The organism is Sporolactobacillus shoreae (assembly GCF_004684935.1).
GTDB classification, from domain to species: domain Bacteria; phylum Bacillota; class Bacilli; order Bacillales; family Sporolactobacillaceae; genus Sporolactobacillus; species Sporolactobacillus shoreae.
The window spans coordinates 31,322-88,992 of record NZ_SRJD01000010.1 but is presented as its reverse complement, the minus strand read 5'-3'; the positions used below and the strand labels follow the sequence as shown (position 1 = coordinate 88,992).

General features: G+C 48.8%; 50 protein-coding genes, 1 pseudogene and 1 riboswitch (1 of these 52 cut by a window edge). Of the genes and pseudogenes, 19 read left to right on the top strand and 32 right to left on the bottom strand.

Annotated elements, in window-relative coordinates:
* Both E4665_RS09995 and E4665_RS09990 read right to left on the bottom strand, forming a co-directional pair.
* Nucleotides 1-227 carry the 5' end (the start) of an NAD(P)-dependent oxidoreductase gene (locus E4665_RS09995; protein ID WP_241654795.1) on the bottom strand. Its footprint begins 805 nt before the window's first position, so the window shows 227 of its 1,032 coding nt (coding positions 1-227); the start codon lies at nt 225-227; the stop codon falls past the left edge of the window.
* Entirely contained in the window at nt 155-1,414 is a 1,260-nt protein-coding gene (locus E4665_RS09990) for a glycosyl hydrolase family 18 protein (RefSeq protein ID WP_135348653.1), read from the bottom strand. The genes E4665_RS09995 and E4665_RS09990 overlap by 73 nt, the downstream gene beginning before the upstream one ends.
* A gap of 360 nt (nt 1,415-1,774) precedes the next feature.
* Here E4665_RS09990 and E4665_RS09985 point away from each other — a divergent pair, with 360 nt between their 5' ends.
* Together E4665_RS09985 and E4665_RS09980 are read left to right on the top strand one after the other, a co-directional pair.
* Nucleotides 1,775-2,962: an aminotransferase class I/II-fold pyridoxal phosphate-dependent enzyme gene (locus E4665_RS09985; protein WP_135348652.1), complete on the top strand. Its 1,188-nt coding sequence runs from the start codon at nt 1,775-1,777 to the stop codon at nt 2,960-2,962.
* Between the two features lie 196 nt (nt 2,963-3,158).
* Nucleotides 3,159-3,503 (top strand): DUF805 domain-containing protein, encoded by a 345-nt coding sequence (locus tag E4665_RS09980; protein WP_135348651.1) that lies wholly within the window; start codon nt 3,159-3,161, stop codon nt 3,501-3,503.
* Nucleotides 3,504-3,566: 63 nt separating this feature from the next.
* Here E4665_RS09980 and E4665_RS09975 read toward each other — a convergent pair whose 3' ends face one another.
* The 3 genes from E4665_RS09975 to E4665_RS18145 all read right to left on the bottom strand — a co-directional run bounded on the left by E4665_RS09975 (nt 3,567) and on the right by E4665_RS18145 (nt 5,052).
* Nucleotides 3,567-3,896, bottom strand: coding sequence for a DUF1516 family protein (locus tag E4665_RS09975; protein WP_135348650.1), 330 nt, complete (start codon nt 3,894-3,896; stop codon nt 3,567-3,569).
* Between the two features lie 104 nt (nt 3,897-4,000).
* Nucleotides 4,001-4,744: a type 1 glutamine amidotransferase domain-containing protein gene (locus tag E4665_RS09970; RefSeq protein ID WP_135348649.1), complete on the bottom strand. Its 744-nt coding sequence runs from the start codon at nt 4,742-4,744 to the stop codon at nt 4,001-4,003.
* Between the two features lie 155 nt (nt 4,745-4,899).
* A complete protein-coding gene (locus E4665_RS18145; protein ID WP_167815179.1) occupies nt 4,900-5,052 on the bottom strand; it encodes a hypothetical protein in 153 nt (50 codons plus the stop codon).
* Between the two features lie 723 nt (nt 5,053-5,775).
* Between E4665_RS18145 and E4665_RS09965 the strand changes: the two genes are divergently transcribed.
* Nucleotides 5,776-6,315: a hypothetical protein gene (locus E4665_RS09965; RefSeq protein ID WP_135348648.1), complete on the top strand. Its 540-nt coding sequence runs from the start codon at nt 5,776-5,778 to the stop codon at nt 6,313-6,315.
* 147 nt (nt 6,316-6,462) lie between these two features.
* Here the strand turns inward: E4665_RS09965 and E4665_RS18365 are convergent, their stop codons facing one another.
* The 5 genes from E4665_RS18365 to E4665_RS09940 form a co-directional block, all read right to left on the bottom strand.
* Nucleotides 6,463-7,191, bottom strand: a complete 729-nt coding sequence (locus E4665_RS18365) for a LysM peptidoglycan-binding domain-containing protein (protein ID WP_206663577.1) — start codon at nt 7,189-7,191, stop codon at nt 6,463-6,465.
* A 38-nt stretch (nt 7,192-7,229) separates the two neighbouring features.
* Nucleotides 7,230-7,604, bottom strand: a complete 375-nt coding sequence (locus E4665_RS09955) for a hypothetical protein (protein WP_135348647.1) — start codon at nt 7,602-7,604, stop codon at nt 7,230-7,232.
* A gap of 216 nt (nt 7,605-7,820) precedes the next feature.
* On the bottom strand, nt 7,821-9,284 hold the full coding sequence (locus E4665_RS09950) for an amino acid permease (RefSeq protein ID WP_135348646.1): 1,464 nt from the start codon (nt 9,282-9,284) through the stop codon (nt 7,821-7,823).
* A gap of 164 nt (nt 9,285-9,448) precedes the next feature.
* Nucleotides 9,449-9,629, bottom strand: a riboswitch (Lysine riboswitch).
* Nucleotides 9,630-9,711: 82 nt separating this feature from the next.
* Nucleotides 9,712-11,499: a DNA helicase RecQ gene (gene recQ, locus E4665_RS09945; RefSeq protein ID WP_135348645.1), complete on the bottom strand. Its 1,788-nt coding sequence runs from the start codon at nt 11,497-11,499 to the stop codon at nt 9,712-9,714.
* 94 nt (nt 11,500-11,593) lie between these two features.
* Nucleotides 11,594-12,181 (bottom strand): cysteine hydrolase family protein, encoded by a 588-nt coding sequence (locus E4665_RS09940; RefSeq protein ID WP_277752221.1) that lies wholly within the window; start codon nt 12,179-12,181, stop codon nt 11,594-11,596.
* A gap of 142 nt (nt 12,182-12,323) precedes the next feature.
* Here E4665_RS09940 and E4665_RS09935 point away from each other — a divergent pair, with 142 nt between their 5' ends.
* Nucleotides 12,324-12,788 carry an Hsp20/alpha crystallin family protein gene (locus E4665_RS09935; RefSeq protein WP_135348644.1) on the top strand — a complete coding sequence of 155 codons (465 nt, stop codon included), beginning with the start codon at nt 12,324-12,326 and terminating at the stop codon, nt 12,786-12,788.
* Nucleotides 12,789-13,061: 273 nt separating this feature from the next.
* Here the strand turns inward: E4665_RS09935 and E4665_RS09930 are convergent, their stop codons facing one another.
* Both E4665_RS09930 and E4665_RS09925 read right to left on the bottom strand, forming a co-directional pair.
* A complete protein-coding gene (locus tag E4665_RS09930; RefSeq protein ID WP_135348643.1) occupies nt 13,062-14,222 on the bottom strand; it encodes an aminotransferase A in 1,161 nt (386 codons plus the stop codon).
* 486 nt (nt 14,223-14,708) lie between these two features.
* A pseudogene (locus E4665_RS09925) lies at nt 14,709-15,779 on the bottom strand (branched-chain amino acid aminotransferase); the annotation flags it as partial.
* A gap of 359 nt (nt 15,780-16,138) precedes the next feature.
* Here E4665_RS09925 and E4665_RS09920 point away from each other — a divergent pair.
* The 9 genes from E4665_RS09920 (at nt 16,139) to E4665_RS09880 (ending at nt 24,333) form a co-directional block, all read left to right on the top strand.
* Nucleotides 16,139-17,299: an MFS transporter gene (locus E4665_RS09920; protein WP_135348642.1), complete on the top strand. Its 1,161-nt coding sequence runs from the start codon at nt 16,139-16,141 to the stop codon at nt 17,297-17,299.
* A gap of 147 nt (nt 17,300-17,446) precedes the next feature.
* Entirely contained in the window at nt 17,447-17,941 is a 495-nt protein-coding gene (locus E4665_RS09915) for a PH domain-containing protein (protein WP_241654794.1), read from the top strand.
* Complete coding sequence (locus tag E4665_RS09910; protein ID WP_135348641.1) at nt 17,931-19,346, top strand: PH domain-containing protein; 1,416 nt, start codon at nt 17,931-17,933, stop codon at nt 19,344-19,346. Before E4665_RS09915 ends, E4665_RS09910 begins: the two co-directional genes overlap by 11 nt.
* A gap of 507 nt (nt 19,347-19,853) precedes the next feature.
* Nucleotides 19,854-20,261, top strand: coding sequence for a GntR family transcriptional regulator (locus tag E4665_RS09905; RefSeq protein WP_135348640.1), 408 nt, complete (start codon nt 19,854-19,856; stop codon nt 20,259-20,261).
* Complete coding sequence (locus E4665_RS09900; RefSeq protein ID WP_135348639.1) at nt 20,254-20,952, top strand: ABC transporter ATP-binding protein; 699 nt, start codon at nt 20,254-20,256, stop codon at nt 20,950-20,952. Before E4665_RS09905 ends, E4665_RS09900 begins: the two co-directional genes overlap by 8 nt.
* 11 nt (nt 20,953-20,963) lie before the next feature.
* Nucleotides 20,964-21,704: an ABC transporter permease subunit gene (locus tag E4665_RS09895; protein WP_135348638.1), complete on the top strand. Its 741-nt coding sequence runs from the start codon at nt 20,964-20,966 to the stop codon at nt 21,702-21,704.
* 12 nt (nt 21,705-21,716) lie between these two features.
* Nucleotides 21,717-22,247 carry a CcdC protein domain-containing protein gene (locus E4665_RS09890; protein ID WP_135348637.1) on the top strand — a complete coding sequence of 177 codons (531 nt, stop codon included), beginning with the start codon at nt 21,717-21,719 and terminating at the stop codon, nt 22,245-22,247.
* Between the two features lie 13 nt (nt 22,248-22,260).
* Nucleotides 22,261-23,178 carry an ABC transporter ATP-binding protein gene (locus tag E4665_RS09885; RefSeq protein ID WP_135348636.1) on the top strand — a complete coding sequence of 306 codons (918 nt, stop codon included), beginning with the start codon at nt 22,261-22,263 and terminating at the stop codon, nt 23,176-23,178.
* Nucleotides 23,179-23,190: 12 nt separating this feature from the next.
* Entirely contained in the window at nt 23,191-24,333 is a 1,143-nt protein-coding gene (locus tag E4665_RS09880) for an ABC transporter permease (RefSeq protein ID WP_135348635.1), read from the top strand.
* Between the two features lie 92 nt (nt 24,334-24,425).
* Here the strand turns inward: E4665_RS09880 and E4665_RS09875 are convergent, their stop codons facing one another.
* Both E4665_RS09875 and E4665_RS09870 read right to left on the bottom strand, forming a co-directional pair.
* Nucleotides 24,426-25,157, bottom strand: coding sequence for a uracil-DNA glycosylase (locus tag E4665_RS09875; RefSeq protein WP_135348634.1), 732 nt, complete (start codon nt 25,155-25,157; stop codon nt 24,426-24,428).
* A gap of 46 nt (nt 25,158-25,203) precedes the next feature.
* A complete protein-coding gene (locus E4665_RS09870) occupies nt 25,204-26,778 on the bottom strand; it encodes a bifunctional metallophosphatase/5'-nucleotidase (protein ID WP_135348633.1) in 1,575 nt (524 codons plus the stop codon).
* Nucleotides 26,779-27,037: 259 nt separating this feature from the next.
* Between E4665_RS09870 and E4665_RS09865 the strand changes: the two genes are divergently transcribed.
* Nucleotides 27,038-29,059: a penicillin-binding transpeptidase domain-containing protein gene (locus E4665_RS09865; protein ID WP_135348632.1), complete on the top strand. Its 2,022-nt coding sequence runs from the start codon at nt 27,038-27,040 to the stop codon at nt 29,057-29,059.
* A gap of 297 nt (nt 29,060-29,356) precedes the next feature.
* Here the strand turns inward: E4665_RS09865 and E4665_RS09860 are convergent, their stop codons facing one another.
* The 4 genes from E4665_RS09860 to pfkB all read right to left on the bottom strand — a co-directional run bounded on the left by E4665_RS09860 (nt 29,357) and on the right by pfkB (nt 34,854).
* Entirely contained in the window at nt 29,357-29,809 is a 453-nt protein-coding gene (locus E4665_RS09860) for a DUF4944 domain-containing protein (protein WP_135348631.1), read from the bottom strand.
* A gap of 72 nt (nt 29,810-29,881) precedes the next feature.
* Nucleotides 29,882-31,600: a phosphoenolpyruvate--protein phosphotransferase gene (gene ptsP / locus E4665_RS09855; protein WP_135348630.1), complete on the bottom strand. Its 1,719-nt coding sequence runs from the start codon at nt 31,598-31,600 to the stop codon at nt 29,882-29,884.
* A gap of 259 nt (nt 31,601-31,859) precedes the next feature.
* Entirely contained in the window at nt 31,860-33,770 is a 1,911-nt protein-coding gene (locus E4665_RS09850; RefSeq protein WP_135348629.1) for a PTS fructose transporter subunit IIABC, read from the bottom strand.
* Between the two features lie 172 nt (nt 33,771-33,942).
* Nucleotides 33,943-34,854, bottom strand: coding sequence for a 1-phosphofructokinase (gene pfkB / locus E4665_RS09845; protein WP_135348628.1), 912 nt, complete (start codon nt 34,852-34,854; stop codon nt 33,943-33,945).
* A gap of 535 nt (nt 34,855-35,389) precedes the next feature.
* Here pfkB and E4665_RS09840 point away from each other — a divergent pair.
* Nucleotides 35,390-36,976, top strand: coding sequence for a putative polysaccharide biosynthesis protein (locus E4665_RS09840; protein WP_135348627.1), 1,587 nt, complete (start codon nt 35,390-35,392; stop codon nt 36,974-36,976).
* A 12-nt stretch (nt 36,977-36,988) separates the two neighbouring features.
* Here E4665_RS09840 and E4665_RS09835 read toward each other — a convergent pair whose 3' ends face one another.
* The 8 genes from E4665_RS09835 to msrA form a co-directional block, all read right to left on the bottom strand.
* Nucleotides 36,989-37,405 carry a DUF5391 family protein gene (locus E4665_RS09835; protein ID WP_135348626.1) on the bottom strand — a complete coding sequence of 139 codons (417 nt, stop codon included), beginning with the start codon at nt 37,403-37,405 and terminating at the stop codon, nt 36,989-36,991.
* Nucleotides 37,406-37,618: 213 nt separating this feature from the next.
* Entirely contained in the window at nt 37,619-37,936 is a 318-nt protein-coding gene (qoxD, locus tag E4665_RS09830) for a cytochrome aa3 quinol oxidase subunit IV (protein ID WP_135348625.1), read from the bottom strand.
* Nucleotide 37,937: 1 nt separating this feature from the next.
* Nucleotides 37,938-38,567 (bottom strand): cytochrome aa3 quinol oxidase subunit III, encoded by a 630-nt coding sequence (gene qoxC / locus E4665_RS09825; protein WP_135348624.1) that lies wholly within the window; start codon nt 38,565-38,567, stop codon nt 37,938-37,940.
* On the bottom strand, nt 38,567-40,531 hold the full coding sequence (qoxB, locus tag E4665_RS09820; protein ID WP_135348690.1) for a cytochrome aa3 quinol oxidase subunit I: 1,965 nt from the start codon (nt 40,529-40,531) through the stop codon (nt 38,567-38,569). The genes qoxC and qoxB overlap by 1 nt, the downstream gene beginning before the upstream one ends.
* A 2-nt stretch (nt 40,532-40,533) precedes the next feature.
* A complete protein-coding gene (qoxA, locus tag E4665_RS09815) occupies nt 40,534-41,475 on the bottom strand; it encodes a cytochrome aa3 quinol oxidase subunit II (protein WP_135348623.1) in 942 nt (313 codons plus the stop codon).
* Between the two features lie 365 nt (nt 41,476-41,840).
* Nucleotides 41,841-42,965: a LysM peptidoglycan-binding domain-containing protein gene (locus tag E4665_RS09810; RefSeq protein ID WP_135348622.1), complete on the bottom strand. Its 1,125-nt coding sequence runs from the start codon at nt 42,963-42,965 to the stop codon at nt 41,841-41,843.
* Between the two features lie 292 nt (nt 42,966-43,257).
* The gene (locus tag E4665_RS09805) at nt 43,258-45,060 is read right to left on the bottom strand and encodes a sensor domain-containing protein (RefSeq protein WP_241654793.1); all 1,803 of its coding nucleotides are present in this window, start codon (nt 45,058-45,060) and stop codon (nt 43,258-43,260) included.
* Between the two features lie 195 nt (nt 45,061-45,255).
* Entirely contained in the window at nt 45,256-46,212 is a 957-nt protein-coding gene (gene msrA / locus E4665_RS09800) for a peptide-methionine (S)-S-oxide reductase MsrA (protein ID WP_135348621.1), read from the bottom strand.
* A 132-nt stretch (nt 46,213-46,344) separates the two neighbouring features.
* Here msrA and pdxK point away from each other — a divergent pair, with 132 nt between their 5' ends.
* Entirely contained in the window at nt 46,345-47,181 is an 837-nt protein-coding gene (pdxK, locus tag E4665_RS09795; RefSeq protein ID WP_135348620.1) for a pyridoxine/pyridoxal/pyridoxamine kinase, read from the top strand.
* Between the two features lie 186 nt (nt 47,182-47,367).
* On the opposite strand, the gene E4665_RS09790 is transcribed toward pdxK, so the two are convergent.
* On the bottom strand, nt 47,368-47,994 hold the full coding sequence (locus E4665_RS09790; protein WP_135348619.1) for a TetR/AcrR family transcriptional regulator: 627 nt from the start codon (nt 47,992-47,994) through the stop codon (nt 47,368-47,370).
* A gap of 163 nt (nt 47,995-48,157) precedes the next feature.
* Between E4665_RS09790 and E4665_RS09785 the strand changes: the two genes are divergently transcribed.
* Together E4665_RS09785 and E4665_RS09780 are read left to right on the top strand one after the other, a co-directional pair.
* The gene (locus tag E4665_RS09785) at nt 48,158-48,877 is read left to right on the top strand and encodes an ABC transporter ATP-binding protein (RefSeq protein ID WP_135348618.1); all 720 of its coding nucleotides are present in this window, start codon (nt 48,158-48,160) and stop codon (nt 48,875-48,877) included.
* Nucleotides 48,874-50,079, top strand: a complete 1,206-nt coding sequence (locus E4665_RS09780) for an ABC transporter permease (RefSeq protein ID WP_135348617.1) — start codon at nt 48,874-48,876, stop codon at nt 50,077-50,079. The genes E4665_RS09785 and E4665_RS09780 overlap by 4 nt, the downstream gene beginning before the upstream one ends.
* A gap of 74 nt (nt 50,080-50,153) precedes the next feature.
* Here the strand turns inward: E4665_RS09780 and E4665_RS09775 are convergent, their stop codons facing one another.
* Nucleotides 50,154-50,669, bottom strand: coding sequence for a PTS sugar transporter subunit IIA (locus E4665_RS09775; protein ID WP_135348616.1), 516 nt, complete (start codon nt 50,667-50,669; stop codon nt 50,154-50,156).
* Nucleotides 50,670-50,861: 192 nt separating this feature from the next.
* Here E4665_RS09775 and E4665_RS09770 point away from each other — a divergent pair, with 192 nt between their 5' ends.
* The gene (locus E4665_RS09770) at nt 50,862-53,018 is read left to right on the top strand and encodes an alpha-galactosidase (protein WP_174845479.1); all 2,157 of its coding nucleotides are present in this window, start codon (nt 50,862-50,864) and stop codon (nt 53,016-53,018) included.
* A 181-nt stretch (nt 53,019-53,199) separates the two neighbouring features.
* Here E4665_RS09770 and E4665_RS09765 read toward each other — a convergent pair whose 3' ends face one another.
* From E4665_RS09765 to E4665_RS18140, 4 genes are all read right to left on the bottom strand, one after another.
* Entirely contained in the window at nt 53,200-53,460 is a 261-nt protein-coding gene (locus E4665_RS09765; protein WP_174845476.1) for a hypothetical protein, read from the bottom strand.
* 65 nt (nt 53,461-53,525) lie between these two features.
* Nucleotides 53,526-55,364, bottom strand: coding sequence for an ABC-F family ATP-binding cassette domain-containing protein (locus E4665_RS09760; protein WP_479681295.1), 1,839 nt, complete (start codon nt 55,362-55,364; stop codon nt 53,526-53,528).
* A 130-nt stretch (nt 55,365-55,494) separates the two neighbouring features.
* Nucleotides 55,495-56,139, bottom strand: a complete 645-nt coding sequence (locus tag E4665_RS09755) for a class A sortase (protein WP_135348613.1) — start codon at nt 56,137-56,139, stop codon at nt 55,495-55,497.
* A 158-nt stretch (nt 56,140-56,297) separates the two neighbouring features.
* Nucleotides 56,298-57,671, bottom strand: a 1,374-nt coding sequence (locus E4665_RS18140) for an SdrD B-like domain-containing protein (RefSeq protein WP_167815178.1), incomplete at its 5' end; no start/stop codon positions are given.

The window sequence follows — 57,671 nt, the reverse complement described above, 5'->3', positions numbered from 1 at the left end:
AGATTGCGGATCATGCCCCGCCCCATAACACCCGTTCCGATAAAACCGATTACTTTTTCTGCCATGACTATCACTCGCCTTCCAGCCTGTTCGGTTTTCTTTCCACTACAAACATAGCACGAAAAGCGGAGGAATTCACGCGATACGCGGCTGGTCAGACTTTGCGGATCTGTAGGTAATGGGTAAACACCCAGGGGTACTGGGGCATCGCGAAGTTCAGCTGCCATGTTCCGATACCGCCGAGCCTCTCGTTGTAAACAATCCGCGTTTTGGCGAACAGGCTGCGCGTATCCTCAAACCAAACCACATGGTTCCGACCGCTGTCATCCGTATAGTAAAAATACGCCGCCTGATCCGCTTCCGAAAAATAAATCGGCACCTGTTCACTCATTGCCAGATTCACCGCCGCCTGATTGGTGATCGCCCGCCCGGGAGTCTGGCTCGAGTACGGGATAACCCAGTCATAGCCGTAAAAAGGTGTGCCCATAATTATTTTATTTCGATCCATCAGGCCCGCAGCATAACGAACCGTCGCCATGACATCGGCAATCGGAGCGGTCGCGCCCGGCTCACTGCCCGCGTGATGCCAGTCGTAAGCCATGATAAAAAATTGATCGACCACGTCACCTATAGCAGCATAATCATAGCCGCGTACCCACGGCACGGTGTCGTTCGTTTTCGCTGGCACAGCGATACTGAGATTCAGTCCGGCCGGTTCAGCCCGATCCTTCAGAGCTTGCAGGAAAGAAACAAAGGCATCGCGGTCGGATGCCAGCACGCCCTCAAAATCAATGTTGACGCCACCGTAGCCCCGGGAAGTTGCCCGGCTGATGATGTTGTCGATCAGAACCGCCTGGACATCCGGCGTATTCAGCACGCGCTGCACCAGAGCGGAGTTGAATCCGGACTCGGTTAGATTGGTCACGGTCAATACCGGTGTCACGCGACCCCTCCAGGCGGCCAGAACGCCCGCATTGTCGTCCATCGGGCTCAGGTCGCCGTTCCAGTTAAAATGTGTTTCAAATAAAGCAATATAGGATAAGTAAGGCGCATTGTCCGAGATAGCCGCCTGATCAACCGCCGGCGTTCTCAGCTGCGTATAGCTGAAATGCGTCGCAATCCGTCGTTCGATCGACGGCAGATTCAGCCGCATGCCCGGCTGCAGGCTTTCCGGTTTGATCCCCGGATTCGCCTGCATCAACGCGTTCAGCGGCACATGTGCCGCCCGCGAAATGGTCCAGAAACTGTCTCCGGCCTGCACGGTATAGATGCTGCCTGGCACAAGCAGCGCCTGCCCGACGACTATATTCGTCGCCGCCAGTCCGTTCACCGATCTCAATGTATCAACAGGGACGTCGAATTTTCGGCTGACGCCAAACAAAGAATCCCCCGATTTTACAACATAAACAAACATAGTCCCACCCCCTCCGCCTCTTCTTCAGGGCGCACGCTTTTCGCCTGTCAAAATAGGCCTCTCACGCCATCCTATTCCCCTTATGGGCAATGGGTGCCAGAGCATCGGCTATCCTTTGAAATTTCATGAAAATCGTGGATAAATTTTGAAAGCTGCGCCGAATTTCAGGAGTTCAACCGAATGGAGTAAAAGTTCAACCGAAATCAATGAAAGTTCTTCCTAATTCATGATAAGACCTAAGACCCGGTCGCGCTTTTGCCAGCCGGGCATAAAATGATTAAAATCAATTTATATGCGCAAGGCCGGACGGTGTTTTTTTGAGTTATCATTGTCCGGCGCTGAAAAATTGGGGGCTGCATGATGACTGACTTCAATCCTTCCAGGCTGCTTCAATCGATGCCTGGAAATTATTTTGCCGATGTGGATCGGCGGATCGATAAAATTGTGAAGAGCGGCATTGACCTGATCCATCTGGAAAAAGGGAGCCCGGACCAGCCGACACCGGGCCCGATTGTCCGCGCGCTCGACCACGCGTCACGGCTGCCGGAAAATCAGGGGTATCCTCCGTACGGCGGAAAGCAGAATTTAAAAGATGCCATTGCCGAATTTTATCGGCGTGAGTACGGTGTGATTCTCGATCCGGAAACAGAGATCACCGTTTTTGCAGGCGCCACTGTAGCGATCGCCGCCCTTCCGCAGGCGCTGCTCAATCCCGGTGATGTGATGATTACAACCGATCCCGGTTATCCAATGTATTTTATCTGTCCGTCACTTGCTTACGCCAAAGTTTACGGTATGCCGGTGCGTGCTGAAGACGATTTTCTGCCTGATTACCGGACGATTCCCCCTGAAGTTCTTAACCGTTCAAAGCTGCTGATGCTGAATTATCCGAATAACCCGACCGGGGCAGTTGCCACAGAAAAGTTTTTTGCGGATACTGTTGATTTCGCGCGTGCCCATCAGCTACCTGTGGTGCATGATTTCGCCTACGCGGCTTTCGGGTTCGACGGCGAGCGCCCGCGGAGTTTTCTCCAGACACCGGGTGCCAAGGAACAGGGCATCGAGGTCTCTACTTTTTCCAAAACATACAATATGGCCGGTTGGCGGCTGGGTTTTGCCGCCGGAAATGCGTCCCTTATTCAAACACTCAGCAAGTTTCACGACATTGCCCACAGCGATGTTTTCGGAGCGGTTCAGGACGCGGGTGCTGCCGCCCTGATCGGGTCGCAGGAATCCGTGCGAAATCTGTGCGCGCTTTATGAAAGAAGAAGGGACGTCCTGGTCGGAAGCCTGCGCGCGATCGGCTGGGATGTAGCCTCTCCAAAAGGATCGTTCTTCGGCTGGTTCAAAGTGCCGAAGGGCTATACTTCCGAGACTTTCGTTAACGCGCTCCTTGAACGGGCGCATGTCGCCATGGCGCCGGGTGTCGGATTCGGCCGGAACGGAAACGAATACGTGCGCGCCGGACTGCTTGAACCTGAAAATCGTCTTCGCGAGGCATCGGAGCGAATCAAATTATCCGGTGTGCTTCAGACGTTGCATGTGTAAAAAATAGCGTGGTATGAAAAAAGGAAAAGTATTCTTTTTTCGTATGACGGTGAATATGTTTGGCTTAGGAGAGGACATCACATGTCCTCGATTTTTATATAGATTTCTTCCGTACTAATAAAACGAGTTCGTTGGGCAGTCCATCATGATCATTGGAAGCTTTTTCACTTTATAATTGGCGAGAGGTGGATGATTAATGAGCTGGTACATTGACGCGCTTAAGAAGTACGTGGTTTTTGAAGGGAGATCCAGGCGTAAGGCCTACTGGATGTTCGCACTATTCAATTTTATTTTTTATGCAATCGCTGCACTTATTGATGCCCTGATCCATACGAGAATTCTGAGCTTTCTTTACGATCTGGCTGTTTTATTGCCGGGCCTTGCCATACTGGCCCGAAGGCTGCATGATACAAACCGCAGCGCCTGGTGGATCCTCATCGGCCTCATTCCTGTGATCGGCGCCATTATTCTTCTTATCTATACTCTTCTGCCTAGCCAGGACGGGGAAAACAAGTATGGCCCGAAGCCGGATTTATCTTAAAACACTTTTAATTTAATCGAGCAAAAAGGTCCCTCTCATGTGCATATGAGAGGGACCTTTTCGTTACAGAATTTTATAACCGATCAGCAAAATCAGAATCAAGTCAATCGCCGCGAAAACAAGGATCAGCGACACTGATTTTTGTTTCTGCCGCCTGCCGAGCGCCATTTCCATCAGGCCGATCAGTAGGATGGCGAGCACGCCCTTGATATCATAAAGTGCTGGAAAATGATGCAAAGTCAGCATCCAGACTCCGGTGACGATCATCACCAGATAGGCAAGCCGCAGGATCATGCTCCAGATTTTTTGCCGGTAAAAGATCAGACTGATGATAAACAGCAAAATCATGATTCCCCAGACGCTGCTGTGAATTTGAAAAAGTATGTGTCCCATACAGGTTCCTCCTGTCTCTGCTCCAAAGTGCCGGGCATTCCTTCATGTCCAGGCTCCGTCCTTTCATTGTACCATGAAACCCTATTTATCCGAGTCAAACGGGCTCAGCTTTTTACTCTGAAAAGCCGAGCCTCATCAAGCATTTTTACAAATTCATCGGCGAAAAGGTCAGCATCGCCCGGCCAGCGCGCCGTCAGCAGTTTACCGTCTCGCACAAAAAAAGGTTTCGTCGGAAGCGGCCCGGTCTGGTAATTGGCTCTGTCTCGCATAGTGCCTGACACTTCGTCCTGAACGTATTCAGGATAGGTGCGATAATAACTGCCGCGCGCCCATGCGGTGAGGTAATAAGCGGTGCGCTCCAGCAACTTCGTCAGGCTGGTCATCGTCTTATTGTAGATAATCGAGCGCCCGGTTTCCGGATCAATCGTGCGGGCCAGAACAATCGTGCCGTGGCAGATTGCCGCAATCGGTTTTTTGGAATTCCAGAATTCAAGTACCGTTTTCTGAAGCGCCGTGCTCTCCAAATAGGTTTTCATTCCCGGGGCGTGGCCGCCCGGAAGCAGCAGGCCATCGTAGTCAGCAGCAGAAACGGTCTCATAAACGATTGGATTCAGAAAAGAGGAATCTTTCCCCAGCTGCGAATGATAGCTTTCCACAATCTCTTTCTTCGCGCCCAACCGGCCAAACAGGACACCCTTGAGCAGGAGCGGATCCGTATAGCCGCGTTTCCCGTCTGGCGTGGCAAAAATCGGTTGATATCCCGCCGCACGCAGGCGGAGCCATGGTGTCACCACTTCAGTCGGATCGAAGTCACGTGAAGGAATCGGAATGAGTACCTTTTTTCCCATTGAATGTTCGCCTCTTAAGAGTCAGAGTGAGATTGCGAAAATCTGATAGTCGATCACATTCGGCCATTACCCTTGTAAGCTAAAATTATAGCATAAGGCTCAAAAGAGGTGCATTCTAAAGATTCAGTTTCTTTTCAAGAACTTCAGACAGGATTTCAGTGCATTTTTACATTCTTCCGGCGACTCTTCGGGCGCCCGCTTTCTGCGGAAGATCCGCGTGCCGATCCTGTAGGAGTCTCGGCGCTGCTCTTCTTCTTTGGCAGGTAGTCTGGGCCCAGTTTTCTGTGTTCTTCCTTTACTTTAAACATCGAAAGATAATCCTTAAAATAAGGTGAACGAGTGCCATGATGGCTTTTCTCGTTCTTCGTCGCTTAACCAGTCGATAATAATATGCAGATCGCCGCGTTTTTTTGCTTCAAGAGGCCGCCCAACTTACTTGGCAAAGGGTGGATTTCAATGACTTATTGCCTCGTATTGATCGGGCCGATTTTTTTACCTACACTTTCATTGTTTCCAGGGCTGAGTCCACCCCAGGAAGCAAGATACTTACTCAGTTTGATATCATTAATTGTCATTCGTTGAGTGATCCATAACTGCTTAACAATTATTCTAAGCACATAACTGTCAGCAAAATTATTCGATCTAAATTTGCGCACACAAAAATGGGCCCTCAACGGCTGATAAAAAATCTTATAGACGATCTCATCGATCATATAAAAACCAATGATCCGAAAATTAAACAAATCCATTGATGCAAATCGATATTAACGAACAAACACATCATTCAGAATCAAAATAAATGCTTGACACATTCATTATCCTTGTATCTTTTGCATTGCTGTTCAGAAAATGATAAATTTATAAGTGCTTTGAAGCTAGATTTGACAATATATTGCGTGGTTTACGACCATGCATCATTGAAAAAAACTATCTCTTTGAAAACTCCTCATACATTTACAGAATTTTTTTAAATTCTTTTGCAAGCCGAACATGACCAATTGGAATAACTCTTTTTGGAGGTGAGTCAAAAAATGAAAAAAATTCTGGTGATAACGATAGGGATCTTGATTGTGGTTGGAGGATTGTTTATTTTCCTTGATCATAATGATAATCCAAGTGAAGGATCTAGCAGCAGACAAACGGAGACCCATTCCTCTACAAAAACATCTCATGTAGCATCTTCGTCAAGTAGTAGTAGTACAGCAACGGAGGATTCGAACCAATCAGTAACGAACAGCACAACAAGCAGCGCATCGGAATCAGCAAATTCCGCCACTGCATCGTCGAGTCCGATTATGACTCAGTCAGGTGAGTCATCGATAAGTCATTCAGCGGCGTCCGAAAGTTCGAATGCGACAAGTCAAAAAACAAGTGCGAGTCAAGCTGCCAATAAACCAACAGGGGCCTGGGTTACGAAATTTGAAGAAAACTTATACAAAGGTTATCACGCAACACCCAGTCGTTATAAATATATCGGTAATGGTCTTTGGGAAGTCTGGGTAAAAGAATACGATACGGGTCAAAATCCTTACGTAACTGTTAATCAATATACCGGTAATTTTCACGGATAATGGCTTGCTACATAAACGTTTTAAAAAATTAATGATTACCATACTTAAAGCTTTCACCCCTTGGGTGAAAGCTTTAGATTAGTCTGAAAGCTATTTTGATCTTTTTTTATCTTTGGACTACTGTTTAATGCTTTGATTTTTTTGGTGTCAGACAACCAATACCTGACCAGCATATATTTTATCAGGGTTAGCAACATTATTCCATGATTGGAGTTTGGAAACAGTGACACCAAATTTTTCTGCAATGCCGCTCAGTGTATCTCCCGATTTAACTGTGTAGGTCTGCGAACCTCCACCACCGGATCCTGAAGTATAAATGGAAAGGACCTCCCCAGCATAGATCTTGTTGGCATCGGTGATTCCGTTCCATGACTGAAGCTGTGAGACAGATACGCCAAACTTTACAGCAATCCCGCTAAGCGTGTCGCCAGATCGGATAGTATAAGAAACTTTACTACCGCCGCCACCGCCGCCAGAACTATACATCTTTAAAGTTTCCCCAGCATAAATTTTATTGGGGTCAGAAATGTTATTCCATTGTTGTATGTTGCTCACACTTACCCCAAACCGCACTGCAATGGCACTTAAGGTATCTCCTGATTTTACAGTGTATACCATTGTGCCCGTTCCCCCACCGTTTTTGTACACAATAATTTGTTGACCCGCGTATATTTTGTTTGGATCAGAAATGTTGTTCCATGATTGTAATTGTAAAACCGTGACATTAAATTCTTGTGCAATGCCACTCAACGTATCCCCGGATTTAATAACATAAATATTTGATGTCTCCGAATTATCACTTTCGCCTGGTTTAAGCTTTAATACTTGTCCAACATAGATTTTATTTGGATCAGAAATACTATTCCATGACTGCAACTGTGAAACTGTGACGCCAAACTTTAGTGCAATACCACTCAGCGTATCCCCAGATTTAACAGTATAAGTGTTAGTATCCGTAGGCTGGCTTGGCGTGGGGTCTGTTGGCGCTGAAGGCTTTCCGCCTTCAGCCAGTTGATCATACCAATACTGTGCCTGATCTCCTCGCTGGGGCTGATCGGGATTGCTTCTGTTTTTATATAATACTCATTATTTATTCGTTCAACAATTACTTTTCTCCCTTGTTGCCATTTATCGTTTTTTAGAAATATGGTCACAAGGCTCATCGAATTTGAGTTAATATCTTGGACAATTTCGTCTTTTGAAAAGAGTATTTTCTCTATACTTACTTTGTTTCCTTCATCCTTTGATGCTCGTACCTCCTCTATGTGATGGATTTGGATCCTTGGCATAATGTACTTCTCTAATTAAGTAATCTGCCCATTTGTCCACGATTTTGCTTCCCTCTTTTATTCTATTATGCTCTAAAAATGTTCTAATACTAAGAGTTCTGTCACGGTCAGGCACTAAAAAAACATCCAAAAGCAGCCCAGACGGAACTAGCGGATCTTTTAAAAGTAAAGTGCGAAAAAAATCGAGGCATTCAGCCTCGATTTTTTGGTCTAAGTTTATTTTGTCGGATCTTGGTACCGAGAAATATCACACTTCTCAAGCGGGATCAGCTTCGCTTTCATCTTCCACTTGGCGATCAGCCAGATGGCGAGGAAAATCGGAATGCCGATATAAGCAGCAATGATCCCTCCCCAGTCGATTTGTCCGCCTGAAAAGGCGCCAAAGCTCTGTCCAATGACCACGATCATGCAGACGGCAAAAGCGAAAAGCGGGCCGAACGGAAACCACTTCGCCCGGTACGGCAGGTCTTCCAAACGTCCTCCCTGGGCGACATAAGCGCGACGGAAACGCCAGTGGCTGACCGCAATACCCAGCCAAGCGATAAATCCGCACATGCCTGACGCACTCAGCAGCCAGTTATAGACCAGACCGTCGCCAAAACCCGATGCCAGAAAGGCGAGCAGGCCGAACGCCGCCGTTACGATCAATGACCAGATCGGAATCCCATGTCCGGTCACATAGCCAAGGAATTTCGGCGCTTTCCCCTTCTTCGCCAAGGCGTACAGAATTCGGGTTGACGCGTAGAGCCCCGAATTTCCCGCTGACAGAACGGCCGTCAGAATCACCGCGTTCATCACCGACGCCGCGACCGCAAGCCCCGCTTTCTGAAAAACAAGCGTGAACGGGCTAACCATAATGGTATCCGTCACTGATAAATTGTGGTTCGTATAAGGAATGATCATCGCAATGATGAATATTGCAAGAATGTAGAACAACAGGATTCGCCAGAAAATTGTGTGCATCGCTTTCGGCACATTTTTCTCCGGATTTTCACTTTCACCGGCGCTGACACCGAGAAGTTCCGTTCCCTGGAATGAATAACCCGCGGCAAGGAATACGCCGAATGCGGCAAGAAAACCGCCGTGGAACGGCGCATCACCCAAAGTAAAATTGGCCAAACCGGGCACGCCTCCGCCCATGATCCGGAAAATCATCAGCAGTCCGACGATAATAAAAATAATCACCGTCGCCACTTTGATAAAGGCAAACCAGTATTCCGACTCACCATAGCCTTTGACGGTCAGTGCGTTCAGCAGAAAAATAATAATCAGAAACAGGCCGCTCCACAGAAACGATGGCGTGCTCGGAAACCAGAACTTCATGATCAGTGTGGCGGCCGACAGTTCGCTGGCGATCGTGACCGCCCAGTTGTACCAGTAATTCCAGCCAAGTGCGAAGCCAAAAGACGGATCGACAAAACGCGTCGCGTAGGTGCTGAACGAACCGCTTGTCGGCATATAGGCCGCCAGTTCCCCAAGGCTTGTCATCAGGAAGAAAACCATCACTCCTGTGAGGCCATAGGCAAGGAGAGCACCGCCCGGTCCAGCCGAATAAATCGCGTTGCCGCTGGCCAGAAACAAACCTGTTCCGATCGCCCCGCCAAGAGCGATCATCGTCAGGTGACGGGATTTCAGACCCCTTTTTAATTTGTGCGACCTTTCTGTTGCTTTTTGTTGCATTTTTCTCTCCCTCTCTTTTTTTCGGGAGACATGCGAGGTGAAGACAGACCCAAATGAAAAGTCCGCCGAACGCTCTATTGAGCCATCCGGCGGACAGAAATTTTTTATCAGACAGTCATCAGAATCAACTGAATCACTAAGCCTACCGTTCTCCACCCATGTCATCCACCGATAGCACATCACATGCTTTCACATGTGACAGTCCCGCCCCTGTTCGGCGACGGTCCCAGCCCGCCCGGCCAGAGAGCCGGACAAACTTCGGCGGCATTTCCTTTTGCGCACAGTCACAGGCTTCCCCAAGCCTCGGGCGCGCTCGTCATAAATGCCGCAACCTCTACCCCCTCTGTCATGTGAGGAGATCCAGATTAAAATACCAACAGGCTCCATTTTACTTGCTACTGAAAAGTTTTTCAACAAATAGCCGAAATCAGCCTTCCTCGGACGTGGCCGCAGCCTCATAAGCGGCAATGGCCTCCATAAAAGCGAGACCGTACTTTTCCAGTTTCTGCTGGCCGACGCCCTTGATCATCAGAAAATCACGATCGGTCGAAGGCAACCTGGCGCTCATCTCACGGAGCGACTGATCGGAGAAGATGATATACGGCGGGACGTATTCTTTCTGGGCCAGTTCCTTGCGCACTTGTTTCAGCCGCTCGAACAGTTCGCTGTGAACCTCGAGTTGCACCGCGTGCACGGCACCTTTTTTAAATACCCGCTCTTCACCTTTCAGCACAGCAACAGCGCGTGTCGCAAGAGCCAATGTAGGATAAGCCCCACCACGCAACTCCAGGTACTGCTCTCCGGTCAGAAAATCGATGAAATCGGCGATCTGTTTCTGGGTCTGATCCTTCATGAGGCCGTAAGTCGGCAATCGGTCGAGTCTGAAACTAAGGATCTTTTGGTCGGATGCCCCGGCAAGTACCTTAGCCACCATTAATTTTCCATATCGTTCACGCATTCTTTTGACGCATGACAACACTTTTTGGGCCGCGACGGTGACGTCAGACTTTTCACGCGTGTCCAGACAATTACCGCAGTGATGGCACGGTTCCGGATCCTCTTCTCCGAAATAGCGGAGAATGTAGCCCTGAAGACAGGATTCGGTGTGGCAATAGCCGATCATCTGATCCAGCTTGTGATACTCTTCTTTTTTCAGTGCCTCATCCATGTCGGACTGGTCGATGAAAAATTTCTGAAGTCGGATATCTTGTGGCGAAAAAAGCAGGATGCAGTCGCTTTTTTCACCGTCACGTCCGGCACGACCTGCCTCCTGATAATACGCCTCAATATTGCGAGGCAGGCTGTAGTGAATTACAAACCGTACATTGGATTTGTTAATGCCCATGCCGAACGCGTTCGTTGCGACCAGAACTGACACATCATCATATATAAAACGTTCCTGGTTGTCCACCCGCTCTTTTTCCGAAAGACCGGCGTGGTACTTTCCCGCGGAAAATCCGGCTTTGGCCAGTTGGCTGCAGAGCCGGTCCACATCTTTGCGCGTCGCGGCATAAATGATTCCGGGCTGATCCCGGTTTTTTCTCAGATAATCGGTTAGAAAGGCATCCGGATTCTGCCCGCGGATGACCTGAAAAAAGAGATTGTCGCGCGCGAAGCCTGTGGCAATGACCTGATTCTGCGGAATCTGCAGCAGGCGGCAGATATCGGCCGTGACCCGCGGGGTTGCCGTCGCGGTCAGTGCGGCAACCACCGGCCTTTTAGGAAAATGCGCCAGCATTGCTTCTATTTTTCGGTAGCTCGGGCGGAAATCGTGCCCCCACTGGGAGATACAGTGCGCCTCGTCCACAGCGACCAAAGAAACGTCCATCCGCTGCAGCGCCTGCAGAAAATCAGGCAGCTCCAAGCGTTCCGGCGCGATGTAAACCAGTTTGTATTTTCCGGAGGCCGCGGCGGCGAGCCGGTTCCTCCCCTCATTGAACGAAAGCGAACTATTAATAAACGTGGCCGCGATGCCGACATCCGCCAGCGCGTCGACCTGATCTTTCATCAGCGAAATCAGCGGGGAAATTACGAGTGTCGTCCCAGGGAGAAGCAGAGCCGGGATCTGATAGCAGATAGACTTGCCTCCGCCCGTCGGCATAATTCCGACCGTATCTCGACCCGCCAGCAGATTCGAAATAATTTCGTCCTGCCCCTTCCGAAAACCGTCATAACCAAAATATTGCTTCAGCACTTTAAGTGCCTCATCCTGCATGATCCGAACCACCTTTACCCGATTGCGAGAGTGCTAGTTTTATTCTAACACATTACTTTTTTCCGAATAGAGGCAGTGTAAAGTCGGAGAAATCTCATTTTGTCTGTCGAATATCAGCCGGCAGCAAAAATTCAATCGCCGCCTGTTCCCTGACATCCGCCTTCAATACGTTTTTCATCATCCGCAGTGCGAAGTCGTTGTCTTCTTTTACGTTCGAAGCGCAGCAATCCGCGGGAACAAACAGTTTATAATCGCGCATGTAGGCGTCATTCGCAGTGAACAAGACGCAGATATTGCCGGCCACGCCGGTAAGGATCAGTGTCCGGATGCCAAGCTCAGTCAGCAGCGCCTGAAGCGGGGTCGCAAAAAAGCCGGAGTGCTTGGGCTTGATGACAAAATAATCACCGTTTCCGGGCAAAATCGGCCGGATGATCCCTCCGGCCGGGCCGTCAAGTGCCCGCTGCACGATGTACTCTTTCTCGGACTGCCACCGGCCTTCATTATCATTGACATAAATAACAGCAAGACCGGCTTCTTTCACCCTGAGGCGTAACTCGGCCAGAGGCTGGGCAATTTTTTTCATCCCCTCTAATAAAAGCGGTCCTTTGCCGAAGCTGAGCGGGTTCATCATGTCAATGATCAGCAGCGCGACGCGGCCTACAGGTTTTTCCGACTGTTTCAAAGTGTGCAGCCTCCTCCCAATTTTTCCACATTATGCCCTTCAGGGTGCCGGGTCATTCGGAAGATTGGCGGTTATTCACCCGAACGAACGGCATATTTTTTCATATGCTGAAGTAGATTGGCAATGGAAAGGAGGAATCATTATGGATGATCAGGACCCCCGTGAACTGCGCCCGATCAGACGCAATCCGATGCAGGATCTCGACTCTTTTTTTCAGCAGGATCCATTCCGTGGTATTCTGAAATCAATTGATGACTTTTTTGAAAATCATTCATTGTTTTCAGGAGGATTCCGGACCCGTTTCTATGAGACGAAGGACGAGTGGGTTGTTGAAGCCGAGCTTCCCGGCGCAAAGCGTGAAAATATCCACATCGAACTGCTGGGTGACCGTGTCCGGATCGCGGTTGAAAATGATGTGGAAATTGAAACCGAGCACAAAGAAAAAGGTACCTATTCTCATGAACGGCAATTCGATCATGCCGAACGAATCATCGCGCTTCCTTATACGATCGACCGCTCCAAGACTCATGCAGCTTTTCTGAACGGTGTCCTTAAAATTCACGGTCCGAGATATCCGCAAAACGGAAACACACTGAGCATTGAGTAAAAAGATCGAGAACCTCGATCTTTTTACTTTTTTTTCACTGTGGCAGCCGCCTTCTGATGAACAAGAAAATAAATCGGAACTCGAACCGATTTATCGGAACTCAGCAAAATATATCAGAACTCAGACCATTTTATCGGAACTCAGCACATTTTTTGGGGACAATGAAGAAGCCGGATGTTTTACTCATTTGGTAAAACATCCGGCTTTATGTTATCTATTAATCCTTTCGAATGTATGCCCTACCCATTTCAAAACGCCAGCATCTCGTTCCGCTCAGGCGTCTAAACTTCTGACAAACCGCTCCAGACGATCCAGCCCTTCTTTAAGCACATCCATGGAATACGCGTAGGACAAGCGCAGATAGCCCTCACCATACGAAGAAAAGGCGCTGCCCGGAACCGCGGCGAGCCGCTCCTGATCGAGCAGTTTCAAAGCGAATTCTTCGGATGTCAGTCCGAACTTTTTAATTGATGGAAATACGTAGAACGCGCCGGATGGGCGGACAACGTCAATCCCCATGTTTTCCAGTCGGTCAATCACATAATCGAGACGTTTCTTATACTCTTGACGCATTGGCTCCGCGTCATTTTTTCCGGTGGTCAGCGCTTCGATCGCTGCATACTGGGTGATGCTCGTGATGCAGGAAATGCCGTACTGATGGATTTTGATCAACTGATCCGCGATCGGCCGGTCGGCGAGGACGTACCCCATCCGCCACCCGGTCATCGCATGCGATTTGGATAGGCCGTTAATAACCAGAGTTTTGTCCTTCATGCCTGGGCAGGCGGCGATTGAGACATGTTTCTGCCCGTAAGTCAGTTCACTGTATATCTCGTCAGAAACGGCAAAAACAGACTTGTCTCTTAGCAAGCTGGCGATCGCCTCTACCTCATTCTTCGTCAGCACGCAACCGGTCGGATTGGATGGATAAGGGATCACGACCGCTTTCGTCCGTTCCGTCAGATGCTCCGCAATCTGCGGAGCCGTCATTTTAAAATCGGTATCCCGCGTGTCCACATACACTGGAACACCACCGGCCAGAGTGATCGGCGCGGCATAGCCCGGATAAGCTGGCCCAGGGAGGATGACTTCATCGCCCGGCTCAAGAATTGTCCGGAATGTGAGGTCAATCGCTTCGCTTGCGCCGACTGTTGTAATGATTTCAGTCTCCGGATCATAATGGAGATCATATTTTTCAGCGACATAATCGGCGATCGCCTGCCGCAACTCGAGCAGCCCCGCGTTGGCTGTGTAGGCCGTATGGTTGTGGTCGATCGCCGCCTTGCCGGCATTCTTGACGTGCTGGGGTGTCGGGAAATCCGGCTGCCCAATCGTTAGCGAGACCGCCCCCGGATAATCCTTCACTTTATTGAAAAAGCGGCGGATGCCGCTGATCTGTATCGAACGGACGCTTCCGTTTACTCTGTTTTCCATGCTGTTCATCCTCCCAATCCCTCTGCTTGCTTCCATTATTGGAAAACTTGGCTGCGCACAGGCAGAGCCTAAGTTCTTCTGATACTCGATACCGACAACTTTTTATCTATATACATTCAATTTATATAGGCTATGTTTAAATTCAATGTTGATTTTCCCCCTCCTTTGAGGAGCGGAAGGCAAAACGCCTGAAGCGAAAAACAACAGACAAGTTTAACAAAGCCTTTGTATAAAATAAAAAACCTCTGCGCACACATTTATGCGCACAAAGGCTTTTAGAAACCAGGCTTACTCCGTGACCGGCTTTTTCGAGGATCCCTCTTCCTGAGATTCCAGTGCTGCGTCAACAGGTTCTGAGGCAAGCCCCGCAGCCGATATTTCAGAAGAAGGCTCTGCAGAATTTACAACTGGTTCTTCAACCGATGCCTCGAGTTCTTCCGGTTCGATAGCTGATTCTGAGGCAGGCTCTGCAGAAGATACCTTGCCCGCCTTCACTTCCTGGGTCCAGCCCAGTTTGTCCTCCACCTGGCCGGTTTGAAGACCGGTCAGGGTTTCATAAAGCTTTTGGGACAGTGGTCCAATTTCGCCATTGGCGACTTTGACAACCCGGTCTTCCCACTTCAGGAATCCGACCGGTGAAATAACAGCAGCCGTTCCAGTGCCGAACACTTCTTCGAGCTTTTGTTTCTCCGCTTTTCTGAACAGCTTTTTGACGGAGATTTTCTTTTCCTTGACCGGAACGCCCCATCCCTTCAGCAGTTCGATCACCGAGTCGCGCGTCACACCCGGAAGGATGCTGCCGTTCAGCGCCGGTGTCCAGACTTCTCCGTCCACTTTGAAAAAGATATTCATGCTTCCGACTTCTTCAATATACTTGTGTTCCACGCCGTCCAGCCAAAGCACCTGATCAAAACCGAGTTCCTCTGCTTTTGACTGAGCTTTGAGGCTAGCCGCGTAGTTTCCGCTTGTCTTGGCGAAACCGACACCGCCTCTCACCGCGCGAACAAACTCGTCTTCCACATAGATTTTGACAGGTTTGACCGATTTCCCGAAGTAGGAGCCTACAGGAGACAGAATGATAATCAGCTTGTAAGTGCCTGACGGATGGACACCGAGAAACGGTTCGGTGCCGATGATGAATGGCCGGATATACAAAGACTGGCCCGGTTGTACCGGAATCCATTCTTTTTCAACCGCCACCAGCTTCTTGATCGCTTTAATGACAAACGATTCGTCGATCGCGGGGATATTCAGCCGCGCGCAGGAGCGGTTCATTCTTTTCATGTTTTTGTCCGGGCGGAACAGAAGAATACGCCCATCTTCCGCCTTATAGGCTTTGAGCCCTTCAAACACTTCCTGACCGTAATGAAAAATGGTCGCCGCAGGATCCAGCGTGATCGGGCTGTAAGGGACAATCCGCGCATCGTACCAGCCCCTGTCTGCTGCATAGTCCATTTCAAACATGTAATCTGTAAAAAATTGGCCAAAACCGAGATGATCCGGATCGGGCTTCGCTTTTAACTGATCGGCTTTATGAAATGCGATCGGCTGTCCCATAAAATGAATCCTCCTAGCAGGCTGTCCGGAAGTCTGTCGTACGGCTCCGGACCGTCGCTCATATTTTTTATCCTTCTGTAATTATAACAATCGGTTTCGGAAACTGCTATATCCCCAGAAGACGGCCCTTGAGATTAAAAAGAAAAAAGGACAGCAGACCTCTTTCATCAGCCGCACATTCCTGTTACAATGTTCTGAGTTGACCGCGAAGGGGCGCGCGCACGCTGTACATCGGCGCTTCTTCTTTCTTTTTCTGTGGATCTTTTCGAGAGGAGGCGCTGATCACGCGCCAGTTTACTTTTATTTCCTGTGCACTCTATTTTCTGACAGGATTGACCGCCATTTCTATAGGTTCGGTCATGCCGCAACTGCTGCATTATTACCGTGTTTCCTACACTATCGGCGGTCAGCTGATTTTCATCGGGGCGATGGGCTTCCTCCTGGGCGTATTGATCACGTCATGGCTGAACAGCCATTTCCCGCCCAAGCCGCTGCTGGCTTTCGCCGCATCGGTCATCGCTGTCGCCCAATTCAACATTCTGATGCTCCCGCCGCTTCCAATAGTCATGGCGTTTTATTTTCTGAACAGCGTCGGCTCCGCATCAATTGGCATTGTCGTCGCGACTAAGTTTCTTGAAGTATTTCTCGGCAGACAGGCGGTCGCCATGAGTTATCTTGAGGTATCATTTGGTCTAGGCGCGTTTACGATGCCGATTTTGTCCAGCTTTTTTATCGCATTTAATATCTGGCGCTTTCTTTTTACTATCACGGCCATTCTCGCCGTCGTTCTGGCCTATCTGTCGACGCGGATTTCTTTTTCAAAAAAGGCGGATCAGACTTCCGCGCCTATGGACGCATCCGGAGCAGCCGATCAAAAACCGCTGTCGGCCGGCCGCAAATGGATCGTCCTCGCTCTGTTTGCGCTAGTCATCTTTTTATATGGCGGACTCGAGGGAAGCCTGAACAATTTTATGTCATCAATTTTCATAAACTATCTGAATGTTGTGGCTTACTACGCTTCGATCAGTGTCGGTATTTTCTGGGCCGCCATGGTGATCGGCCGCGCGCTGACAGGCGTAATCATCCGCAAGGTCACATATAGCAGATATCTGTTGATCAATATCTGCGGCGCGATTCTGTCCCTTGTCCTGTTCATCATTCTAAAAAACGCGCTGGTCGGCTACTTCTTTGTCGCCACACTTGGCCTGATGATGTCGGGTATCTATTCGATTACCCTGGTCTATGCCAATTATTCCATACCGAACAGTGCCCACCTCGTGACGCCGATCATCTCCGGCCTTGCCGGACTGGGCATGGCCATATTCCCGGCCTTCACCGGTTTCTCTATCGACCGTGCGGGCATGGCAGCCACGCTCTGGTACATCGTCGGCATTGCGACGTGTTACCTGGTACTTCTACTGGTCATCAATCGCGTCAGAAGCGGAAAACGGCTGAGACCCACTCATCGGATCAAATTCAGGCCTTTCCTCCCCTTACGAAATGTACGTTTTAAACAATAATCCAAAGATGCCCTTGAGGCATCTTTTTTCAGTTTCATGACCGCTCTGATTCAAGAACTCATTTCGGCCCAGACGCTTTAACGTTTCATCATCCCATTTTCCCGTGCCGCAAAGCATGTTATAATTTTGTTACTATCTGGAAAAGGAATGAGCGATCTTTTGGAAAAGAAGCATCTCGACCGCGAAGTTGTCGCCGTCTGGCGGCAGCGTTCAATTATGACAAACCTCATCTTCTGGCTGATTATTGCCACCATTTTTATCTGCGCGGCTTTCTTTGACTGGCCTGCGTTTATCCATATGGTGACTGGGGTTCTTGCCGCACTTGTTCTGCTCCATCTCATACTCTCCATCTTCATCGTTCCTCCGATTCGCTACAGGACATTTTACTACATGATACGGCAGAAAGATCTTCTGATTCAGGAAGGTGTTTTTGTGGTTAAGCAGATCGTGATTCCCCTATCGCGGGTTCAGAACGTCGAGACAGAGCAGGGGCCGCTGCTGCGCAAGCACAGACTGACATCCGTCTCTATCACGACAGCGGCCGACACGCGCCACATTCCGGCGCTGAATGAGAATGAAGCCGCCGCGCTCCGCGATCAGATTTCCGAATTGATCAAGGAGAATACCGCCCATGAGATCTGAAAAGAGGCATCTGCACTTTTTTGCCGTTTTTTCCGAAAGCATCAGCATTCTGCGCAACCTGATCCTGCCCCTTGGCGTCGGGTTTTTTGCCGGACTGCGCCATCTGTCCGATCAGTATGGATATATGCTGGCTATTCCGCTGATTATTGTCGTGTTCGGCTATTTTAAATGGCTTCGGCTGACCTATGAAATCACAGATGGGCAGTTTCATCTTCAGTCAGGTGTCCTCGTCCGCAACGACCGCTATATCCGAATACCAAGAATCCAGTCGGTGCAAGTGCAGACCAATGTGGTACTCAGGCTGTTTGGCCTTGTGAAGCTGAAGCTGGATACGGCTGACCCGGCAAACAAAGGCGATATTGTTCTTTCTGTGCTAAAACTCGAGGAAGCCAATCGGATCAAGCAGCTTCTCGGGCACATAGATGATGAACAGCCATCAGCTGAAACAAACATCGTTGTAAATCCAGACAGTCCGAAAAAAATATTCCGGCTGTCTGTTCGTGATTTTCTGACGGCAGCGGTAACTTCTTCCAGCATCGGCATCATCGGTGTCCTTTTAGCCGTTTGGTCGCAATTAGATCACCTGGTGCCGGGAAACACCTTAGGAAGTTCATTCAGTTACTTGAGCCGGCTGCAGCTTTCGGCACTCATTCCTCTAATCGTATTCGCTGTCGTCGTACTCTGGCTGATTTCCATTGCCGTCACCTTCATCCGCTGGGGAAATTTCCGGCTTATCGTTACCGAAAATCAGTGGCGGATCCATAAAGGTATTCTTGAAACCTCCGATGAAACCTATAAAACGGATCGTGTTCAGGCGATCCGCATCAAAGAGGAGCCCCTGCAGCAGCTGTTCGGGCTGTACACCGTTTATGCGGAGTGCAGCGGCAGTGTTGACAGTGAAAAGGGGGCAAAAGGTTCAGTCCTTGTTTTTCCGATTATCCGAAAGAAGGAGCTTCAGCCTTTTCTTGAAACGATTATTCCGCGGTTTGCCGGATCAATCAGCTGCGGACGCATGCCCCTGCGCGGGAACTTCTACTCCATGATCAAACTACTTCTCTTTCTGACTGTGGTTTTTGCAGGCCTCTCATGGTTTTTCAGCTGGGGAAAATGGCTCTGGCTCACTCTACCGATCGCGGCCGTCTGGTCCTTTCTCTGCTTTCATTCGTCAGGTTTCCGTCTGGAGGAAAATCGCATTGTGTTTGCCCGCCGTGCTGTTGCCAAAACAAGCATGATCACCCTGAAAAGGCACGTACAGACCCTTACCCGTGAAAACTCCCGCATCCAGCAGCGGCTCGGTCTCAGTTCCTGCAGCGTGACCATCCGCTCCTCCCATCCTCAGAGTTACACCGCGGATCAACTGGAGAGCAGTGACGCAGAAAAGCTTTTTCAATGGTTCAGAGCATAAGAAGAAGGACCTTTTCATCCTTTTGAGTGGAAAAGGTCCTTTTTTTGTGTGTTCCGTGGAGATATGAATAGCTGATTACCAGCGACATCTTGTAATTTACCAGCCGGATTCGAAATTTTACCAGCCGGATTTTGCAATTTACCAGCCGGAATCACATGTTTACCAGCCGCGGTTCAGATTTTTCCCAATTTGCGAATCAAATTGAAAAAATGAGGGCAAAAAAGAGCCCTCCTATTGCCGGATCCGGTTCATGTCTCAATCGGGTATCAACAAAAATGAGGTTTTATCAATAAACCATTTTCATCGATATAACTGGCACGCTCTTCAGGTTCCTGATACTGAGAGCCTTCCCCAATCTTCAATGCCTTCATTCGCTCTCATACTGTATGCTCTTAAAAATATATATCCCTCTGCACTTTGCGAAACAATCCCTCTTGCATCAAGTGTATCATATGATATAATACGCTTGAAACACGAAGAACATTGACCCGATTGGAGGGTTGTTTAATGGATGAACGGCAGGTTGGCTCACTCAGCTTCTCGATTGACTTCAGCCAGCCTCTATACGAACAGATCCTCACGCAAATGCGAAGTTTAATCGCCAGAGGGACGATCGGACTGGGAGAAAAAATTCCTTCCGTCAGGGAAATGGCCCACGAACTGAAGATTAACCCGAACACCGTCATGCATGCTTATCAGGAACTGGAGCGGGATGGACTGACGGAGAAAAGGCGCGGACAAGGGACGTTTGCAACGACTTCTATGATGAAGATCAAACAGTTCAAAGAACGTTTTGCCTTGGAATATGCTCAGGATTTTCTTGAAAATATGCACAGTCTCGGTTTTAATCTGAACGAGATTCACACCTATCTGACACGACTGAGTCAAGAGAAAGGACATCGAAAAAATGACTGAACCGATTATTATCGCTGAACAGATCAGTAAAAGTTACGGGCGGAAACAAGCCATTGATCATCTCTCACTGACAATCGAAAAGGGAAGCGTCACAGGTATTCTTGGTGGGAATGGTGCAGGCAAATCCACTTTTTTCCGAATGATCACCGGGCTTGTGCGGCCGGATAGCGGAAGACTCACTGTGCTTGGGGAAGAACCCGGATGGCGCACAAACAGCCAAATTGCCTATTTGCCGGACAGGGCGCGCTGGTATGGCAATTACACAGCGGAGCAAACCTTTGACTGGGGTTCAAACATTTTACCTGGCTTTGAAAAAAGCGAAGCTCTGCGGCTGGCCGAACTGATGAACCTTCCTCTTGACTTAAAAACTGAGGGCATGTCAAAGGGTCAGGAGGCGCGTCTGATGCTGATTCTTTGTATTGCCCGGAGTGTCCCGCTGATTGTTCTTGATGAACCTTTTTCCGGAATTGACGGATCCTCACGCGAACGGATCATCGAGGCTCTGATTGATGCAATCAGCGAGAAAGAACAGACTCTTCTGATCAGCACTCATGAAATATACGAAGTTGAGGGTCTGATGGATGATGTCGTCTTTCTTAAAGACGGGGCGGTCCAATTGACAGGGAACGCTGAAAAACTGCGCACAGAATACGGCTCTATTTATGATCTTTCGAAGAAAATGGGCGACTAGGAGGAAAAGACATGCAGGGAATCAATAATCAATCATTCGACGCGCTTCTCCGCCATGAAACCAGAAGGGTCAGAAAAAACGGGAAGCCGAGAATGAGCAGGCAGTGGTGGATGATTTACGCGATCTTCTTTCTTGCAGCTGCCCTGATTCTGACCACTTATTTCAGCCTCTCGTATCACATCGAGATGAAATACATCTGGAGTGTCTGCTGGGGTATTCCATGGGTCGTTTTCGGCTTTTCCATAGGCAAGATCCGGCGTGAATGGGGAAATGGAACGGTCGGCTGGTGGCTCGCTCTCCCCTATTCCAGGTGGAGACTGATTGCTGCAAAATTCCTGGCGATGATGGTCAGAGGCCTGTGCCTTGCACTGATCGCCTTTACGCTGATTATTCTGTTCGGTGCCTACGCCACACTGATCAGCAGCAGCCTGTCACTTCATGATTTCCAAATCTTTATTCTGTCCGGATGGCTGCCCATGCTGCTGGACCTTGCGGCATTCCCTTTACTTGCCGGATTGGGCTTGTTCCTCGGTGTGCTTCGCCAAAGTACATGGCGTCCGGCAGGTATCCTGTTCTGGGTGTTCTGGGGCATTCTCTGGAGCCTGTTCAGTTCAACAGGATGGTTTCAGGGTGTATACAACGGCCGGTACGATCCGCTCGCTCTTTCCGCGGCTGTCATAATCAGCTGGATTGCAGCCCTGCTTCTGCTCTTACTGTCTTCCTGGCTGCTTGATAAAAAACTTGATTTATAAAGGAGTATCTGCATGAACCCACTCTATTGGATTTTTATTGCTGCGCTTATTTTTTTCGCTATCTATCGCCGAGTCCGCCGGAATATTGGTTGGCAGCTCCTGCGGACAAAGAGAATGAAAGTAAGGATCGTTATCTTTCTAGTCATTGGCGCATTATTTCTGACCGGAGGCGCTGCCCATCCCGTCAGCCTGATCTCGGACGCAGCCGGCATTCTTGTCGGAACAGTTTTAGCCTTTTACAGTTCGAAGATCACCCGTTTTGAACAGCGGGATGAGCATTTGTACTACATGCCGAATGTCTGGATTGGCACCGCTGTCAGCCTTCTCTTCATCGGGAGACTCTTGTTCAGGATGTTCAGCTTATATTCAGACGGGGCACTGCAGGGAACATCATCGGACTCGACCCAGAGCATGAGCCAGGCGATGGGAAATTCCTGGACGGCAGGACTCCTGCTGATCATGTTCGCTTACTATACGCTCTACTATTTCATACTTTTAAGCAATCATAAAAAGTTAGAGAATTCAGTGGAACACACGGATTAAACAGGAGGCAATTATGGAAAACGTCCTCGAAATCAACCAACTTACAAAAGCATTCAGCTCAAAAACAGCCCTTGACCACGTGTCCTTTTCTATTCGCAAGGGCACCTGCTTCGGCCTTCTTGGGCCAAATGGTGCCGGAAAGTCGACGACAATGAAAATTCTGACCGGCATTCTTTCAGCAGACAGCGGCACTGTCCGCATGTTTGGAATGGACGCTGCGGCAAACCGACTGGCCGTTCAGAAACAGGTTGGCTACGTGCCGCAGGAAATCACGCTTTATGATAAATTAAGCGCGATAGATAACCTGAAATTCTTCGGCGGACTTTATGGCATTACAGGAACTCTTTTGAAGACCCGGATTGAAGCAGTGCTCCAGGAAACCGGGCTGTCAGACCGCGCCAAAGATCAGATTAAGAGTTTTTCAGGTGGGATGAAGAGACGAATCAACATTGCCTGCGCCCTGCTCCATGAGCCGAAATTGCTGATCCTGGATGAGCCGACCGTAGGCATTGACCCGCAGTCGCGCAACCATATTTTTGATATGATCCGCCATCTCAGGGACAGCGGCGTGACCGTCATCTATTCCACTCACTACATGGAAGAAGTTGAAGCCCTCTGCGATGAGATTGCCATAATCGATCAGGGAAAGGTGATCGCCCAGGGATCGCTTGAGCAATTATTCGACCGTTTTGCGCAGAAAGCCGTTTATCTGGAAACCGGGAAAAATTTTCAGCCGGAATCAATCGGAGAAGTCAAGAAGATTTATCGGAGGGGTCACGGTTGGGTGCTCGAAACCGACCACCCGCTTGCCGTCATGAAAACCCTGCTGGACCATCAAGAATCCGGCGATGAGCTTAAAGCCATTGAAATGGTGAAACCGTCCCTTGAAGATGTGTTCCTGTCACTGACAGGGACCAGTCTGAGAGACTGAGGAGGCTTAAGTATGAAAAACGTTATGATCAAAGAATTTAAACTGATGCTGAAGGAAAGAGGCAATGTATTCTTTCTGATCATCTTGCCGCTTCTTTTTATTGTCGCATTCGGATCAATCTTCAATTCAGCGGGTTCGACTTCGATTACCATACATGTCCATGACCTGGACCGCACGGCCGCATCACAGGCGTTTGTTAAGCAGATCGACCGGCTGAAAGGATTTACGGTTAAAAAGGAGAACAGTCCCTCCGTTGCTTCACAGGTGAAAAAGATTAAGGACGGCAGCCTCTCTTCCCTTATCGTGATCGATAAAGGGTTTGAGACAGGCCTTCAAAAAGGCGGAGTGCCAATCCATTTCTACCAGGACGGCGCGCAGTCCAGTTCCGCCGCACCGATCCAGGCTATCTTGCAGAATATGGCCAACCAGTACCGCGAGCAGAAACTGGCACAGACACTCAGTGCCCGCGGATTGAATCCGGCGCAGATCAAACAGACACTGGCCGCACCGATCCACATTCAGACCATCACGGAAAACGGAAAACATATTGATTTTATGTCTCAGATTGTGCCCGGCTATACCGTTATGTTTGTCTTCTTCATTATGATCTCGATGCTCCAGCGGTTCTTCAAAGAACGCGATTCCGGCATGATCGCCCGCCTTCAGGGAACGCCGCTTCGTTCGGCAGGTTATCTGGTTGGCATGTGGATTCCGCCCTTTGTTTCCGTCCTGATTCAGTGTGCCGTCCTTCTTTTCTTCGGCCGCCTTTTCTATGGGCTTCATCTAGGCAATCCGGTCGTTGTAACACTGATCGTACTTTGTCTTGCATTTTGCGGCACGGGGCTTGGCCTCGGACTCTCCATGATTGCCCGGAGCCAAAATCAGGGCATCGGGATCACTCAGCTGATCACGATGGGCGGTGCTATCGTTGCCGGATTATGGTTCCCTTCCGATATGTTGCCTTCGTTCGTTCAGAATATCGGCTATTTCACGCCGCAATACTGGGCGATGCAGGGCTTTCAGGATGTCATGATCCGCGACGCGGGCCTGAGTGCCATCTGGCTGAATCTCCTGCTTCTGCTCGTATTCGGCGTGTTCGGGCTCGCTATCGCCCTGTTCCGGTTCCGACCGTTTATCCACGACGCTGCTCACTGATATCCTCAACTTGTCTGGAGTATTATGGAAGTGGTTGGATTGAAATTAGATGAGGCAAATTCGCTTGAAAAAAACATCACGCAGCAAGGTTCTTACCCTTCCTGTGTGATGTTTTTATTGGATTCTTCATTCAGCGGAAACTTTGGCTCATCGACAGAGATCTGCCAATTAATCGGTTCCTCACCCGCAGATTCCAGATAGTGATTGGCCTGCGAAAACGGATGGCTGCCGAAGAAGCCGTAGCGTGCCGAAAAAGGGCTCGGATGCGATGATTTGATAATAAAATGGCGCTCATTTGTGATCAGTTCTTCTTTTGCCTGGGCATTTCGTCCCCAAAGTATGAAAACAATTGGTGTTTCGCGTTCGTTCAAGTCGCGGATTACCGCGTCCGTGAATTGCTCCCAGCCCATACCCTTATGCGAGTTGGCCGCACCGCGCCGTACCGACAATACAGTATTCAGCAGCAGCACACCTTGGCGCGCCCACCCAATCAGGCAGCCATGATGGGGGAATGGACAGCCGAGGTCGTCGTTCAGCTCCTTAAAAATGTTCTGAAGCGACGGAGGCTGCGGTACGCCGGGTTTCACGGAGAAACTCAGGCCGTGCGCCTGTCCCGGTTCATGGTAAGGATCCTGGCCGAGAATGACCACTTTTACTTTCTCATAAGGCGTGTATTTTAATGCATTAAAAAGATCATACATATCCGGATAGATCGTTTTCGTAGAATACTCCTCTTTCAGGAATTCTCTCAGTTTCAGATAGTAGTCTTTATGAAATTCAGATTCGAGCAATGGTTCCCAGTCATTTGCCAAAATATGTCTCAAAGTTGCGCACCTCTATCCGTTTATTAGGATTCACTGTGAAAAAAGCTTAATAGATCAGCTTCCAGTTGTTGTTGACTTCCGCTTTAATGACTTTTTTATCGATTATTTCATTGGCTATAATTTCAGCGACATCCACCGGAACATCCTTGACCACTGGTTTTTTGCGGAACATCGGGTAATCGCCACCGCCACCGGAACGGTAATTGTTCATCACCACATCATACTGTCCGTCCATCTTCACAGGCGCTCCATGGTAATCTAGCTTTACAATTCGGCGGCCGGCGGGTTTTGATAGATCTATGACGTACTCGATCCCTTCCCACATGTCATAATTGTAGTGCTGGGGCTTTGGTGTGGTAAAAGCGTCGCTGACTTCAATCGGGCCTCCGGTTGAACGCTTGAAATAAGAAGCTGACCGCTCAAGAGCCTGAAGCATGTCACTCCCGCTGATACGGATCACCTTCAGCGTGTTCGGATAAATATAATTTGAAACGATATCGCGCATTGAAACATTCACCGGGAGTCCCGGTGATTCATTATTAAATAGCGCCGTCGAAGATATGTCCGCACCCGAAGCCTTCATCTGCATCCGGTTGATGAACTCGATCAGCGGATGATCATGCGTACGCACCTCCATCGGATCGTGAACCAACATATCACCGGCGATCCGTCCCAACGGCCGGTCCAGCCAGTCCTGAGCATCCCGTTCATAATCATCCGTCAGCCGAAGCAGCTCCCGATCTTCGGCGACGCCTTTAACAGGCAGCAGCTCCGATTTTTTGCTATCCACAACCCACCGCGCTTCGCTCTTTTTCAGATTAAGCGTCACTTTTCCCAAAAAGGCCCCATTGCATCCCGGCTGAACGACAGTCACTCCGTGAATCTCCGTTCCGGCGATTCTCCGGTGCTGGTGACCCGACAGGAGCACATCGAAACCCGGTACTTCCGCGCAAAGCTGATAGCCCTGATTCTCACCGGTCAGTGCCTCCGTTGGCCTGCCTGTTTTAAGATCGCATTCAAATCCCCCATGATACGAGATGATGACAATGTCCGACTGCTCTGTGTCCTTTAGATACGGCACCCATTTCTTCGCTGCCTCGACAGGATCGTCGAAGCGCATGCCGACAATATTCTCCGGTTTTTCCCATATAGGTATGTATTTTGTGATCAGACCGAGGAGCGCGACGCGAAGCCCGGATTGATATTTTTTTACAATATAAGGTTTCCCAAAATAGGGATCCCCTGTTTCTGTATTTAATATGTTGGCGGCAAGCCAGGGAAATTGAGCGTCGCGCACTGCATGTTCCAGAACGTTCCGCCCAAAGTTAAATTCATGGTTGCCAAACACGGCGCAGTCATACCCAAGCCGGTTGTTAAGGACAGCCATAGGATTCGGCCTGTGCCGGTCAAAGCGCGCATAGTAGTAAAGCAGAGGCGTCCCCTGTATCATGTCTCCGTTATCAGCGAGCAGGATATTCGGACAAAGTTCCCTTTCTTTGCGGATCAAAGGAGCAATCTTTCCTAAACCGGCCTCGCGGTAGCTGTTATCCGCGTAGCTGATCGGGTAAATGTTGCCGTGAATATCGCTTGTCTCAAGAATGACTAACTTCATCGTGCCCATGTATTCGCCACCATCCTTACTACATACTATCATTTCATGCACAATCTGTCGGCAGAAATCAGCCATTCAGCCGAAAAAGTTGCCGGATTCCCAAAAAATATAGGCCTAAATGAATTATTTTTGGCAACTTAAATAACACATCATTCCCCATTGTACGGCTTAAACTCTTATAATAAAAAAAGATGCAACATATAATGGGACAATATGGCATTGCACCTCACATGCTGTATCCCTTTCATAAATTAACGGAGGTGCCTTAATGAATTTCCGAAAGTATTCCGTATTAACCGTGCTATTGTTTGCCGCTCTGCTTCTCCTTGCCGGTTGCGGCAGCCATCAGCCGACGGCGCAGGACAGGCTTAAGGAATATACCGCAGCCTGGCAAAAGCAAGATTTTTCAAAAATGTACAACCTACTATCACAGAAGTCTCAAAAAGCGATCAGCAAAACCGATTTTGTCACCCGCTACCAGACAGTTTACAGCGGGATTGAAGCCGGAAAAATGACGGCTACCGTGAAAACACCGTCAAAAAATAAACCCGGATCGGTTCCGTTAAAAGCAACTCTTGACACAGCAGCGGGACCCCTTCAGTTTTCACAAACGATCCAACTGACCCAACAAAAGTCCAAAAATCAGACAAACTGGTACGTTGACTGGCAGCCATCGCTTATTCTGCCGGGCATGAAAACAGGAGATAAAGTCCGGATCAATACGTTGCCTGCCAAACGCGGTGAAATTCTTGACCGTAACGGAAAACCGCTGGCAATGAACGGAACAGCGGCACAGATTGATGTTGTTCCAGGCCAGCTGGGTTCGGGTGCCGGAAAGACAAAAACGATCAGCCAGCTGGCCAAGATGCTTGGCATCACAGAGCAGCAAGTGCAGGATGCGATGAAGCCGGCCTGGGTTAAACCCGACAGTTTGGTTCCGGTCAAAACGGTGAATGCATCGAACCACAGCCTGATTAAAAATGCGACAAAACTTCCTGGTGTTTATAAAACAACCGTGGCAAGCAGGGTTTATCCGGATGGGGCAGCCAGTGGACATCTGACCGGATATGTCGGTCCGATTACGGCTGAAATCCTGAAGGCGCACCCGGGTGAAGGCTATAATGAAAACTCGGTGATCGGCCGGACAGGTCTTGAACAGCTTTATGAAAAACAGCTGCGAGCGCGTGATGGTGCCGTGATCCATCTGCTTGATGCTTCAGGAAACGAGATCAAGACGATCGCCCAGCAAGCGCCTAAAAATGGGGAAAACATTCAGTTGACTATTGATCGAACCGTTCAGGACGCTTTATACGGCCAGATGAAAAAAGATTCCGGATCCGCAGCGGCGATTGACCCCAAAACAGGAGACGTTTTGGGTCTTGTCAGCGCACCGTCGTATGATCCGAATGTGTTCGCTCTTGGTATTTCATCCGCTGATTATTCTAAATTGAGTAATGATCCGAATCGGCCGCTTATGAACCGTTTTTCAGAAGCAACGGCTCCGGGTTCAACATTCAAGCCGATCACCGCCGCCATCGCTTTGAGCCACAATGTGATTGATCCGTCAAAGAATGTTTCCATCAATGGTACCAAATGGCAGCAAGACAAATCCTGGGGCAATTATTATGTGACCCGGCTGGATCACGCGCCGCAGGTTAATCTTGAATCAGCGCTCTACCGTTCAGACAACATTTACTTTGCCCAGACAGCGCTCAAGATTGGTGGAGCAACCCTCGCCAATGACAGTAAGAATTACGGATTCGGTGAAGCGCTCCCGATCCCCTATCCGATGCAGCCGTCGACTATTTCCAACGATGGAAAGCTGAACAACGCAATGTTGCTCGCTAATTCGGGCTACGGTCAGGGACAGGTTACCGTCAATCCTCTGCACTTATCACTGATCTATTCAGCTTTTGTCAATGACGGCAGCATCATTAAACCGCGGCTCATCAAAACGGATGCCGCTCCAACCCTGTGGAAGAAAAATGTAATGTCTCCGCAGATTGCCCAGATTCTGAATCAAGACCTGACCCAGGTAGTCAGCAACCCGGCCGGAACCGCCCGCAATGCCCAGATCAGCGGACTGCCGCTGGCCGGGAAAACAGGCACCGCCGAGTTCAAGAAAACACAAGGCACCGCCGGAAAGGAAGACGGCTGGTTTGTCGCCTACAATACAAACAATCCAAAGCTGCTTGTGACGATGATGATCGAAAACACCCAGAAAAAAGGCGGCAGCGGCTATGTTTCGCCAAAAGTCAAAGCCGTCTTCCAGCAGGTATTTCACAAGTAACAGAATACGATTTAACTCCCCCGGAACTGTTTCATTCCGGGGGAGTTTTTTGGTTAAAAAATGAGTTTTTGTCCACCATTGTTGAATCGTGACTTGAGTTTGCAAAAATGTGAGTACGGTTTACCACTTTACCGGCCGGATTCAGGATTTTACCAGCCACTTCCTATAGTTTACCAGCCGAATTCACGATTTTACCAGCCAGGTTCGGCACTTTACCAGCCGGATTCAGGATTTTACTAGCCGGGTTTGGCACTTTACCAGTCAGGGAACCGAACAAGATCCGGTTCAGTAATAATTTCAGTGAAAAGCACTTGAAAGTTTATACTGGAGCCCGGACTGTTCTTTTAACTGAATTACTGCGCTATGGGGTTTCCCATTCACAGTCCAGTAGATTACAGTTTTCAGATGATCACTGTCCTTTGGCTTGTCTATTCCACCGAATCCCAGAGCCGGAGATATTCGTTCCTTGTCCTTTCCATCCACCACAATTTGTCCGTTCTTCCAGCATTGGATCTGTGTGACAATCACCTTTTTAGCATCTGACTCAGATCCTCTCCAATGAATGTTTCCATCATAGACCTGAGCGCTCCCCTCCCGCGTTTGATACATTTTAGCTTCCCACGCATGATCGGGTGAGAAGCCGATCCATACCGGAGGAGCGAGAATATAATGTTCAAGAATCAGGATACAACCGACAATTGCCAATACTGCGATAACACATATCCATACCGTTTTATTCAGGCGATCCATCCGGTTTCCCCCTAAATAAAAACCGGGCGGGAGACTCTTCGCGAATCTCCCGCCCGGTTTGATGATATACAATCAGTTCATTTTTGTTTTTACGTAATCAAGTACTTCTTCAGCTGTATCCATGTTCAAGAAGGCTTCTTTGTGCTTGGACAGTTCTTCCTTGGACAGACGGAGCAGCTGGCTTCTCGCCGGAAGGATCGAAGTAGCGCTCATGCTGAATTCGTCGAGCCCGAGTGCGAGCAGAACCGGGATCGCTGTGCTATCTCCGGCCATTTCACCGCACATGCCGGCCCAGTGGCCTTCTTTGTGCGCCGCATCGATGATGTTGCTGACCAGACGGAGGATTGACGGATTCACCGGCTGATAGAGATAGGAGACATGTTCATTCATCCGGTCTGCAGCCATTGTATACTGAATCAGGTCATTGGTACCGATGCTGAAGAAGTCGGCTTCTTTGGCAAATCGGTCGGCCAATACAGCGGCGGCAGGAATTTCCATCATCATGCCGACCTGAATCTCATCAGATACTTCTGTACCCGCGGCAACCAGCTTATCTTTTTCTTCAAAAAGAATTTTCTTGGCTTCACGCAGCTCATTGATTGTCGCAATCATCGGGAACATGATACGCAGCTTGCCGAATACGCTGGCACGTAGCAACGCGCGCAGCTGAGTGCGGAAAATATCTTGGCGTTCCAGGCAAAGGCGGATTGCGCGGAATCCGAGGAACGGGTTCATTTCATGAGGAAGCGGAAGATATTTCAGCTTCTTGTCGCCCCCGATATCCAGTGTACGGATAACGACCGGTTTGCCCTCCATCTTCTCGAGAACTTCCTTATAGGCATCGAACTGCTCGTCTTCGGTTGGTAGCTGATCGCGTCCCATGTACAGGAACTCTGTACGGTACAGGCCGACAGCTTCGCCGCCATTATTGACTACTCCGGTCACATCGCCCGGATTACCGATGTTCGCACCAAGAATGACATGGGCGCCGTCTTTCGTCTTTGTCGCTTCATGGACGAGCTTCTTCCATTCTTCCTGCTGTTCCTTGAAAGCGGCCGCTTTGCTTTTATATTCTTCAATTTCTTCTTCTGTCGGATTAAGGATGACTTCACCCTTCAGGCCATCGACGATAGCGATTTCGCCATCTTTCGCCTGGGACATCACTGTCTTCGTGCCGACAACCGCAGGGATTTCCATGGAACGGGACATGATCGCCGAGTGAGATGTCCGTCCCCCGATATCCGTTGCGAAGCCCTTGACATATTTTCGGTTCAGCTGAGCCGTATCGGAAGGCGTGAGGTCTTCAGCGATAATGACCGTCTGTTCCGTGATGCTTGCCGGTGTTGTAAATGAAACGCCGAGCAGATGGGCAAGCAACCGTTTGGAAACGTCTCGGACATCGGCGGCCCTTTCTCTCATATAAGCGTTATCCTTCATGCTTTCAAAAGTCTGAATAAAGAATGTCGAAACATCCTGCAGGGCGGATTCAGCGCTGATCCCTTCATCATCAATCTTGCTGCCAATCGCTCCGACAAATTCAGGATCGCTTAGGAACATCAGATGGGCAGCAAATACTTCCGCCTTGTCTTTCCCAAGCTCCCTTTCCGCCGTTTCCTTGATCTCGGTCAATTCTTTTTTCGAGACCTCCAACGCGTCATTCAGCTTCTTTTTTTCCGATTCTTTGTCACTGACTGTTTTTCTTTCAAAAGACAGATCAGGATTTCTCAGAATAAATGTTTTGGCAATGGCAATACCTGCCGAAGCAGCAATACCCTTAATCTTTTCCGTCATCGTTCTGTTTCACCTAACCCTTCAAATATAAAACTTTAGCGATACCAACATCGCTTCTCATCAAATCACGCGGCAAGTACTTCCGCTCTACGTCCAAACGACTGATTAAAGCGCTTTTTCAGGCATTGTTTCAAGGCCTTTTTTTGTGCTTCAAACACACCAACTATTATAGCAACAGTTCACTTATTTTGAAAGCGAGTACAATGCTTTTTGCAGGTTTTGTCACAATTTGCCTGACTTTTTAAAATCCAGCTGCAGCTTAGTCTTCAACCGGTTCTTTTTCAGCCAGAGGCTTCTTCCAGATCCCGTAGATCAGTGCGGTAACGACCGCGCCGATAATAATGGATAGCGCATAGAGGAATGGATTCCCGTTGACCAACGGAATGACAAAAATGCCACCATGCGGAGGACGCAACCCGATATGGAACAGAAGCGACAGGCCTCCGGCAAGGGCAGAGCCGATTGTTGTCGAGACAATAACACGAATCGGATCCGCGGCACCGAACGGAATCGCGCCTTCAGAAATAAAAGCTGCTCCAAGAACATAGGCAACTTTGCCCGCATCCCGCTGCGCGCGGTCGAACTTATAGGAAAATAGCGTCGTCGCCAGAGCCATGCCAAGCGGGGGCACCATACCGCCGGCCATAACCGCCGCCTGCGGATAGAAATTTCCAGCGCTGATCATCGCAATACCGAATGTAAAGGCAATCTTGTTAAAGGGCCCACCGAGATCAATGCCCATCATACCGCCAAGGATCAACCCGATCAGCACGAGGTTGCCGGTGCCGAAGCTGCCAAGCCAGTGGGTCATCGCTGTCATGAACAGGCTGATCGGCTGATTGATTAAAAACATGAGTGCACCCGTTGCGAAAATGCCAAGTAACGGATAAATCAGTACAGGTTTCAGTCCGTCAAGCGATTGCGGCCATTTTCTGAACAGCCATTTGATCAGCTCTACCAAATAACCTGCAAGGAAACCGGCAATCAGGCCGCCGAGGAAACCGGCGTTACCCGTCAGTGCCATCAGACCACCGACCATGCCCGGAGCGAGACCCGGCCGGTCCGCGATGCTCATCGCAATAAACCCGGCCAGAATTGGAATCATCAGGTACATCGCGTTACCTTGTCCAATAAAGCTAAGCAATGTCGGGAAGTTGTGAACACCGGCGACTGACGTAACTGGTTTCAGTTCAATGCCCATCACTGATGCGATTAAATACGAAATGGCGATCAGGATTCCCCCGCCGACAACAAACGGCAGCATATAGGTCACACCGTTCATCAGGTTCTTATATATATCGATTTTCTTTCCTTCAGGCTCTGCTGATCCTGAAGCCTTGCTGCCGTCACCTTCGTAAACCGGAGCTTTACCGTCCAGAACTTCTTGAATCAGCGCTTCCGGCTTGCGGATACCATCCGTTACCGGTACCTGCACCAGCGGCTTGCCTCTGAAGGGCTCAACATCAATTTTGATGCTGGCCGCAACGATAATGCCCTTTGCTTTTTCAATTTCATCAGACTGCAGCCGGTTCTTGATGCCGGTCGAACCGTTCGTCTGTACCTTGATTGTGACGCCCATTTCCTTGGCCTTCTGCCTCAGCGCGTCCGCCGCCATATAAGTATGGGCGATACCAGTAGGGCAACCGGTTACGGCCAGAATCTCATACCCTTTTTCCTTATCCGCTGGCGTTTCCTCGGCAGCCACGTTCTTGCTAACCGCTTCCTGCTCATCAAACAAGCCGACAATTTCCTCGGGGGTTTCCGCATTCATCAGTTTCTCGCGGAATTCAGGTTTGATCAGGAAAGTGGAGAGTGTGGACAGCGCCTCAAGGTGTGTAGCGTTCGCACCGTCTTCAGCGGCAATCATGAAAAAGAGGTGTGCCGGCTTTCCATCCAGCGACTGAAAATCCACGCCTTCTTTGGAACGGCCGAAAGCGATGGCCGCTTCTTTAACTGCGGCTGTTTTCGAGTGGGGGATGGCGATGCCGTCCCCGATACCCGTTGTACTCTCGCCTTCGCGTTTGTCAATTGCAGCGCGGTAAGCGGCCAGGTCATTCAACTTGCCCGCACCGTCCAGAGTCTGTGCCAGTTCATCCAGCACATCTTTTTTCGTTGTACTCTTCAAATCCAGGTTAACAGTCGAGGCTGTCAACAGGTCGGTAACTTTCATGAATATTTTGTTCCTCCTTGGTTCATCCGGAGATGCTTATGAGGCTGTCTTTAACCGCATTGTCTGCAGCATTGTCAGTCTGATGCTGTGCTCGGCTGAACTTCGTTGATTTATTATTACGTCTTTATAAAAATCTTTTCCACCGTAAAAAATATAGATAAGGACCGGTAGATCAGATGTTCGTTACAGTGATTTGCGGCAGGATCTCTTCCACTTTTTCTTTCGTGCACAGATCGACTGAGAACGCTGTCGCGCTTCCTGATGCCGCTCCTTTGCGGAAGGCTTTGCGGAAGTCACCGCTGATGGCATATTCAGAAAGGAAGCCGCCGACCAGCGAATCCCCTGCGCCGACCGAGTTTTTCAGAATACCTTTTGCTGGCGGTGCGAACAGATACTGATCCTTGTCAATATAGACGGCACCCTTGCCGCCCATAGACACAATGACGTGTTCAATGCCCTGGTCAACAAGCTTTTTCCCATATTTTTTAACATCATCAAAAGATTCAACAGTAACGCCAAAATATTCGCCGAGTTCGTGATGGTTTGGTTTGACAAGGAAGGGCTTTGCTGTGACAACTTTCTTGAAAGCTTCACCGCTCGTATCGGCAACAACCTTGACCCCGCTGCCACTGACTTTTTCAATGATATCCTTGTAAATGGTAACCGGCAGAGTTCCGGGCACACTGCCGGAGAGAACAAGAATGTCCGTGTCCGTCAGCTTTGAAAGCTTACCGAACAGTGCTTCAAGCTGCGCATCCGTAATTTGTGGCGCGACTCCGTTAATTTCCGTTTCTGAATCACTCTTCAGTTTCACGTTGATACGCGTGTCGCCGTCCACCGGGACAAAATCCGTTTCAATGCCTTCCTCAGCGAGTTTGCCTTTAATAAATTCTCCTGTAAAACCTCCGATGAATCCAAGGCACTTGGAAACCAGCCCGAGATGCTGCAATACCCTCGAAACGTTAATGCCCTTTCCGCCTGCCATCTTTCTGTCTGCTTTCACGTGGTTCAGTTCGCCGGCCTTAAAATGGTCCACCTGTAAAAAATAATCAATGGCCGGATTCAATGTCAATGTATAAATCACAACTAATCAACCTCTAATCTTTTTATTTTGCTCTCCGCAATACTTTCCGAATCTCATGCGGCCAGCTGAGAGAGCGGATTCATTTTAGCCTGCCGACAGTCTGTCCCTATTCTCTGTATCAACCGGAAAGTTCATTCAAATTGCGCAATTCCTGCAAATTTAGAGACTCGCGTATGCCTTTTCAATCTATTAATTATATAGGGAAAATCCGTCATAATCAATCATAATAAATCAAAAGCCGTCATTATATAGCATCCCTGATCAATCGGTGGCAGATTTCACACAATGTTTGAAAAAGACCGTTACTTGACTTTAAAAAACACGCCAAAAAATTTTGGTAAATGTGTACGGTGGAACAATGCCCCCAAAAAAGTACAAAACCTCAAAAAAACAACTACGTCAAGTCACCCGATTCAAAAATTCCATAAAATATTACAGCTCATAACCGTTCTGGTTTATTATAAAAGATAGAGTATTTCACCGAGGCTCTCATCAAACCGATTCATGAAAACGATCTGTTTAGGAGCATACATACATGACTGTATCAAAGATGATCAGAGGAACGATGATCCTGACCATTGCTGCCTTTGTATCAAGATTACTGGGTATCTTTTTTGTGTTTCCATACCACGCCTTAACGGGGGACGACGGGGTAAACCTTTATCAGTACGCCTATACACCCTATGCGATTATGCTCAGCATTTCGACAATGGGGCTTCCACTTGCTGTATCTAAATTTGTGTCCAAATACAATGCAGTCGGGGACTACGAGGCCGGAAAACGTCTGTTCAAATCAGGAATTTTAATTATGACTGTAACTGGGATTCTGGGTTTTCTGATCCTGTTTCTGGGCGCACCGGCCTTTACTGCTCTGTACGGATTTCACGCAGATTTGTATCCGAAAGTTGTGTTTATGATACGGATCGTCAGTATCGCCATTCTTATTGTCCCGGTGATGAGTTTGATGCGCGGTTATTTTCAGGGGTTCCAGTCGATGGGACCAACAGCTGTTTCACAAGTCGCAGAGCAGATTTTCCGTGTCGCTTTTATTTTAATTGGTGCATTCTTGGTCATCAAAGTATTTAATGGTACCGTTTTGACGGCCGCGGCTATTGCCACTTTTGCTGCCTTTGTCGGATCGGTTGCCGGTCTGTACGTCATGATGCATTACTGGGTTGTCCGGCGTCCTTATTTGCAGAAAATGCAGCAGAATATCGCGGACAGACGTTACAAAATGTCCTACAGGTCGATGTACAAAGAGCTCGTTACCTATGCTTTCCCTTTTGTGGCTGTCGGCATTGCGATGCAGCTGTATCAACTGATCGATCAATTAATGGCCTACCATTATTTTGAATACAGCCCAGAATTAATAAACATCATTAATGCGGACTTAACCATGAATGATCAAAAAATGGTTATGATACCCGTGGTTTTGGCAACATCGCTTGCCTCCAGCGCTATACCTGCAATTATCACTTCCTATTCAAAAAAGGACCTTAACGATGTCACTAATAAAATTACTCAGGCGTTTGAGCTCGTATTATTTTTTACAATTCCTGCGTCTATCGGGCTTTCTTCTTTGGGATACATGGTTCATAGTTATTTCACTCTGAATCCTGAGCAATTGCAAATTGGCGGACAGATCCTCACGTGGTATGCGCCCACCGCCATCTTTTTTGCACTCTTTCAGGTTACTGCTTCTGTTCTTCAAGGAATTAACCGCCAAAAGGTGACTCTAGTCAGTTTGGGTCTTGGTATCCTTGTGAAAATACTGCTCAATCCGGTTTGTATGAAAACGATCGGTATGGTGGGGCCAATTGTAGCGACAGATATTGGCTATTTTTTGTGTATCCTCATTAATCTCATATCAATCAAGAAAGCAACGGGTTATCAGTTCTCCCTAATGGGTCTGCAGCTTGTACAGATGATCGGCTATACAACCCTTATGGTGCTTGTAATAAATTTGATTTTTCTCATATTTGGCGGCCGTGTTCCGCATAGCAGGAGCTCAGCCACTGTAATCATTATTTTTTGTGTCGTTGCCGGGGCAATGACCTATTTAGGGCTGGCAAAATGGACCGGACTCTTAAAAAAAATAGCCGGTCATTTAAAGGTTCAATAAGGGCGCGAGCAACTACTGCATATTTTTCAATTTAAAGGCACAAATAAACCAGACAATATTGATCATTACAGCAATAAGCGAGATTATGATGATCGCGATGCCGTAACCATTAAAATGATCCGAGAATGCAGCGATGACTCCGGAAATGACGGCAAGGCATAGATTAGTAAAAAGTCCGATGCCGCAAAAAATGGCCATGATGATTTTAACAAAGTTTAGTCCCACAATGTAAAGTGCTAGGGGAATTAAATAAAATAATAGTGCGATGCCGATTGACCACCACATGCCGGCGCTGTTAAAAGTGTTGGCATGTGTGCTTAAGGCGGACAATGGAGAAATCGAAGAGAGTACCAAAGTTAAAACAAACAGAAATAAAGAAAACAAAGTTACGACAATCACTGACTTTCTGGTTTTTTGTCTCCGGTGCAAATGACTACCCCCGCTTTTTTGAGGCTCAAATTCTTTTTCCATAAAAAGGATACAGAACCCTTTGGTTATTGTCTATTGTACGAAAGTCGTATTTAAATCAACGCTCGTTTTTCCATTTGACACTTTTTTAATCAAGACACTGAAAAAACTGGGCCGCCCTTTATTAGGCGGCCCAGCAATCCATATATTGATATCTAATAATTTCATCTACCATTACATCTGATAATAGAGAATCCAAATGGTCCCGCCGACGACGGCAAAAGCAACATAAATGCCGAACAGGATCCCAATCAGCTGATGCACTGGCTCGGTTCCTTCTGTTACGTGCATGAACATAAACAGCTGGATAAATGCCTGAAAAATGGCAAGGGCGACGATTATCGCAATCGTCGGCTGAACGGGCAGAAGATGTCCGACAGCGATCCACAGAGCCAGAAAGGTCAGCACGAGAGATAAGAGCAATCCGATGACCTGTTTCCACGGAAAGCCCGCATGGTCACGAGAAACTGGCTGATTCTCATTTTCCTGCATGTTACATCACCCACCCTGTCAAATATACTGCTGTGAAGATGAAGATCCAGACCACATCAAGAAAATGCCAGTACAGTCCGACGATGAAAGCTTTTCGCGCCGTCACCGGTGTAATGCCTCGTCTTGCCAACTGGATCAGAATGCCGGCGATCCAGACAATACCTAGCGACACGTGGCAACCGTGCGTGCCGAGCAGGATAAAGAATCCTGAAAGAAACGCGCTTGTCTGCAGCGTTGCGCCTTCGTGAGTCACGTACGTATAAAATTCATTCGCTTCCAGCCCGACAAAGACGAGCCCGAGAATGATCGTCACGGCCAGCCAGGTAATTAGCCCTTTCTTATTATGGCGCCGAAGTTCCAGCGTGCTGAGTCCGCAGGTAAAACTGCTGACCAGAAGAACCAAAGTTTCCGCCATAACCGGTCCGATTTTAAACAGATCCTGTGCCGTCGGACCGCCTCCGGTATGGCTTTTTAAGACAAGATAGGTCCCGAAGAGCGTTCCGAACAGCACCAGTTCAGCTGCGAGGAACATCCAGAATCCGACGATGCGGAGGTCTCCTTCTTCGGTTGAATACTCAAGCGGTAGATTTTTTCTATTTTTAGCGTCTAAACTCAGCGTTGACTCAGCCATTATGATAACCTCCCCGCAGCGCGTTCCGTCCGCTCAATTTCATCGACAGGTATGTGGTGGAAATCATCGTAGACAAACGAACGTGCGATCAGACAGGCAATGACGCCAATCACGCCCGGGATTGCCATCCAGAACCACCAGAAGACAAAACCGAATCCGGCCACAAACATAAATGCCGACATAATCACCGGAATACCCGAATTGTTCGGCATATGGATCGGCTTGAACGGAGCGGGCGGCTTTGCCCGGCCTGCTCGTTTTTCTTCTTTCATTGTTTCAAAAGCGTCCCGAGTTGAGACCGTCGGAATATGGGCAAAATTATATTCCGGAGCCGGTGAGGCAATTGACCATTCGAGTGTACGGCCGTCCCACGGATCACCCGTCGTATCTTTCTTTCCGTGAATTGCACTCCAGACAATGTTATAAGCCATGATGGCAAAGCCGATGCCCATGCCAAAGGCTCCGATTGTCATGATGAAGTTGATCGGCCCCCAGCCGAGTCCTGCCGGATAAGTATACATACGACGTGTCATGCCCATCAGGCCAAGGAAGTACATTGGCATAAAGCAGATGTTAAAGGAAATCATAAACACCCAGAAGGCCCACTTGCCTTTTTTCTCATCGAGCAGATAGCCGAACATTTTTGGCCACCAGTAATGGAGCCCGCAGAAGATGCCGAATACCGTGCCGGCGATCAGTGTGCTATGAAAGTGTGCGACGAGGAAGTAGCTGTTGTGGTACTGGTAATCGGCAGGAGCCATCGCCAGCATGACGCCGGTGACACCGCCGATTGTAAAGTTCGGTATAAAAGCCAATGCCCAGAGCATCGGTGTTGTGAACTCAATTCGTCCTTTGTTCAAAGTAAACAGCCAGTTGAATATTTTCACACCGGTCGGAATCGCGATCAACATCGTCGATATCGAGAAGAAGGCGTTAACTGGAGCGGTATTGCCCATCGTAAAGAAGTGGTGGAGCCAGGTGATGAAGCTCAGGAATGAAATTGCGATCATTGACCAGACCATGACGGCGTAGCCAAACAGCGTCTTGTGGGCAAAGGTCGCAATCACATCTGAGAAAATACCGAACACTGGCAGCAGCACAATATAAACCTCCGGATGCCCCCAGAACCAAAACAGGTTCGCCCAGAGCATCGGCGAACCGCCGGCGGCAATGGTGAAGAAGTGTGCCCCGAACAGACGGTCGATCGTCATCAACGCCAGAGCAACTGTAAAAGCCGGGAAAGCGAAGATGATAATAACCGAAGTGATCAGAATCGACCAGCTGAACATCGGCATTTTAAAAAGTTTCATGCCCGGCGCACGCATTTTCAGGATCGTCACGAGAAAGTTGATCCCTGTCGCCAAAGATCCGATACCAGAAATCTGAACAGCAAGTACGTAGTAGTTCTGTCCAACACCCGGGTTCAGCTCAATGCCGGCAAACGGCGCGTAGCTGGACCAGCCTGCGTCAGGTGACCCGCCGATGACAAACGACAGGTTGAACAGCATCGCACCGGCGAAGAACAGCCAGAAGCTTACAGCGTTCAGAAAAGGAAAAGCCACGTCGCGCGCGCCGATCTGCAGCGGCACGGCAATATTCATCAGTCCAAAAATAAACGGCATGGCCGCGAAGATAATCATGATCGTGCCATGTGTCGTGAAGACCTGGTTATAATGTTCCGCGTTAAGAAAACTCAGACCCGGCATCGCCAGCTGCGTTCGCATCATCAGCGCATCGACGCCGCCTCTGAAGAACATCAGCAGGGCGGCAATAATATACATAATTCCTATTTTTTTATGATCAACTGTAGTCAGCCATTCGTTCCAGAGCCATTTCCATTTTTTAAAATAAGTCAGGACTGCCAAGACAGCGACCGAAACCAGAGCGATCGAAGCATCCGCCCCATAAATCATCGGATCGCCCGTAACGAAGAAATGACTGAGAAAATTTGTGATTGAATCCATCATTATTTCTGGCCCCCTTTCCCGCCATTGCCCATATCCATTCCAGGCATTGAATCCTTTTCCGGTGATTCGCCATTCATGACCGCGTCCATCTGCGCTTTGTTAAAATCTTTTGCCACAATCGCCGGATAGGATGAAAATTCCTGAGGTTTCACCGTATTAGGTTCCAGCAGCTGCATGTATTTGGCATGGGTCAGGGCAGGCTGATTATTTTTCACGCTGCTGATCCAATTGTCAAAATCATTTGCCGACCGCGCCATAACTGTGAACGTCATCTGAGCAAATCCGCGGCCGGAGTAGTTCGAGCTTCTTCCATCATAGTTACCCGGTTTGTCGGCCTGAAGCCAGAGTTTCATCGGCATATCGGTCATGGTGTATTGCTGACCACCAAGTTCCGGCACCCAGAACGCGTTCATTGCGTCATAAGCATGAAGGCGGAACTGCACCGGTATCCCGGCAGGTATCACGACATAATTGACGGTCTCAATCTTCTGATCCGGATAGCGGAACAGCCATTTCCACTGAACGGAAGTCACATCAATAGTCAGAGTTTTACTGCCGTTCAACGCGGCCGGGGCAGCGGCCGTCGCCTTCGGAGGCTGATTCAGTGCATACAGCGTCTTAACGGTCGGCACGGCAAGCAGAATGCAGATCAGCACCGGCACAATCAGCCAGATGATTTCAAGTTTCCGGTTTCCCGTGTCGTTCGGATCAAATCCTTTGCTCTTCCTGCGCCCGAAACGCACCAGCACATAAATAAAAATAATGAGAACAATTGCTAAAACCAAGCTCATCATGATCAGTGACCAGACGATCAGATGATATTGCTCGCGGGCAACAGGTCCCTGAGGATTCAGCACAGCAATATTATCTGAGCAGCCGGTCAGCAAGGCAAGCAGCGGCAGCAGCGCGACGGCCATTTTCATTTTGAAGGTTTTTATCATTGTCTCTCTCTCCCCCCTTCTGTCTTTTCAAAAAATACAAGTGCGAGAATAAGTTTTGTCAATAAACATTCACATTATAGCATAAACTTAATATGATAACTCAGTTTAATACGTTTTACTATGACAATTTTAACAGTATTCCCATTCACTATAACAAACGCCGATAATTCACAAAAATGACTTACGTCGTTCACTCTTTTAACACATTTTTATTATAATGGTTTTTTATTGAAATATGAAGCGTTTACATTTAGCTTTCTTTATACTAAATTGCGCCATTTGTTACATAAAGTATATTCGCCAAAAATAAAAGGAAGCCCTCTTTTCTTTGAGCTTCCCTACATAAATATTTACTTTTGTTCAGATCAAACGGGAATCACTAAATTCTGCCCCGGATAGATGATCGTTGATGAAAGGTTGTTTGCCCGCATCAGTTTGTTGACCGTTACCCCGTGGAGTGTCGCGATCGCCCACAGGCTGTCGCCGCCTTCGACATGATAACTGCCGCCATCAGAAGGGGCACTCGGAGCCGCGGTTTTTTTAACAACTTCAGCTTGAACAGATGCCGCTGCGGGAGCCGATCCTGATAATTTCAGTTTCTGGCCTGGATGGATCATGTCCGATTTGAGTCCATTCGCCTTTTTCAGGGCGCTTACCGAAGTCTTGTGACCGCGCGCGATGGCCCACAGGCTATCGCCGCTTTTCACAGTATAAACGGAAGCGGATGCAGCCGGAGCAGGAGAATAGCTGACCGGGGCCGTCACAGGCTGCGTGGACGCCGCGGGTTTTGAGGCCGAGGCCGAGACAGATTGGGAAAATTTCAGCTTCTGGCCCGGATAGATCATGTCGGACTTGAGGCCATTGGCAGCCTTCAGGGCTGCGACCGACATCCCGTGGCCCGTCGCAATCGCCCACAGACTGTCGCCGCTTTTCACAGTATAAGTGGAAGCAGCCTGTGCGTTCTGGGCAGCCGGCTGCCCGGCTGGTTGCTGCGTGGCAGTCGATGAAGCACTCGTATTGCCGTTTATTATGCGACGCGCCGAGACAAAGCGCGGTTCCCAATAGGACTGCGAACCGCCACCACTAAAAACATTAGCCTGATGAACACCGACCGTTTCTTCGGAACTGATCATGCGGCCGCCGCCAATATAAATGCCGACATGATTAATATTTCCGTCTTTGTTCGTCGCAAAAAACAACAAATCGCCCGGCTGCAGATTATTCCTGTCAACCGCGATCCCGACGGTTGCCTGCTGCCAAGAAGATCTCGGCAGTGTGATCCCTGCCACTTCTTTATAGACCAGCTGTGTAAAAGAAGAACAGTCGAACTCGGTGGTTGAAAAAGCCGGCGCGCCATATGCGTATTTGACACCCTGAAACTTATCAGCCTGGCTGACAATGTCCTGACCGGAAGCCGCAAGCACTTCCTGACCGGTTACAGAAATAAAGAATCCACCGGCGAGGGCAGCCGGCACTATCATTTTTTTCATAATAACTGCCTCCCGAAACCTACTGAATCTTAATTTTACAATTTTTCTATGTATTGACTCCGCTAATTGACCTGTTGCTTTTATCCTAGCACCTTTTTGTCTATCTGTGCAGGAAAATTCAGATTAAATTGCATTTTTTTCAAAAAATTAGGCTTTGTTAATCTTGTCTGTTGTTTTCCGCGGGCGATCTGTGAAGCCTCCTCGCTCGGTACCCTCGCTGCAGAACCCCGTGCATCTTCCGCTCCAATCAATGGAGTGACAAAATCAACATTGAATTTAACAAGAGCCAAAATTAAGAGCTTCTAATTACATTCTGATTGATCTGTTTGCTGATGATCGGCAACTGCCCCAGAAGATTGGCTGCAGATAGAGGCCGTCCGAACAAATAACCCTGCGCCAGATCGCATTTCACCGTTTTCAGAAAGCGCACATGTTCGCCAGTTTCCACCCCTTCGGCCACAACCTCAAGATCCAGCTCATCGGCGAGATCCACAAAGGTGCGGATCAGCGCCATATTATGACTGTTATAGTAATCTTTGCGAATAAAAGACTGATCGATCTTAAGCTGGGTCAATGGGAGCGACTTCAAATAGTTCATCGAATTATAGCCCGTTCCGAAGTCGTCAATGCTGATTCCGATTCCAAGGTCACGGATTTCGCTCAGCTTTTTCGACATCATGATCAAATCGGCATCTGCAGTCTCGGTAATTTCAAGCTGGAGGAATTTTGCCGCAAGACCGGTCTGTTTCAGGACTGAACGGACCATATCAACCAGATTATCCTGAAAAATCTGTTTTGGCGACAGATTGACCGATACATGAAATAAGAGGCCTTTTTCATTCCAGAGCCGTGTCTGCCGGCATGCCGTCTTCAGTGCCCATTCGCCAATTTCTTCTATAACACCGATTTCTTCGGCAAGAGGAATGAAAACTCCCGGAGAAATTACACCGCGCTGCGGATGAACCCAACGCATCAGCGCCTCTGTCCCAACAAGTGTACCCGAACTCAGGTCAACCTGCGGCTGATAATACATGGCTAGTTCTCCGCGGCTCAGTGCATGCCGCAGATCCATTTCAAGCTCTAACTGATTCTTAAGCCTGCGGCTGATGCCCGGATTGTAAATCTGATAGCTTCCCTTGCTCACCTGTTTAGCAAAATGCACGGCCGCTTTGGCGAATTCAATAACCTGGCTGCCATTATCTGCGTCATCCGGGTAAAAGCTTGCACCCATCGTAACCGATTCGTACCAAGGTGTGTTAAACAGTTTCAGCGGTGGTGCGAATTCTTTAGTGATCCGCTCCATGTGCTGAATGGCGTCTTCACGTGTCACATCTTCCAAAAGAAGGGCGAATTCGTCCCCCTTGAAACGATAGACTCGGTCACCCTCACATCCGCTTAGCCGCTTGGACGCCTCTATCAGAAGCTGATCTCCTGCATCGCGCCCGATGGTATCATTCACGCGGTTGAGGCTGTCCACATCAATCAGCACCAGTGCAAATGAAAAGGCGCCTCCCTCCAGAACTTCATGAAGCACTTTTCTCCGAAGCTCTATGACTCCCGGAAGCTGAGTCAATGTATCAATGCCCGGCTTCCGGCCACCATCTTCATTGTCCGGATCCGAACCCATGTTCACAACAGGTGTCGCAGTCCCTGAGATCAGAACCGCATCGCCCTGTGGACTGTCCTTCATCCTGTGGGCATTAACCTTCAGAAAAGTTTTTGAACCGTCTCCCTTGATACCTACCAACTCGCCCGAGAACTTTTCACTCTTCTTTTCCCGGAACATTTTTAGCATCTCCGCAGTTTCTTCAGAACTCTGAATAGATGCAATGTCCTGCCACTTCATTTTCTTAAACAGAGTGGGCGTATAACCCATCAGCTGACAAAGACTGTCATTCACATATATAAATTTGTTGTTTTTCAGTATGAATGCCCCTACGGACAGACTATCGGCAAGCTGACGCGCCAGAGCTTCCTTTTCTTCCCCGGCTCGCACAGTTCTCGTACTAATGAAGACAAACAGTGAAACAAAACAAAGAATCGCCGCCGCAGCCGCGGCTATCAAAGGAAGCATTTCGGGAGTCAGCAAATTCATATCACACCATCTCTCTGATACAAGAACAAAAATTGAAAATTTTGTGACCATAGCTACATTAGTTTATCGGTTGACTTTACTATCTTTTTAATACTTCATTTATAAAATGTTAATAAAATCAAAGAAAATTTTGTGACTATTTGAGACGGTGCTGCAAATAAAAAATGCCTCGCTCGTTTACGAGGCCCTACTTCTTCAGCTGAAAAGTGCTTTGTATTCACTAAAACCTTCTTTATCGAGATCCTCTTTCGGAATGAAGCGCAGCGCAGCAGAATTGATACAGTAGCGCAATCCGGAGGGCCCCGGACCGTCATCAAACACATGGCCGAGGTGCGAGTCGCCGGACTTGCTGTGCACTTCCGTCCGGATCATGCCATGACTTGTATCTTCATTTGCCTCCAGGCGGCTCTCACTGAGGGGAGCCGTAAAACTTGGCCAGCCGCAGCCCGCATCATACTGATCTGCTGTTGAAAACAGTGGTTCGCCTGAAACGATGTCCACGTAGATACCCTGTTTCCGATTGTTCCAGAATGCGTTATCAAAAGGGGGCTCCGTCCCTTTCTCCTGAGTGACGTGGTACTGAAGAGGATTCAGTTGACGGCGAAGTTCACCTTCATCTTTTTTTACCCGCCAGTGATTCCGTATGAAGTCATCCCTCCCCGATCCCTGGCGGTACAGACGATAATGAAATGGTTGTTTCTGATAATAGTCCTGATGATAAGCTTCCGCCGGATAAAACGGACTGGCCGGAACGATTTCGGTCACAATCGGCTTCTTAAAACGCCCGCTTTTCTCAAGTGCTTCCTTTGATTCGAGTGCCTGCCTTTTTTGCTCTTCGCCGTGATAAAAAATGGCCGTCCGGTACGAAGATCCCCGATCATGGAACTGTCCCCCGCTGTCGGTCGGGTCGATCTGCTGCCAGAACAGTTCGAGCAGTTTTCTATAGGAGTAGACTTCAGGATCAAATGTAATTTCCACAGCTTCCGCGTGTCCGGTTTTTTCCGAACAAACTTGCTCATACGTTGGATTTTCCGTTGTTCCGCCCGTATACCCGGACACGACGCTGATAATCCCCGGTTCCTCATCAAAAGGATGCACCATGCACCAGAAACACCCGCCGGAAAATGTCGCTTTCTCCACTTTTTGACTCATGAACAATCCCTCCCTGATTCCAACTTACCCTATCGTGCCTAGAAAAAGCGAGCCACATGCCCCGCTATAGCATTTTCCAGGGATACTCACTATAATTAATGCAAAAGAACATCTCTTAAGGAGGAATGTGAGATGACCCATCATTTTAAAGCATTGACCATTGCCGGATCCGACACGAGCGGCGGCGCGGGCATGCAGGCGGATCTGAAAACATTTCAGGAACTCGGCGTATACGGAATGACGGCGCTAACCTGTATCGTGACAATGGATCCGTTCCATCATTGGGCCCACTCGGTAAACATGCTTGATCCGGAGCTGCTGAAAAAGCAGCTGGACACCATCGTCTCCGGCATCGGAATCGACGCGATGAAGACAGGTATGCTCGGATCGCCCGAAGTCATCCGGATTGCCGCGGATACAATCGAAAAAAATCAACTGAAGGCGGTAGTCATTGATCCAGTGATGGTCTGCAAAGGTGCAGAGGAAGAGTTGCAGCCAGAACTGCAGCCGGAAAATACGGCGGCATATCGCGAATTTCTTCTTCCCAAAGCGCTTGTGACGACGCCAAACCTTTATGAAGCGGCAAAACTGGCCGGAACCGGACTGATCACCACTGTCGACCAAATGAAAGAGGCCGCCGCAAAATTGGTTGCACTCGGAGCGAAGAATGCGCTGGTCAAGGGCGGCAGCAGACTGAAAAACACCGACCAGGCCATCGACGTACTCTATGACGGCAAAAATTTTGAGATTATTGCTCGCGAGAAGGTCAATACCCCGAACATTCACGGTGCCGGCTGCACCTATGCTGCCGCTATCACCGCCGGACTTGCCAAGGGACAATCCGTCTCCGAAGCCGTCAGGGTAGCGAAAGATTTCGTGACCGCCGGCATCCGGGAATCCTTCAGCCTGAATGAATACACCGGGCCAACCGATCATAGTGCCTACAAGAGACAGCTGATCCGCAGGTAACCATCTGAATAAGGCTTCACTGACCCCAGGTTGTAAAATGACCCGGGGTTTTATCTTCTAGCATAAAAAAGTTCAACCGAAATCCGTGAAACTTCAACCCAATTGGTTAAAAGTTCAACCTAATTTTGTGAGTTACGTCAGGCAGGAGCCAGACTTTAGGCCGAGCATTCTTCCAAACCCGGCGCTTCAATGCTCATTTTTTTCTTCAATAGTAAATCCAAGGGTTTGCAGTGGTCCCCTGGTCATGACCTGGAATATTTTACGGGCCATATCTTTTTCCGAGATACGCATATTGTTCCGGAACCACCATTCGACGAGACCGATCATACCTGATGAGATAAAAACAGGCAGAATTTCCATAGTGATCGGATCGACGCCGGATGTCATTGGAACCATACTACTTATTTCACGTCGAAATTTACTCAGAAAGAGCTGCTGCATCCGACTCTTGAAATTCGGTATGCCCTTGTTAAACAGCATTGCCCGAAAAAAGCGCTCATTTTCCCGAAAGTGGCCAAACATACTTAGAACAAAATGGATCATGCGATCGGGAATTGCCCTCCCGTTGTCAAAATAGGTCTCAGGCTGAAAGTGACTGACGGTTTCCGAAAGGCCCTCCTCCATGACCTTCTCGAGCAAATCAAATTTGTCTATATAATGAAGATAAAAGGTGCCGCGGCCGATGTTTGCCGCTTTGGCAATGTCTATGACTGTGATTTCGTTGAAATTTTTCTGAAGCAGCAATTCGAGAAAATGAGACTGGATGGCTGCGCGTGTCTTAACCACACGCAGGTCTGAAGAACTTTTATCCACGAATGCATTTCTCCCTCCGTAAAAACGATAAGTGACAAAATGACACGATGTGTCTATAAATGATCACTTTGTGCATGATTGGATATTGAAGATTTCTTATAAACATCCTATCATAATTATTGAACACAGTGTTCAGTAACGATCCATAAAGGATGTGACGACCATGACTTACCCAGTCAAAGGGGAACATCTTCACAAGAAGTTCAAAAAGCAGATTGTGCTTGATGATGTTTCACTGACACTTCGTGAGGGTGAAATCTATGGTTTGATCGGCCCGTCCGGCGCCGGTAAAACCACTTTGGTTAAAATATTGCTCGGGCTTGAAAAGGCGGACAGCGGGAACGTTGAGCTGTTCGAACAGAAACCGACGCTGAGCGCTTTCCGTTCACTCGGCTATATGGCCCAGTCCGACGCGCTGTACAACGAGCTGAGCGCTTATCAGAATCTGGAATTCTTCGCATCGATCCAGGGACTCCGGGGCAAGGCCAAGAAGCAGCGGATTCTGGAGGTCGCAAAAAATGTCGGCCTGGATCAGGATCTTAAAAAAGGGGTCGCCCAGTTCTCCGGCGGCATGAGGCGACGGCTGTCACTGGCGGCGGCGCTCGTCCATGAACCGCGACTTTACCTGCTCGATGAGCCGACCGTCGGACTGGATCCCCTGATCCGCCGCGACATCTGGACTCTTTTCCATTTTCTGAGGAGCAAAGGCGCTACCATCATTGTCACCACTCATGTTATGGACGAAGTTTCCCAGTGCGACCGTGTCGGGCTACTGAGTGACGGGCATCTGATCGCCGAAGGTTCTCCGAAAGAACTGACGGAGCAGTACAATGTAGAAACAGTCGAAGATGTCTTTCTGGTGAAGGAAGGTGCGAAAGGATGAGCAACTTACTGGCTATGGCCCGGCGGATCATCCACCAGATTCTCAGAGACAAACGGACGCTTGCTCTCCTGATTATCGCCCCGTTATTGATTCTGACGCTTGTCTGGTATATTTTCGGAGCCAAAACCTCCGAACCGAATCTGGCCATTATCAATTATCAAAATTCCGATCTGCTGCCTGCGTTCAAAGCATCGGACTATCAGCGGATGAGCCCCCTTGAAGCGCATCAGGCACTGGCTGATAAAAAAATTGATGCTTATGTGGATCTTAAAAACCCGGTCAAGGTTCATCTGGAAGGCAGTGATCCGTCCCGTAACGGACTCGCAATGAACAAAATCCAAAAATCCATGCAAAAGGTTCAGCAAATCAGTATTACAAAAATGCAGACGCAGTTGAAAAGTGTCATTCAAAATCAACAGAAGGCCATTCAGGCGCAGCAGCAGATCATGAAGCAGATGACCATCGCCATGCAGCAATATGCGCCGTCCATTCTCATAGCAATCCAGCAGCAGGCACCAAAACCGGAACAGCCGGCAAAAATGCAGGCTCCTGAAAAAGTTTCGCTTGATGTCTCTTATCTTCACGGAAATGACAGTCTGAATACCTTCGACGCGTTCGGACCCGCGATGGTCGGTATCTTCGTCTTCCTGTTCATTTTCATGATCGGCGGCGTTTCTTTCCTGCGCGAGCGGACGACGGGCACACTCGACCGTCTGATGGCTTCACCGATCAAAAACTACCAGATTATCTGGGGCTACATGATCGGTTTCGGCCTGTTCGTGATCGTCCAGTCATTTATCCTGACGTGTTATTTGGTCTATGTCCTTAAAATCTATAACGTCGGCAGTATCGCCGATGTACTAATCATCGTCTTTATTCTTTCATTCAGCGCGTTATCGCTCAGCATCCTGCTTTCAACAGCGGCGAAAAACGAACTGCAGATGTTTCAGTTCATTCCATTGGTCATTGTGCCGCAGGTTTTCCTGTCAGGACTGTTCCCGATCGACACACTGCCGCGCTGGGTGCAGATGATCGGCAATCTGATGCCGATCCATTATTCAACGGAAGCATTGCGGAATATTATGATCCGTGGTACAGGTTTTGCCGGATGGTGGCTTGACGGTTTGGTGCTCATCATCTTTTCACTGGTGTTTATTACACTCAATATTTTCACGATACGCGCGTCACGACCTCTCGCCTGATACATTTGAAACCATTTATAAACACCAAAAAATCCGCCTCAATGGCGGATTTTTTTCATTCATATGAGAAATATTTATTTTTTCATCTGTAAAGATACTTTATTCCCGTCAAGAACAACTTTCTCTCCATCTTTCAGGTTCGTAAAGACAACCGATGTAATCGTTGACGGGGCCATTTTTGATATTTTGCTGAAATCGACTTTAAGGAGTCTGGAACCCTTCCGCACTGTATCTCCATCCTTTACAAGCGGTTCAAATCCGTCTCCTTTCAGGGCCACCGTCTGAACGCCGACGTGGATCAACAGTTCATGCCCGTCCTCGGCGCTGAGCGAAAGCGCATGTTTGGTCGGAAAAATATTGGTCACTTCACCATTAACCGGTGAGCGAACCATGTTGTTTTCTGGAATGATAGCGAACCCGTCCCCAAGCATCTTTTCGGAAAACACCGAATCAGGGACATCAGTCAAGGGAATGATTTCTCCCTTCAAAGGAGGATAGAACTCTCCTGCAGCTGCAATCTCTTTTTCAGACAGATCATCCGGCTGGTTGATCTGATCTTTTTTCTTAAATAGCTTGTTCAAAAAGGACATCGGACTCACCTCCTAAAACTCTCAAGAACCATTTTCCTAAAATTAATAATAGTGATAACTTTCCCTCAGATCAAGATATAACATTTTTGAATGCGTTTTCCTTGCTTTTGCTATAAAATGATCTTATAAAAAGGAAATCTTTCGTGACGTGTCAGGAGGTATAAACCTGTGATTGACTTTGACCCGGAGACCATGCAGTTTCATCTTCACACGGAAAGCGGCAGTTACGTGATGCAAGTTACAGAGGGCTATCTCCTCCATCTCTACTGGGGGAAAAAAGTCGGGACGTACCGTGGAAGCAGCCCAGTGTCCCTGGCCCCAAGATCATTCGCACCCTACACCGATCCGGCGCAGCCGGGACTTTCGCTGAGTACACTCCCGCTCGAATACCCGTCTTACGGAAATGGAGACTACCGCCATCCCGCGTACCAGATGCAGCTCGATAACGGTTCGACGGTCACGGATCTGCGCTATGCGGGACACCGCATCTATCCGGGTAAGAAAAAACTGGACGGCCTTCCTGCGACCTATGTAGAGAGTAATCAGGAGGCGCAATCGCTGGATATTCTTCTACAGGATCAGGTAACCGGACTTTCCGTTCTATTGACCTATTCTGTTTTCCGCGATTTTGATGCCATCGCAAGATCTGTCCGCTTTGAAAATAATGGTGCCGAATCTCTCCGGCTGCTTCGTGCACTGAGCGCGAGTGTGGATTTCCGTGACGATCAGTTTGACATTCTGACATTCTATGGGTCCCATAGCAATGAACGGAACATCAACCGCCACCCGCTGTCCATGGAAACACAGGTCATAGACAGTACCCGTGGCGCGAGCAGCCATCAGCATGACCCGTTTTTCGCCCTTCTGCGTCCAAACACAGATGAAGAGCATGGTGATGCGTTCGGCTGCAGCCTGGTTTACAGCGGGAATTTTGCCACGCAAATTGAGGTCGACCCATATCATACCGTGCGCGCCTCCATCGGTATCAATCCCTTTGATTTTTCCTGGCTTCTTGAGCCCGGCGAATCGTTCCAGACACCCGAAGCCGTGATGGTTTATTCATCACGGGGACTCGGCGGTCTTTCACACGCATACCACCATCTGTACCGGACACGGCTGGCGCGGGGCAAATACCGTGACAGGCCGAGGCCGGTTCTGATCAATAATTGGGAAGCGACTTATTTTAAACTAAGTGAGGAGAAACTTCTCGCCATTGCTGGAGAAGCCCAAAAAGCGGGAATTGAGCTCTTTGTACTGGATGACGGTTGGTTCGGCCACCGCGACAATGACCACAGCTCGCTCGGCGATTGGACGGTCGACCGTCGGAAGCTGCCGCACGGGATGCACTGGTTGTCGGCGCACCTACACGAAATGGGGCTGAAATTCGGCCTATGGTTTGAACCGGAAATGGTGTCTCCCGACAGCGATCTTTACCGTGCTCATCCGGACTGGTGCCTTCATGTGCCGGACCGGCCGCGTACGCTGGGCCGAAACCAGCTGGTGCTCGACCTTTCCCGGGCGGATGTGCGCGATTACCTTGCTCAATCTGTTTCCGCCGTGCTGGCCGGCGCCGATATTAATTATGTCAAATGGGACATGAATCGGCATATGACCGAAATTGGATCGGCGCTTCTGCCCACTGGCCGGCAACGGGAGACGGCTCATCGCTATATGCTTGGTCTTTATGAGTTAATGGAAACAATCACGGCTCAATTTCCGGATATTCTCTTCGAAAGTTGTTCTGGAGGCGGTGGACGTTTTGATCCAGGTATGCTCTACTACATGCCACAAACCTGGACGAGTGACAACACCGACGCCGTGTCCAGACTGAAAATTCAATACGGAACAAGCCTGATCTACCCACCGTCGTCGATCGGCGCGCATGTATCAGCTGTGCCCAATCATCAGGTCGGGCGGGTCACGTCGCTCGTGATGCGCGGCCACGCCGCCATGTCTGGAAACTTCGGCTACGAGCTGGACCTGACCCGGCTTAGTGAGGATGAAAAAGAAACGATCAGGAAGCAGGTCACCTTTTATAAACAAATTCGTCCGCTTATTCAGTTCGGCGACTTTTACCGAATTAAAGATCCGTTTGAAGGAGGCGCCACCGCCTGGTGTTTCGTCGCGCCTGATCATTCGGAAGCGATCGGCTTTTACTTCCAGGTACTGGCCGAACCATCGCCCCGGCTTCAGACTTTGAAATTCCGGGGCCTGGATCCGGACGCCTTGTATGAAAATCTTGCAACCGACGATGCTTTCGGAGGCGACGAACTGATGAACGCCGGCGTCAGCGTTCCCGAAGAAAAGGGAGATTTTAAAAGCTACGTCTGGCGGTTCAGAAAAAAATAAAGAAGGCAAAAGCCCGGTTTTGAGGGTTTTTGCCTTCTTTTTTCTTCTGACAGGATGGATCGTGGACTTTTATCAGCGGGATTTAAGGGACTTTCAGCAGAAATAAAAATTTATCAGCCAGGTTTTCCGATTGTGTTAGCCGAAACCGACATTCTATCAGCAGAACCTTGAATTCAACCCTTCACTTTAACGGATAGACTTTCGCTTCATAAGGTTTATTCTGAGTGTGGACATGCCCATCGATAAAATAAACTGGCCTTGTATTGATCTTAATCGCGTCCCGGCTCTTCGTCAGCTCATTCAGATACAGACTGACCGTGCTTCTCTGAATGCCGATATCATTCGCGATCTCGTTTGCCGTGATTCCGAGCGCGTCGACTCCGTCCAGAGCCCGGCTTTTTTCGGATAGCGAACGCAGCACTTTTTCTCTGTTCGTTAACATAATTAGCCTCCCGGAAATGAAAAGTCACTCTCTGTTTTTCATCCATCCGTGCGTGGTGTCGGTCTTCAACCTTTTTCGATCTCCTCGATTTTGAGCGACAGCTCCGTCCAGCGATCCATCGCCTGATCCAGTTCCGTTTCGGCCGCCCGCTGCTCCCTATACAGTTCCTGCGCTTTTCCTGCATCGCTGCCCGCCGCGGCGACGGCTTTTTTCAGTTCATCAACCCGATCCTCCAGCGACGCGATCCGGTCCTCAATACCGTTCCATTCCTGCTGCTCTTTATAGGTCAGCTTTTTCTTCTTTGGAGTGGGTTGAGTGGGCGCAGATGACTGTTTTTTTACAGTTTCCGAGGCCGTTTCTTCCTTTTTCATAGCCACGTAGTCGCTGTAATCGCCCTCAAACCGCCGGATCACGCCATTTCCTTCAAACGCAATCAGCCGGTCCGCGATCCGATCCAGAAAATAGCGGTCATGGGAGACCGCGAGAATCGTGCCTGGGAACTGAAGCAGGTAATCTTCGAGAATGGTCAGTGTCTCCGTATCCAGATCATTCGTTGGCTCGTCAAGAAACAGAACGTTCGGTTCTTTCATCAGGATGTTGAGCAGATAAAGGCGTTTGCGCTCGCCGCCCGACAGTTTACGTATAAAGGTGTGCTGGCGTGGCCGGGAAAACAGAAAACGCTCCAGCATCTGTTCCGCCGTCACCTGTTGCCCGTCATCCGTCCGCATCACCTGTGCCGTTTCCTTTATATAGTCGATGACGGTCAGGCTCTCGTCCATTTCGGTATGTTCCTGCGTATAATAGCCGATTTTTACTGTTTCACCAATCTCAATGGTGCCACTGTCCGGCTTTAGGCGTCCGGCGAGCAGATTCAGCAGTGTTGATTTTCCGCTGCCATTACCGCCGACGATGCCGAGGCTTTCTCCGGGAGCGATCAGTAGATCAAAATCACGGATCAGCTCCTTGCCTCCAAATAACTTCGAGATGTTTTTCGCTTCAATGACCTTTTTGCCAAGTCGTGTCGATCCGATCGCGATATCCACCGATTGCTTGAGTTCCGGTCCCTTCTGCTCCTGCATCTCATGGACGCGTTCGACTCTGGCTTTTTGCTTCGTCGACCGGGCCTTCGCTCCACGGCGGAGCCAGGCGAGTTCGCGGCGCAGCTGGTTCTGGTGCTTGGCCTCATCGGCGGACGCCTGCTCTTCGCGCTCCGCCTTTTTCTCCAGATAAAGCTCGTAGTTCCCGTCATAGGTGTAGAGATGCCCGTGATCGAGTTCAAAGATCTTTTTTGTGACCCGGTTGAGGAAATAACGGTCGTGCGTCACCATGAGCAACGCGCCAGGATACTGGCTGAGCGCTTCTTCCAGCCAGTCGATCGTATCATTGTCCAGGTGGTTGGTCGGTTCGTCCAAAATCAACAGATCAGCAGGCTGAATCAGTGCCCGCGCGAGGGCGACCCTTTTCTTCTGTCCGCCGGAGAATTCCAGGACCGGTGTGTGAAAGTCTTCAACTCCGAGACGCGTTAAAATCGTTTTAGCAGATGCTTCTGCTTCCCAGGCACCGGCCTGATCCATTTTTTGCTGTTTGTCCAGCAGCTTTTCCTGCAACGTCTGGTTTGCCGGATCACTCTCCAGATCCGCCAGCGCTTGCTCGTAGTCCCGCAGTGCAACCATGACGGGTGACGCGCCGCCATAGATGTAATCCAGCGCTGTAACGCCCGGTTCAAATTCCGGCGTCTGCGACAGAACCGCGAGGCGGAAAGCATTGGCGTGCCGCATCGTTCCGCCTTCCGACGAATCCATACCCGCGATCACGTTCAGCAGTGTCGATTTTCCGGTGCCGTTCACGCCGATCAGGCCGATCCGCTCCCCTTCCGAAATCGAGAACGAAATATGATCGAACAGCGTCTGGTCGCCGTATGTTTTATATAAATTTTCCACATCGAGAATACTCAATTGAACCATCCTGTTCTGAAAAAATGTTTCTGTCGCTTGCGTCCGGCTGATATTCGACAAACAAAGTGAGATAAACTTTTTATTTGCCGCTGTAGTTATCAATGCTCACCAGTTTCCCAGTCACGATCAGGCGGTTCGGTGTCCGCGTCGGCTTGTCGCATGTGACCAGTGTGATCCGTGCGTCTTTCGTCTGTGCGATCAGGCCGCCCCCCAGGGCTGCGGACACAATTTTTTCCCCGGTCACGCGGTAAGCGTAATCCTTTTTCAGATCGGTCAGCACAATCAAATCGCCGATTTTAATGTGCATCAGCGGGCCGAATAACAGATTCGCCTCACGCATGTGGTGGCCTGCCAGAGGATAATTGCCCTTCCCCATCTGCTGATCCGGCCTCATCGTCGTCGCTCCAACGAGCAGGTTGACATTTGTTGTCCCTTTCAGAATCGGCAGGTTGATGCCTATACTTTTTATTGAGATCCTGCCGACCAATGCTTTTGGATCCAATTGCGTGCCGGCTTTCAGCGTGTCATAAAAATTAGGCGGTTCAATCGCGTTGAAATCAAAGAACGCTTTGCGTCTGTTATTCTGATCAATCTGATTCGCCGTGATTTTCCAGGAATTATAACGGGAACTCAGAAAACCTACTATATATTCTTTTAAAAAAGGTGACGCAATCAGAGTGAGCCCTGATAGAATCAGTGCAATAATTAAGCTTTTTTTCCACATCATAAATCCCGCCCCACAAAAAAGCTCCTGATCAAATCTTACCATGATCAGGCGCGGAATGTTAGTAAAGGAAAATTTTTGCCACTGATCCTGACAGAAAAAAAGCTCCTGATCAATCTGTAAAAATTGATCAGAAGCTTTGTATAATTGAGTTCTTATTAATTATTTTTCCGACGTCTTGAGAAGAATGCTACAGCTCCGCCGCTCAAGAGGAGCATAACGCCTGCCATCATAGCGAATACGTCGTTTGTGTCACCGGTTGCTGGCATAGCAGCATACTTCTTGTTCTTTCTTTGTGACTCGCCTTGAGCACCTCTGACAAGGATAAGATGATATTCCCCATCGGGAAGACCATTAAAGTGAACATGTCCGAGAGAATCAGCCAGAACCCCGCGGACAATCACATGACCATACTGATCGACCACATTGTAGGTACCCCCGGGTGTTCCAGGTAATTCTTTTATAACAGATGTTTCCGCCATGAACCCAAAATCAAGTGTCAGATCCTGATCTCCATCATTAACCAGATCAGATGAAATGGCATTCCATGAAGAAGAATCCTTGCTTTGGTCACTGGTTCCTTTTTCTTTAGTCGGAGTCAGCCCATACAGTACTAATGCAGAACTGTTTTTGTCAATCGTTACTGTATAATGCTCACCCGCGGGCAGGGAAGGCAGATCATCAAATTCATAGTGTCCGTTCTTATCTGTTGTTTCGGTCTTCACTTCATTTCCATTGATGTCCGTGACTGGCTTCCCATCAGGTCCGCTTAGTTTCAGAATAACACCGGCAATACCGGATTCATTATTGTCCTGAACACCATTTTTATTCGCATCTAACCAGACATAGTCGCCAACAGAAACAGATTTCACGATAAAGCCAAAGTCGAGTGACGTATCGGAGTCACCATCTTTGATCAGATCAATGGACACAGCAACCCATGTTGATGAATCCTTAGCCGTATCATTCGTTCCCTTTTCCTTTGTCGGAGCAAGATTTGTCAGTGCGCTTCCGGAAGCATTTTTATCAATAGTAACTGTATAATGCTGCCCTGTGGGCAGGGAAGGCAGATTATCAAATTCATAGTGCCCGTTCTTGTCCGTTACTACAGGCTTCACTTCATTTCCATTGATATCTGTGACCGGTTTCCCATCTGGCCCGGTCAGTTTCAGAACAACTCCGGCAATACCGGATTCATCATTGTCCTGAACACCATCCTTGTTTTTATCCAGCCATACATAGTCGCCGACTGAAACAGATTTTACAATGAAGCCAAAGTCTAGTGACGTATCGGAGTCGCCATCTTTAACAAGATCCGTCGATTCTGCAGTCCACGTTGATGAATCCTTAGCCGTATCATTCGTCCCCATTGCCTTTGTCGGAGCAAGATTTGTCAGCGCGCTTCCGGAAGCATTTTTATCAATAGTAACTGTATAATGCTGCCCTGTGGGCAGGGAAGGCAGATTATCAAATTCATAGTGCCCGTTCTTGTCCGTTACTACAGGCTTCACTTCATTTCCATTGATGTCTGT

Bases quoted from the DNA above. Each gene is read 5' to 3' on its own strand.
- E4665_RS09785 (WP_135348618.1), top strand. From the start codon at position 48,158: ATGACTTACCCAGTCAAAGGGGAACATCTTCACAAGAAGTTCAAAAAG.
- E4665_RS09970 (WP_135348649.1), bottom strand. From the start codon at position 4,744: ATGGGAAAAAAGGTACTCATTCCGATTCCTTCACGTGACTTCGATCCG.
- recQ (WP_135348645.1), bottom strand. From the start codon at position 11,499: ATGCAGGATGAGGCACTTAAAGTGCTGAAGCAATATTTTGGTTATGAC.
- E4665_RS09895 (WP_135348638.1), top strand. From the start codon at position 20,964: ATGCAGGGAATCAATAATCAATCATTCGACGCGCTTCTCCGCCATGAA.
- qoxC (WP_135348624.1), bottom strand. From the start codon at position 38,567: ATGGCTGAGTCAACGCTGAGTTTAGACGCTAAAAATAGAAAAAATCTA.
- E4665_RS09755 (WP_135348613.1), bottom strand. From the start codon at position 56,139: ATGTGGAAAAAAAGCTTAATTATTGCACTGATTCTATCAGGGCTCACT.
- E4665_RS09775 (WP_135348616.1), bottom strand. From the start codon at position 50,669: ATGTCCTTTTTGAACAAGCTATTTAAGAAAAAAGATCAGATCAACCAG.
- E4665_RS09890 (WP_135348637.1), top strand. From the start codon at position 21,717: ATGAACCCACTCTATTGGATTTTTATTGCTGCGCTTATTTTTTTCGCT.
- E4665_RS09840 (WP_135348627.1), top strand. From the start codon at position 35,390: ATGACTGTATCAAAGATGATCAGAGGAACGATGATCCTGACCATTGCT.
- E4665_RS09920 (WP_135348642.1), top strand. From the start codon at position 16,139: ATGCCGCAACTGCTGCATTATTACCGTGTTTCCTACACTATCGGCGGT.
- E4665_RS09935 (WP_135348644.1), top strand. From the start codon at position 12,324: ATGGATGATCAGGACCCCCGTGAACTGCGCCCGATCAGACGCAATCCG.
- E4665_RS18145 (WP_167815179.1), bottom strand. From the start codon at position 5,052: ATGTTTAAAGTAAAGGAAGAACACAGAAAACTGGGCCCAGACTACCTG.
- E4665_RS09885 (WP_135348636.1), top strand. From the start codon at position 22,261: ATGGAAAACGTCCTCGAAATCAACCAACTTACAAAAGCATTCAGCTCA.
- E4665_RS09905 (WP_135348640.1), top strand. From the start codon at position 19,854: ATGGATGAACGGCAGGTTGGCTCACTCAGCTTCTCGATTGACTTCAGC.
- qoxB (WP_135348690.1), bottom strand. From the start codon at position 40,531: ATGGATTCAATCACAAATTTTCTCAGTCATTTCTTCGTTACGGGCGAT.
- pdxK (WP_135348620.1), top strand. From the start codon at position 46,345: ATGACCCATCATTTTAAAGCATTGACCATTGCCGGATCCGACACGAGC.
- E4665_RS09965 (WP_135348648.1), top strand. From the start codon at position 5,776: ATGAAAAAAATTCTGGTGATAACGATAGGGATCTTGATTGTGGTTGGA.
- E4665_RS09865 (WP_135348632.1), top strand. From the start codon at position 27,038: ATGAATTTCCGAAAGTATTCCGTATTAACCGTGCTATTGTTTGCCGCT.
- E4665_RS09930 (WP_135348643.1), bottom strand. From the start codon at position 14,222: ATGGAAAACAGAGTAAACGGAAGCGTCCGTTCGATACAGATCAGCGGC.
- E4665_RS09950 (WP_135348646.1), bottom strand. From the start codon at position 9,284: ATGCAACAAAAAGCAACAGAAAGGTCGCACAAATTAAAAAGGGGTCTG.
- E4665_RS09985 (WP_135348652.1), top strand. From the start codon at position 1,775: ATGACTGACTTCAATCCTTCCAGGCTGCTTCAATCGATGCCTGGAAAT.
- qoxA (WP_135348623.1), bottom strand. From the start codon at position 41,475: ATGATAAAAACCTTCAAAATGAAAATGGCCGTCGCGCTGCTGCCGCTG.
- E4665_RS09870 (WP_135348633.1), bottom strand. From the start codon at position 26,778: ATGGGCACGATGAAGTTAGTCATTCTTGAGACAAGCGATATTCACGGC.
- E4665_RS09770 (WP_174845479.1), top strand. From the start codon at position 50,862: ATGCAGTTTCATCTTCACACGGAAAGCGGCAGTTACGTGATGCAAGTT.
- E4665_RS09765 (WP_174845476.1), bottom strand. From the start codon at position 53,460: ATGTTAACGAACAGAGAAAAAGTGCTGCGTTCGCTATCCGAAAAAAGC.
- E4665_RS09805 (WP_241654793.1), bottom strand. From the start codon at position 45,060: ATGAATTTGCTGACTCCCGAAATGCTTCCTTTGATAGCCGCGGCTGCG.
- qoxD (WP_135348625.1), bottom strand. From the start codon at position 37,936: ATGCAGGAAAATGAGAATCAGCCAGTTTCTCGTGACCATGCGGGCTTT.
- E4665_RS09880 (WP_135348635.1), top strand. From the start codon at position 23,191: ATGAAAAACGTTATGATCAAAGAATTTAAACTGATGCTGAAGGAAAGA.
- E4665_RS09780 (WP_135348617.1), top strand. From the start codon at position 48,874: ATGAGCAACTTACTGGCTATGGCCCGGCGGATCATCCACCAGATTCTC.
- E4665_RS09850 (WP_135348629.1), bottom strand. From the start codon at position 33,770: ATGAAAGTTACCGACCTGTTGACAGCCTCGACTGTTAACCTGGATTTG.
- E4665_RS09810 (WP_135348622.1), bottom strand. From the start codon at position 42,965: ATGAAAAAAATGATAGTGCCGGCTGCCCTCGCCGGTGGATTCTTTATT.
- E4665_RS09860 (WP_135348631.1), bottom strand. From the start codon at position 29,809: ATGGATCGCCTGAATAAAACGGTATGGATATGTGTTATCGCAGTATTG.
- E4665_RS09980 (WP_135348651.1), top strand. From the start codon at position 3,159: ATGAGCTGGTACATTGACGCGCTTAAGAAGTACGTGGTTTTTGAAGGG.
- E4665_RS09915 (WP_241654794.1), top strand. From the start codon at position 17,447: ATGAGCGATCTTTTGGAAAAGAAGCATCTCGACCGCGAAGTTGTCGCC.
- E4665_RS09955 (WP_135348647.1), bottom strand. From the start codon at position 7,604: ATGCCAAGGATCCAAATCCATCACATAGAGGAGGTACGAGCATCAAAG.
- E4665_RS09975 (WP_135348650.1), bottom strand. From the start codon at position 3,896: ATGGGACACATACTTTTTCAAATTCACAGCAGCGTCTGGGGAATCATG.
- ptsP (WP_135348630.1), bottom strand. From the start codon at position 31,600: ATGACGGAAAAGATTAAGGGTATTGCTGCTTCGGCAGGTATTGCCATT.
- msrA (WP_135348621.1), bottom strand. From the start codon at position 46,212: ATGAGTCAAAAAGTGGAGAAAGCGACATTTTCCGGCGGGTGTTTCTGG.
- E4665_RS09900 (WP_135348639.1), top strand. From the start codon at position 20,254: ATGACTGAACCGATTATTATCGCTGAACAGATCAGTAAAAGTTACGGG.
- E4665_RS09910 (WP_135348641.1), top strand. From the start codon at position 17,931: ATGAGATCTGAAAAGAGGCATCTGCACTTTTTTGCCGTTTTTTCCGAA.
- E4665_RS09990 (WP_135348653.1), bottom strand. From the start codon at position 1,414: ATGTTTGTTTATGTTGTAAAATCGGGGGATTCTTTGTTTGGCGTCAGC.